Source organism: Streptomyces sp. NBC_00377, assembly GCF_036075115.1.
Taxonomy (GTDB): Bacteria; Actinomycetota; Actinomycetes; order Streptomycetales; family Streptomycetaceae; genus Streptomyces.
The window spans coordinates 2,287,710-2,345,380 of the sequence record NZ_CP107958.1; the positions used below are offsets into that span (position 1 = coordinate 2,287,710).

Consider the following 57,671-nt stretch of genomic DNA (forward strand, 5'->3'; position numbering starts at 1 on the left):
GCCGCGGCGAACAAGCAGCTGGAGGCCGACTCCGGCAAGGCGCTGCCCACCAAGGTGCTGGACCCGGCGTGGACGTCGGTCCAGTTCATCAACGACCCGCTGGCCTCCACCCTCAACAGCGAGGCGGAGCACGCGGTCAAGGCGGGCCTGCTGAAGAAGCCCGACCTCAAGGGGATCTACGACCTGAGCATCCTCAACAAGGTCCTCAAGGCCGAGGGCGAGTCCACGGTCGACGACGCCGGTCTCGGCGTCGGCTGATCGATTCCGATGAGTTCCCAGGAGGTGACGACCATGGCCACGACCTTCGCCAAGGCCGCCGAGTCCGCGGAGTCCGTGGAGTCCGCGGCCCGGCTTGAGCACGTCTCGAAGTCCTTCGCGGGGCCGGGCGGGCAGCAGCTCGTCCTGGACGACATCACGCTCGATGTCGCTCCCGGCGAGTTCGTCACCCTCCTGGGTGCTTCGGGCTGCGGCAAGTCCACACTGCTGAACCTGGTGGCGGGGCTCGACGAGCCCACCGCCGGTTCCATCACGACGGACGGCCGTCCGGCGCTGATGTTCCAGGAGCACGCGCTGTTCCCGTGGCTGACCGCGGGCAAGAACATCGAACTCGCCCTGAAGCTGCGGGGCATCGCCAAGCAGGACCGGCGGGGCAAGGCCGAGGAGCTCCTCGAGCTCGTGCGGCTGAAGGGCGCGTACGGCAAGCGGGTCCACGAGCTCTCCGGCGGTATGCGCCAGCGCGTGGCGCTGGCCCGGGCGCTGGCGCAGGAGAGCAACATCCTGCTGATGGACGAGCCGTTCGCGGCGCTGGACGCCATCACACGGGATGTGCTGCACGACGAGCTGACCCGGATCTGGGCGGAGACGGGGCTGTCCGTCCTCTTCGTCACGCACAACGTGCGTGAGGCGGTGCGGCTGGCGCAGCGGGTCGTCCTGCTGTCCTCCCGGCCGGGCCGGGTGGCGCGCGAGTGGACGGTCGACATCCCGCAGCCGCGCCGGATCGAGGATGCCCCGGTGGCGGAACTGTCCATCGAGATCACCGAAGTCCTGCGTGGGGAGATCCGCCGTCATGGCCAGCACTGAGACGAAGACGACGGTGACGAAGCCGGTCACGACGGAGCTCGCCGGTGTGGAGGCGGGGCTCGACGCACTGGATGTCGTGGCGCCCAGCGTCCGTACGCCCTTTCGGCGGACGTTCGTCGACAAGATCCTGCCGCCGGTCGTCGCGACGGTGCTGCTGCTGATCGTCTGGCAGATCACCTTCAAGGTCGTCGACGACCCGACCAAGCTGGTCTCTCCCCTGGACGTCTGGCGGACGCTCCAGGACGCCTGGCTCGAGGGCAAGCTGATCGGTTACATCTGGACCAGCGTCTCGCGCGGTCTTCTCGGCTTCCTCTTCGCCCTGGCGATCGGCACCCCGCTGGGTCTGCTGGTGGCGCGGGTGAAGTTCGTGCGGGCGGCGATCGGACCGATCCTGTCGGGTCTCCAGTCGCTGCCGTCGGTGGCCTGGGTGCCGCCGGCCGTGCTGTGGCTGGGTCTGAACAACTCGATGATGTACGCGGTGATCCTGCTCGGCGCGGTTCCCTCCATCGCCAACGGGCTGGTGTCCGGCGTCGACCAGGTGCCGCCGCTGTTCCTGCGGGCGGGGCGCACGATGGGCGCGACGGGTCTGAAGGGAACCGTGTACATCACGCTGCCCGCCGCGCTGCCGGGCTATGTGGCGGGGCTGAAGCAGGGCTGGGCGTTCTCCTGGCGTTCGCTGATGGCGGCGGAGATCATCGCGTCCTTCCCCGACCTCGGCGTCGGCCTGGGGCAGTTGCTGGAGAACGGGCGCAACGCCAGTGACATGTCGATGGTGTTCGAGGCGATCCTCCTCATCCTGTTCGTCGGCATCGCCATCGACCTGCTGATCTTCAGTCCGCTGGAGCGGTGGGTGCTGCGCAGCCGCGGCCTGCTGGTGAAGGGCTGAAGTCCCGTGTACAGGAAGCCGGTTCCCCCCGTTCTCGTCGTGATCGCCCACGGCAGCCGTGACCCGCGGCACGCGGCGACCGTCCACGCCCTGGTGCGCCGGGTGCGGTCGTCGCGGCCGGGGCTGCGGGTGGAGACCGGTTTCCTGGACTTCAACATCCCGTCCGTGCACGGGGTGCTGGAGTCGCTGGCGGCGGACGGCGTCCGTGACGTCGTGGCGCTGCCTCTGCTGCTGACCCGCGCCTTCCACGCGAAGGCGGACATCCCGGCGGTCCTGCGGGATGCTCCGTCGCGGCTGCGGATCAGACAGGCCGAGGTGCTCGGCCCGTCGCCGCTGCTGCTCTCCGTCCTGGAACAGCGTCTGTACGAGGCGGGGTTGGCGCCCGCCGACAGGTCCTCGACGGGGGTCGTGCTGGCCTCGGCGGGGTCCACGGACCCGGAGGCGATCGCAGTGATCGCGGACATCGCGCGGGAGTGGCGGCGCACCGGTTGGTGCGCCGTGCGGCCTGCGTTCGCCTCCGGCGGTTCTCCCTCGGCCTTCCCGCGCACCGAGGACGCGGTGCGCGAACTGCGGGCGCTGGGGTGCTCCCGGGTCGCCGTGGCGCCGTACGTCCTGGCGCCCGGCTTCCTGCCGGACCGCATCGCGCGCGGCGCGGCGGAGGCGGACGTCCTGGCCGGCGTGCTGGGTCCGGCTCCGGAGGTGGCGCGGGTCCTGCTGGAGCGGTACGACGCGGCACGAACACCGGCACTGGCAGCCGTCGGCGCCTGACCGGTCCGACCGGGTCGCTCAGCCGGTCGTGCGGGCCGCGCCCTGGCGCGGGTCGCGTCCGCTCGCTCCCAGTGCCCGCTCGAACAGCGGCGCGTCCTCGGCGACCGGTACCACCGCGGCGAAGCCGTCGTACTGGCGGTAGAGGTCACCGTGCCGTTCCACGACGTCCAGGACGAGCCGGGCCGCCCCGTCCGAGATGCGGAACTCCTGGCCGGTGGCGGCCGCCACGTCCCACCCGTGCACCGCCATCTCCTTGACGAGCATGGGCGCCAGCTCGGTCGCGGGCATCGTGGCCATCCCGAGGTCGACCTCTCCCTCCCACACGGCCGGGTCCGCCCAGGCCGCGACCGCGCGCTCCAGCTGGTCGGCGTACGCCTGCGCCCACTGCGGATCGGCGGTGAAGTCACGGGCGACCAGCTCGTCGGGGAGCTGCTTGCGCAGGGCGCGGTGCTCGAGGCCGTGGGAGGTGTAGAGGACCCAGTGGTCGACCAGGGTGCGGACGTCCCAGCCGGGGCAGTGCGTCGGGTCGCTCAGCCGTTCCGCCGGGACACCGCGGGCGACCCGCGCGGCCTCGGCGGCACATTCGGACATGTACCGGTGCGTCTCTTCGTCCTTCATGGCTTCCACGCTAGGCGGCGGGGCCTCAGGGCTCTTGAACAAATGCGACAGCTTCGTCGGCCAGGCGGGTCAGTTCCGGCAGGGGCAGCGATCCGGGGGCCCTGCGCTCCCGGGCGAACTCGTTGGCGAGGCGTTGCAGCAGTTCGTTCAGCGGGGTGGGCACGCCGTGCAGCCGCCCGAGGAGCGCGATCTCGCCGTTGAGGTGGTCGGCCTCGATGGTGCCGGCGCCACGGCTGAGGGACTGCCAGGAGGACCCGCCGCCGCGCGGGACTCCGTCGAGCGGGACCAGGGTGACCTTGTCGCCGCGCACGGCCCGCTGCTCCTCGGCGTCCACCCACACGATCCCGGCAGCCCGCAGCACGGACTCGCCCTCGGCCCTCACCCGCGCGAACAGCGCCTCGGCCTCGGGGCCGTCGGCCGGACCGCTCACGGCTTCCAGCGCGTTGCCCAGGTTGGCCAGCAGTTTCGCGTACTGCCAGCGGGACACGTCGGGTACCACCGGCGCCTCGAAGTACGCCTTCTCCAGGTCGGCGGCGATCCGGCGGGCCGTGTCGTCGGTGCCGTGCGGGTAGCGGCCGAGGTGCAGGATGCCGGTGAGCGGGGTCCCGGCGGCGGAGACGGCGCCGGGTTCGACGTGTGTGGCGGGCAGCCACACGCAGACGCCGTAGACGTGCCGGAAGCGGCGCAGGGCGAGGCGCGGGCTCTCCACCCCGTTCTGCGCGCAGACCAGGGGGAGCCTCTCCGCGGCCGTACCGCCGCCCTCGACCGGCGCCGGCCCCCAGACCCTCAGTGCCGCCTCGGTGTCCTGCGTCTTGACGGCGAGGAGGAGGACGTCGTCGGCGCGCAACGCACCGAGCTCGTCCGGTCCTTCGACGACGGGCAGCCGGTGGGTGGCCTCGCCCTGCGCGACCCTGAGCCGCAGTCCGCCCTCGGCGAGCGCCGTCCGGTGCGCGCCCCGCGCGACCAGCACGACCTCCTGCCCGGACTCCGCGAGTCGCCCGCCGACCGTGCCGCCGATCGCCCCTGCCCCGATCATGATGTAACGCATGGGGCGAGCCTTGCACAGGCGTGCCTGCGCGCCGTCACGAGGGTGGTGTACGCCCCGCCGCTGTCACAGCGTCATCTCCACCAGTTTGACCACGGTGTTCCAGTTCCGGGTGGTGGCGATCAGCCCCTTGTTGACGCGTGGCCTGGCCAGTTGCTCGGCGAGCTTGGACCGGCCGAGGCCGTCGGGGGCGTACAGGTACAGGGCGCGGTCGCCGAGACGGAACTCCTCGGGGAGGTGGGCGGCCCGGTCGATCCCCGCGTAGCGCTCCGCGTCGACGGGAGTGGAGAAATACGTGACGTGGAGTTGCTTCGCCTCCAGCTCGGCGGCCGGGAAGGGGCAGGTGTCGGCGACCGCCTTCAGATAGGCGTGGTCGCGCACGATCACGCCGACGGCGAAGCCGAAGTGTTTCTCGACGGCCGCCGTGAGCTCGCCGGCGAGGCTCTCCTCGTCCCCGTGCGCCGAGGAGAAGACGGCCTGGCCGCTCTGCAGGTAGGTGCGCACGTCCCCGAGGCCGAGCCCCTCCAGCAGGGTGCGCAGCTCGGCCATCGGGACCTTCCTGCTGCCCCCCACGTTGATGCCGCGCAGCAGCGCCGCGTACGTCGTCGTCATCCGCTCACCTTAGGCGGCCGTCGTGCCCCGTGGGGGTGGGCACGACGGCCGCGGCCGGGGTGGGGGGTCCGGCGGAAACTCTGGCCGATCTGCGGGGTGCGGAGCAACCTCTGCCGGACATCTCCACAGGCCTGCGACGTGTTCGACAAACTCTCGCATTGACCGCCACCCTGATCGCCGCCCCCGAGATCCACGGATAGATGTAAGGGACCACTGTCCTCCCCAGCGGTGAGAGGTCGCGGTCCGACGGGAGGAGTCGCGGCTCCGGCACTTCACCGGGCAGCACGAGGAGATGGCCTTATCCGGCCCATACCTTCGAATCGGAAGGTGGCGGCAGGGTGCTTCCACCGCATCACAAGGGGGCAGGCCCGTCATGGGGAACGGAGATATACGGGTGCGGGGCATCGCCGCGCGGGCCGGCGGCTGGAGCGCCCGGCACCGATGGGCCGCCGTGGGCATCTGGGTGCTGTTCGTCGTCCTGGCGATGGGGATCGGTTCGGCGGCGGGCACGGTCGAGGTCAAGGAGAGCGACCAGCTCGGGGGCGAGACGCACACGGCGGCCAAGATCATCGAGGACGCCGGCATCGACGAGCCGGCCAGTGAGACCGTCCTCATCCAGTCGAAGGACGGCTCCGTCAAGGCCACGGACGCGGAGTTCAGGGCCGCCGTCACCGCGGTCGTCGCGGCCGTCGACAAGACCGGCAAGGCCACCGACGTGACCTCGCCGTACGACACGAAGACGATCTCCGAGGACGGCCGCAGCGCGCTCGTCCAGTTCGACATGCGGGGCGACTCCGACACGGCGGGCGAGCGGATCGAGCCGGTTCTCGACGCCGTCGCGGGGGTGCAGAAGGAACACTCCTCGCTGCGGATCGAGGAGATCGGCGGCGCCAGCATGATGAAGACGTTCGACGACGCGTTCGGCGACGACTTCCAGCAGGCCGAGTACTCCGCCGTTCCGGTGGCCCTGGGCATTCTGCTGATCGCCTTCGGCGCGCTGGTGGCGGCGCTGCTGCCGGTGGCCCTGGCGGTCACCGCGATCATGGCGACGATGGGCCTGATGAGCATCGTCAGCCACTTCCAGCCGATGGACGACACGGCGAGTTCCGTGATGCTGCTGGTCGGTCTGGCCGTGGGCGTCGACTACTGCCTGTTCTACCTGCGCCGGGAGCGCGAGGAGCGGGCCGCGGGACGCGACCCGGAGACCGCGCTGCGGATCGCCGCGGCGACCAGCGGCCGTGCCGTGATCGTCTCCGGTGTCACCGTGTGCGTGGCGATGGCGGGCATGCTGTTCACCGGGCTCGCCACGTTCGAGGCGATGGGTCTGGCCTCCCTGATGGTGGTCGCGGTCGCCATGGTCGGCTCGGTGACGGTGCTGCCGGCCCTGCTGTCGCTGCTCGGCCACCGGGTGGAGAAGGGCCGGATCCCGTTCCTGCACCCCGACAAGCGCCGCAAGAACGGCAGCCGTGCCGCCGAGGGCAGCCGCTTCTGGAGCGCCGTGCTCAAGGTCGTCCTCGCCAAGCCCGGCGTGTCGCTGGTCGTGGCGGCCGGCGTGCTGCTCGCGATCGCCGCGCCGGCGGTCGGCATGAAGACCCAGAACCTCACGCTGGACCAGGAGTTCGGTGACTCGCTGCCCATCGTGCAGACCTACAACCGGGTCAACGACGCCTTCCCGGGCGGTTCCGAGCCGGCCGAGGTGATCGTCAGGGCGAAGGACATCAACGCCGCCGAGGTGAAGGCGGCGCTGGCGGAGTTCAAGGAGCAGGCGGTCAGTTCGGGCGCCTCGCGCGGCCCGGTCGAGATCAAGCTGCACGACGCGCAGAACATCGCCTACGTGTACGTGCCGCTGGTCGGCGGCTCGGACCTGGACAAGGCGGGGGCGAGCCTGGACAAGCTGCGCGACGAGGTGCGGCCCGCCACGCTGGGCAAGGTCGACGGCGTCCAGGCGCCGATCACCGGGCAGGTGGCCGGTTCGAAGGACTTCAACGACCAGTTGGGCGGGGCCGTCGCTCCCGTCTTCGCGTTCGTCGTGGTCTTCGCCTTCCTGCTGATGCTGCTGTCGTTCCGCTCGCTGACGGTCGCGATCACCTCGATCGTGCTCAACCTGCTGTCGGTGGGCGCCGCCTACGGCATCCTGGTCGCCGTCTTCCAGCACGGCTGGGGCGCGTCGCTGGTCGGGGCGGAGGGCGTCGGCGCCATCATCACCTGGCTGCCGCTGTTCCTCTTCGTGATCCTGTTCGGGCTGTCGATGGACTACCACGTGTTCGTCGTCTCGCGGATCCGCGAGGCGCGGCTGCGGGGCCGCACGACGAACGAGGCCATCCAGCACGGTGTGGTCACCACGGCGGGCGTGGTCACCAGCGCCGCCGTCATCATGGTCGCCGTCTTCGCGATCTTCGGAACGCTGTCCATGCAGTCCATGAAGCAGATGGGCGTGGGCCTGGCGGCCGCGGTGCTGATCGACGCGACGATCATCCGCGGTGTGCTGCTCCCGGCCGTGATGGCACTGCTCGGCGAGCGCAACTGGTACCTGCCGAAGTGGCTGCACTGGCTGCCCGACCTCACGCACGACGAGGCGCCTGAAGCGGTCGCGCCGGTGACCCGGGACGACGAGGGCGAGCCGCTGAAGGTCTGACACCGATCGCGGCACGCCGAAGTCGGCTGAGCCGAGGGCCCGTTGACCTCCCGGGGGAGTCAGCGGGCCCTCACCTGTGCCGGGTTCACCCCCGGTCCCGGGCCCGGTGGCCCGCCGGATCGGCCTCGATCAGGTCCACCGCCCGGTGCGTGCCGCCCTCGTCCGCCATGCCCGCCTGGATCCCCTTGAGCCGGCGGGCGACCTCCGGGTCGTCGAGGAGTGCGAGGGCGGCCTCGCGCAGGGTGTCGGCCGTCGCCTCGGGGGGGGCGATCTGCCGGGGCACACCGAGCGCCCGGCGCATGTCCGCGTTGCCGAACTGGTCGACGGCCTGCGGTACGGCGATCATCGGCGTGGCCGTGGCCAGTCCGACGATACGTCTCGTGCAACCCGAACAACCGGGTCAGGCCTCGGGGCAGCGCTCGTCCGTTCCCTCGACGCTGCGGCCGAGCCCGTCCGTCACCGTCACCGTCACCGTCACCGTCGCGGAGGAGAAGTCGGCGGTGTGCCGCGCCTCCGCTGCCGTACAGATCAGCTGGGCCACCGCGAGGTCGGCCAGCTTGTCGGTGACGTGATGCAGCCGGATCGACACCCCGTCGCCGCGTCTGTCCACCGACACGGCGGCCGATGTCGGAGCCACCGCGGCGGGAGCGTCGGTTCCGGTGCCGGGAGCCATGCTCCGGCCGGGTGTCGGGGCGAGCCCCGGCGGCGGCAGCAGCGTGGTCAGCTGCTTCGCCCGTTCCGCCTCCGTCGGACCCTCCAGAAGGCTCTGCACCGCCGACTCGGCGTCGACCACCGGGACGGGCCTGCGCGGGACGGCCACCAGCGAGCCGGCCCGGACGAAGTAGACCCGCACCATCGGCACGGCCCCCCGCGCGGGGCCGCCAGCCTCCACCACACCGGTCGCCGGGATGCCGCAGGAGACCAGCGCGCCCAGCGCCGGAACGCACAGCAGCACGGCCCGGCGCGCGGCCCTGATCACGACTCCCCCGCCGAGGCGTCCCGTTGCAGCGGGAGTTCCACGGTGAAGACGGCGCCGCCCTCCGGCCGGTTCGCCGCCCGGACCGTGCCGCCGTGCATGCGGACGTTCTCCTCGGTGATCGCCAGCCCCAGCCCGCTGCCCTCGGTCCGGGACCGGGCGGCGTCCGACTTGTAGAACCGTTCGAAGACGTGCGGCAGTACGCCTTCGGGGATGCCCGGCCCGCTGTCCAGGACCTCGACGACGGCCCGCGGCCCGGCGCCCGGCCCCGCGTCCTCGCGCAGGGACAACCGCACCGGGCGGGCTCCGTGCCGCAGGGCGTTGCCGACCAGGTTGGCTACGACGACGTCCAGGCGGCGCGGGTCGACGCGCCCGCGCAGCACGTCCGGGTCAGGCAGCCGGGCGTCCACCAGGTCGGTCCAGCCGCGGGAGGCCAGGGTGCGCCGCAGGGACTCGGCGAGGTCGATCTCGTCCAGGTGCAGCACCGCCGCGCCCGCGTCGAAGCGGGAGATCTCCATCAAATCGTCCACGAGCCGGGTCAGTTTCACGGTCTCCTCGCTGATCAGCCGGACCGCGGTGGCGGTGTCCGGATCGAGCCCGGCCGCGTCCTCGTCGAGGACGTCGGTGACGGCCGACATGGCGGCCAGCGGAGTGCGCAGTTCGTGCGAGACATCCGCGGCGAACCGCCGGGCGCGGGCCTCCATGCCACGCAGTTCGGCCACCGACTCCTCCAGCGCGGCGGCCGTCTCGTTGAACGTGTGCGACAGCTCCGCGAGTTCGTCGGAGCCGTCGACGGCGAGACGGGTGTCGAGCCGCCCCCTGGCGATGCTGCGGGTCGCGTCCCGCAGCGCGCGCACCGGCCGCAGCACCCCCCGGGCGGCGAGCAGCGCGAACAGGACGGCGAGGGCCAGCGCGGGGACGGCGGCCCGCTCCACGGCGGTCACCAGGGCGTCGACGTAAGCCTGTTCGGTCGTCTGCGGCACCGTCAGGAACACCTGGAGACCGGAGGGGGGCCAACTGCCCGACGCGGAGGCGAAGACGACCGACATGCCGACGACGAGGGCGGTGTGGTCCGCGAGGCCCACCCGCTGGAACACGGTGGCCGACCTGGAGTTCACCGCTTCGCGCAGGGCGGGCGTCAGCTCCTCGAAGGAGTCGTCGGGGACGGACGTGGCCTCCAGCCCCCGGTAGACGGCCAGCACCCGCCAGGAGCCCGACGGCTGGGCGCCGGCCACCTCGACTGCGAACTGCCGCAGTGCGTCCGGGCCGGGCGGCAGGACGATCTCGGGGGCGAGCCGGGTCACCTGGGTGCGCAGCAGCTCGATCACGGCGTCCTGGCTCTGCTGGAGCACTCCGGTGCGCGCCTCACGGAAGGTGAGCGTGCCGGTGGTCGTCGCGGCGAGAGCGGCGACCAGCGCGAACGCCACCACCAGACGCACCCGCAGCCCGCGCAGCCGATGCGCCCCGACCCGGGTCCGCAGGGGCCTCACCGGGCGGCGAACCGGTAGCCGAAGCCGCGGACGGTCTGGATGTGGCGCGGCTCGCGCGGGGGCTCGCCCAGCTTGGCGCGCAGTCGTTTGACGCAGGCGTCCACCAGGCGCGCGTCCCCGTGGTAGCTGTGCTGCCAGACCGCTTCGAGGAGCTGCTGGCGACTGAACACCTGGCCGGGCGAGGCGGACAGGGTCAGCAGCAGCCTCAGTTCGGACGGGGCGAGGGCGACCGGCGAGCCCTGGCAGGTCACCGCCAGTCCGGCCCGGTCGACGGCCAGGTCGCCGTAGGTGTCGATCTTCGGTATGCCGCCGTCCGCGGGCGCGCCGGCCGCCCTGCGCAGGACGGCGCGGATCCGGGCCTGGAGCACCCGGGCCGGCACGGGCTTGACCACGTAGTCGTCTGCGCCGGCCTCGAGACCGACAACGATGTCCTCGTCGTCGCCCCGCGCGGTCGCCATGATGATGGGCAGCGTCTGGTCCAGTTCACGCATCCTGCGGCAGACGTCGAGGCCGGGCATACCGGGCAGCATCAGGTCCAGCACCACCACATCGGGCCGGAAGGACCTCAGCCGGTCGAGGCCCTCCTCGCCCGTCCCGGCGGCGGCGACCTCATGACCCTGACGGCGGAGCGCCAGAGCGACGCCGTCCCGTACGGCTCGGTCGTCCTCGATCAGCAGTACTCGTGGCATGGGCTCAGTATCCGTATACCGTCGGGTCGTTCGGAGCTCTGTTACCGGATGATCACATGAAACGGAACCGCTAGGGTCGTTACTGTTTCGTTATCGTCCGGGCCAGATCCGATCACATAGGGATCACAATCTAAACAACCATGACCGCGCACAAAGCAACTGCATCCCCCACCGGTCGCCGCCGGCACGGCCGCGCGCACGCCTCCGGCCGACGGCTGCGGAAGGGGGCCGTGTGGGGCGGGACGGTCGCGCTGGCCGTCCTGGGCGCCGCGGGTGTCGCGGCCGCGGGCTGGGCGTCCGCCGGCTCGGGCGGCACATCGGCCCAGGGCCGCCCGACCGCGTCCGCCGAATCGGGCGGCGCCGGGGAGTCCGCGCCGACGTCCTCCGGGCACGCGACCGCGGGGCCGCACGGCGGCTCCGGCACCGCCCGCACCTCGGGCGGCCCGTCGACCGGCGCGTCCGGCAGCAAGACGGGCGGCCCGTCCGGGAAGACCTCCGGCGGCCCGTCCGGTGGAACCTCCGGCCGCCCGTCCACCGAACCGTCCGAGTCGGACATCCCGGCCTCGGGGCCCGGCACCTTCACCACCGCGACCGGCTCGAGCGCCGAGGTGGGGAAGGGCACGGTCCTGCGCTACCGCGTCGACGTCGAGGACGGCACCGCTCTGTCCGCCGCGACCGTAGCCCGGCAGGTGGAGATCATCCTCGGCGACCGGCGCGGCTGGACGGCGGACGGCCACTCGGCCTTCCGCCGGGTCGCCACCGGCGCCGTCGACTTCGTCGTACGGGTCGCGACCCCCGGCACCGTGGACAAGATCTGCGGGCAGTACGGACTGGAGACCGGCGGCGAGGTCAATTGCAGCGTGGGCGAGAACGTCATGGTCAACCTCAAGCGCTGGCTGCTCGCCACCCCCGTCTACGCCAAGGACGTCACGGCCTACCGCGCGCTCATCGTCAACCACGAGGTCGGCCACTTCCTCGGCCACGGCCATGTCGGCTGCCCCGGCCCGGGCAAACCGGCCCCGGCGATGATGCAGCAGATCAAGGGCATGAACGGCTGCGTCCCGAACGTCTGGCCCTACGACGACAAGGGACAGCGGATCACCGGCCCGGCCCTGCCCTGAACGCGACCATTCACCGCTGGTAGCGGGCCAGCACCAGGTTGCCGTCCTCCTCGAGCCGCTCGCGGAGCTCACCCATACCGATCGCCCCGCTGTAGTACTCCTGGAAGGCGGGGGTCGCGACCTTGTCCTTCCACTCGGCGTAGCCGCGGACGGACTGGGCGGGCGCCGGGCGCAGGTACCCGGCCAGGGCGGTCCCGGTCGCCCAGTCGTCCTCGGCCATGTGGAGGGCGGGGTCGGCGAGGGCCTGGGTGCCGGTCGGCAGCATCCAGTCGCCCAGCGCGAGGCGCACCATGTTCTTCGGCCGGAGCAGGAAGTCGATGAACGCGACGGCGTCCTTCTTGTGACGGCTGTCCTCGGCGACGGACAGCGTCTGCGGGCTGACGCCCTGGGCGAGCCCGTCGGCGCCCGCAGGGGCGGGCAGCACCTGCCAGTCGAATCCCTCGGGCGCCTGCTGCACGATCTGCTGACGGTAGGAGAAGCCGAGCGGGACCATGGCGTATCTGCCGCCGAAGAACCCGGGCAGGGTGTCCGAGCCGCCGCTGCCCAGCGTCGTGGACGAGGCGCTGTGGTCGGTGCCGACCTGGTCGCGGATGGTGCGGGGCACGACCTCGTCGCCGGCCTCGAAACGGACGGTGGCCTTTCCGTCCGCTCCCCGGTGGAACAGCCGCCCGCCCGCCGACAGGGACAGGTTGAGGGTGGCGGAGACCGGCTCCTTCAGCGGCCAGGCGACGCCGAACCTGCCGTCCCCGCTGAGCCGCCGGGTGATCTGCCGGAACTCCGCCCAGCTCCAGGGATGTTGCGGGGTCGGGATGCGGACCCCGGAGCGCTTCAGCCAGGCCGCGTTCGCCACGAGGACACGCGGCTCCTGGAGGAAGGGCACGCCGTAGACGCCGTCGCCGAAGGTCGTCGTCTCCCAACTGCGCCGCGGGATGTCCGACGTGAGACGGGCGGGCAGCAGGTCGGACAGATCGGCGAGACGGCCGCCGTAGGCGAAGTCCGCGAGGTCGTCGGAGGCGTCGTGGATGATGTCGGGGGCCTCGCCGCCCTCGAAGGAGGTCAGCAGCTGGTCGTGGACACTGGACCAACTTCCCTGTACGTACTCGACCTTGACGTCCGGATGGGTCGCGTTCCACTCCTTCACAAGGTCCTTGTTGGCCCGGACGGACTCCTCCTGCCAGGCCAGGGAGAGGAAGCGGAGGGTGACGGGACCGTCGTCGGCCCCGCCGCCGGCGGAGCAGCCCGCGAGGAGCAGCAGCACGGTCACGACCAGCGCTGCGGTCCCGCTCCGCATCAGCCCTTCACCGCCCCGGCGAGCAGACCGCCCGTGATCCGTCGCTGGACGAGCGCGAAGACGACCAGCGAGGGCAGGGTGGCGAGGGTGGCGGCGGCGGCCAGCGGCCCCAGGTCGGCGACGCCCTCCGAGCCGATGAAGTGGGTCAGGACGACCGGCAGGGTCTGCTTCTCCGGGGACTTCAGCAGCACCAGCGCGAAGAAGAACTCGTTCCACGCTGTGACGAACGCGAACAGCCCGGTCGCGACGATGCCCGGGGCGAGCAGCGGCGCCGTCACCGAGACCAGTGTCCGCAGCCGCCCTGCTCCGTCGATCGCCGCCGCCTCCTCCAGCTCGACGGGGAGGGCCCGGACGTATCCGACGAGCATCCACAGCGCGAACGGCAGGGCCCACACCACGTACACCAGCACCAGCCCGGGCACCGAGTCGATCAGCCGCAGGTTCTTCAGCACCAGGAACAGCGGGATGATCACCAGCACGAACGGGAACGCCTGGCTGACCACCACCCAGGCGGACACGGCCCGCGCGAGCCGGGTGCGCCGCCGGGCCACGACGTACGCCATGGGCGTGGCGAGGACGACAGCGATCACGGCGGCACTCACCGCGGCGACCAGGGAGTTGAACGCGGCGTGCAGCAGGGGCTGTTCGTCGAACGCCTGGCGGAAGCCGGCGAGTGTGGGGTCCTTCGGGATCCAGGTGGGGTGCAGGCTGCCCAGTTCGCGGGCGGGCTTGAACGCGACGGAGACGAGCCAGAGGAAGGGGAAGGCGAGGAAGACGAGGTAGGCGAGCAGGGCCGCGTACTGGCCGGCGCGGGCCGCCGGGCGGGTCCTCATGTGTCGTCCCCTCCCCTGATCCGGCCCACCAGGAACAGGGCCAGGAGGACCGAGATCACCGCGACCATCACACAGCCCATCGCCGCCGCGTACCCGAACTGGCCGTAGCGGAAGGCCTCTTCGTAGGCGAACAGCATGGGCAGCCGGGTACGGCCGCCGGGTCCGCCGTTGGTCAGCACGTAGACCAGGGCGAAGGAGTTGAAGTTCCAGATGAGGTTGAGGGCCGTGATGGCGAGGGCGACGGGCCGCAGAGCGGGCCAGGTGACCGTCCGGAAGCGGCGCCAGGCGCCCGCGCCGTCCACCGCGGCCGCCTCGTGCAGTTCCCGCGGGGTGTTCTGGAGGCCGGCGAGCAGGGCGACGGTCGTCTGCGGCATGCCCGCCCACACACCCACGACGATCACCGCGGGCAGGGCGGTCGCCAGTCCGCTGAGCCAGTCCCGCCCGTCGCCCAGGCCCAGGTCGCGCAGGGTCTCGTTGAGGATGCCGGCGTCCGGGTCGTAGACGAGCCGCCACATGACGCCGACCACGATTTCGGGCATCGCCCAGGGGACGATGGCGAGGGCGCGGGCCGTCCGTCGCAGCCGGAGGTCCTGGTTCAGGAGCAGGGCGAGGCCGAGGGCGAGCAGGAACTGCGGGACGGTCACCCCGACCGCCCAGAGCAGGCCGATCCGGAACGACTCCCAGAACAGGGTGTCGTGCAGCAGGTCGGAGAAGTTGAGGGCGCCGGTCCACCGGGTGGGCGCGGTACGGCCCGACTGGGCGTCAGTGAACGCCAGCAGGATCCCGTACAGCAGCGGGCCGACGCTCAGCACCAGGATGGGGATCAGGGCGGGCAGCACGAGGAACCACGCACCGGGGCCCGTGGCGGCGCGCGGCGGGCCGGTGCCGGACGTGCGGCGCACGGTCCGTCTCTTCTCGGTCGCCAACGACACGGACCGGCCCCCTTCCCGTGGCTCCGCCGGGCTCCGCCATGGTCGTGAAGGTGCTGTACCCCGTCAAGACGCCGTGTGCACGGGCCGACCTGTGCGAATGCGACACTGACCGACGGATGGCCGGAACCCGGCGCCGTCCGGCAGGACCGGGCGGAGAAGCACACGGAGGCGGACGATGGACGAGGCACGGGCGCGGGACGTACTCGCCGCGGCGGAGCTACTGCCCGGCCCGGCGGCGGACGCGCGGCTCCTCGCCCTGGGCGAGAACGCGGTGTTCGCCGTCGGCGAGCTGGTGGTCAAGGTGGGCCGCGACGCCGAACTCCTGGACCGGGCCCGGCGCGAACTGGACGTCGCGGCCTGGCTGGCCGGGGCGGGTGTCCCGGCGGTGCGGGCCGCCGAGTCGAAGCCCCTTCTCGTCGAGGGACATCCGGTGACCTTGTGGCACCGGCTGCCGGACCCGGTGCGCCCCGCCGGACCACGGGATCTGGCCGAACTCCTGCGTCTCGTGCACGCCCTGCCCGCCCCCTCCTTCGGCCTGCCCCCGCGCGATCTGCTGTCGGGAGTCGAACGCTGGCTGCGACTGGCGGGCGACGCCGTCGACCCGGCGGACGCGGCGTATCTGCGCGAGCGCCGCGACGGCTTCGCCACCGCCGCCGCCGCGCTCACCCCGCACCTGCCGCCCGGCCCGATCCACGGCGACGCACTGCCCCGTAATGTGCACATCGGCCCGGACGGCCCGGTCCTGGTCGACCTGGAGACCGTCTCCGCCGATCTGCGCGAGCACGACCTGGTGGTCATGGCGCTCTCCCGCGACCGGTACGGGCTGTCCGCGCAGGCCTACGACACCTTCACACAGACCTATGGCTGGGACGTCCGCGAATGGGCGGGCTGCGCGGTCCTGCGGGGTGCCCGCGAGACCGCGAGCTGCGCCTGGGTCGCGCAGCACGCGCCCCTCAACCCCCAGGCACTGGCGGAGTTCAGGCGCCGGGTGGCGTCGCTGCGGGACGGGGACGAGGCGGTGCGGTGGTATCCGTTCTGATCCGGGTCCTCCGGGCCTGGCGCACGGCCGCCCGGACCCGGAAGAACCCCGACGGTCTCCCGTCCGACCCGCGGTGAACGCGGTCGGGTTCGCCCGAGCGGCCGCCGGCCTGCGCCGACGGGCGACGGGCGACGGCGACGGCCGACGGATCGTCCGACGGGCTCCCCGCCGGCGCCTGCGCGCTCGCGGGTGAGGGCGTCAGGCGGGCCTGTCCGCCGGCTCCCGCACCGGCCAGGCTCCGTCCACCACGGCGTCCGCGTCGCCCTTGCGGCGCAGGAAACTCTGGAAGTCCGCCGCCCACTCGGCGTACCACTCGATCTGACGGCGGTGCAGCTCCGCCGGGCCGAGTGCCGCGACCTTGGGGTGGCGGACTGCTATCGCGCAGGCGAGACGGGCCGCCGCGAGGGCGTCCGCGGAGGCGTCGTGCGCGGAGTCGAGGGGAACGCCGTACTCGCCGCAGACCGCCTCGAGGTTGCGCTTGCCGCGCCGGTAGCGGTCGACCGAGCGGTCGATGGTGTACGGGTCGACGACCGGCGCCGGGTCCAGGCCGCCCAGGCGGTCGCTCAGGGAGGGCAGGCCATGGCGTCTCAGCTCTGCGGAGAGGAGGGTCAGGTCGAAGGCGGCGTTGTAGGCGACGACCGGGACGCCCGTGCGCCAGTAGCCCACGAGGACGTCGGCGATCGCGTCCGTGACCCGGTCGGCGGGGGCGCCCTCGCCTGCCGCCCGCTCGTTGCTGATCCCGTGCACCGCAACCGCGTCCGCCGGGATCTCCACGCCCGGGTCCGCCAGCCACTCGCGGTGCCCCAGGACCTGCCCGTCCCTGACCTCGATCACGGCTCCCGTGACGATGCGCGCCTCGCGCGGGTCAGTCCCGGTCGTCTCCAGGTCGAAGCCGACAAGCAGCTCCCGGTACCAGGCCATCGTGGCCCCCCTTCTTGGTGGTGCTTCCCCCAGTGGTGTCCACCCTCGCATGCGCCACTGACAATCAGAGGGCCGCGTTCCGCTTGTCCGGCCCGACAACCGGGACAGGGCGGTCCGTTCGCGACACGGGCGACGCTTCGAGACATCCCGGTCGGTTCGGTCCGATGGGACACGGACGGGGGGATTCCGGCGAATCGAGCGAATCCGGCCGAAGGGTCAGGACTGCGGCCGACCGGTCAGGACACCGGCCGACCGGTCAGGACACCGGCCGTGAGTCCGCCCAGGCCATCTCGAACTCCTCGCGGTACGCGGCGAAAAGTCCCCCTTCGTCGACCTCGCCCGACTTGACCACCCGGTTGCCGTTGCGCAGCACCAGCACCGGCGCCTCCATTCCGCGCATGCGCCGCAGATAGGACTGGATCACCGCGATGCCGTCCGTGCCGTCGCCGTCGACGAGGTAGGCGGTGAAGCGGGGCGTCTCGTCGTACACCTGGATCTGGAAGGCACCCGGATCGCGCAGCCGGGCCCTGACCCGGCGCATGTGCAGGATGTTCATCTCCACCGCCCGGCTCAACTCACCGCGCTTCATCCCCAGTTCGCGCTCGCGGCGCTTGACCGCGCTGGAGGCGGGATTGAGGAACAGCAGACGGACGCGGGCGCCCGCCTCGGCGAGGCGGACCAGCCGGCGGCCGGAGAAGTTCTGGACGAGGAGGTTGAGGCCGATGCCGATGGCGTCGAGGCGGCGGGCTCCGTCGAAGATGTCCTCGGCGGGGAACTGGCGCAGCAGCCGCACCCGGTCGGTGTGGACGGCGACCACGTCCGCGTACCGGTCGCCGACGAGGTCCTCGACGGCGTCGACGGGCAGCCGGCGCGCCGAGGGCACGTCGCCGCTCGTGCCGAGCATCTCCAGCAGGCGTGCGGAGGCGCGTTCGGCCTGGTTCAGGACGGCTTCGGACAGCGCCCGGTTGCGGGAGACGACGTTACGGGTCACCTCCAGCTCGTCCAGGGCGAGTTCGACGTCCCGGCGGTCGTCGAAGTACGGCTCGAAACAGGGCCAGTGCTGCACCATCAGCTCGCGCAGCTGCGGCAGCGTGAGGAAAGAGATGACATTGTCGTCGGCCGGGTCGAGCAAGTAGCCCTTGCGGCGGCTGACTTCGCGTACGGCGACCGCGCGCTGCACCCACTCCTGCCCAGCCGGGCCGGCCGCGGCGACGACCCACTCGTCACCGTGGACGGGTTCGTAGATGGGCCGCAGCACGGCGGCCACGACGGCCCGCAGCCGCTGTTCGACGAGGTTCAGCCAGATGTAGGCCCGGCCGGCCCGCTGGGCGCGGGTGCGCACCTCGCGCCAGGCTTCGGCGTCCCAGTCCAGCTCCGGTCCGATGGCGTTCGTCTCCATCGGCCGGGCCAGGGACACCGTGCCGGGTGGGACGTCTGCGGAGCCCCCCTCGTGACCCTCGTCACCAGGGGGCAGCTCCAGCCCTCCCGAGCCCACCCGCGCACCGCCTTCCGCTCCCCCGAGCACTCCCCGTCCCAACGATCAAGGAAGGGTACTCCGGGAGCGGTCGGCGGTGCAGCCGGATGGGCAGGTCGTTTCTCAACTACCGTCGTTCGGTTGTCCGTTCTGTCCCGCGAGTGCGGACGGAGTGAGCGGATTCATAGCGGTGACGTCCCTGGGGACCACCGAGAAGCCCTGCCAGTGGACCGGCATGGGCTGCTGGTCCTCGTCCCGAGCGATGTGGTGGAAGCCCACGTTCACCCAGGTCACGGGATGGGTGAGGGTCTGTCCGTTCACCCACTTGTCGACGGAGGTGCCGTGCTGCGCGCCGCCGCAGTTGCCGGTGTTGTTGCTGGCGTACTGCTCGCACTGGTTGTACTGGGTGAAGTAGACGTCGTGCTGGGTGAACGGGCGCCCGGAGTACTTGGTGGTGGCGCCGGGGACGAGCTCGTAGGAGCGGGCGTGCCCGTCCTTGTTCTTCCCGGTCGCGCTGACCACGCGCCACCAGCGCATGTTCTTGGCGTCGCCCGCGAGTTCCTTGGTGACGGGCGTGCGGGTGGTCCTGGCGGTCGGGCCCTGCTGTCCGCCCGCCGGCGGTCGGACCACCGAGTCGTACTGCTCGACCTTGGTGTTCGAGGAGCCGTCGAGGCCGAAGTCGAGCCGCCAGAACACGTTGTGGCTGTGGCTGGTGGCGTAGGACCTGGCGCCCTTGCCTATCGGCCAGCCACGGCCGTCACCGGCGTCGTAGTCGAAGGGCGAGAGGCTGCCGGTGGCGCCGATGTTCATGTTGATCGCGCCGTCGTCGGAGAAGCGCCACTCGGTGATGTACTCGTACCAGCCGACCTTGTTGACGGTGTAGATCAGCAGGTCCTTGCCCTGGGCCTGGTAGACCTTGTTGCCGTCGGACTGCATGCGGTAGGCGTGCCCCCGCGCGCGGGTCGTCGTGCAGATGCCCTTGACGTTCGGGTTGCCGGTGAAGGAGTCGGGTACCTTCACGGTCCGGATGGTGCCGCCGGGGCACTCGGCGGGGACCATGTTGACCAGGCCCGAGCCGAAGTTGTAGTCGGTGATGTCGTTGTACTCGTTCTTGCCGTCGTCGTACGGCACGTGGATCTGGGCGATCTTGGCGCTGTTGAGGACCTTGATCGGCTTGGTCTCGCCGGGCGGCTGGTACGAGATCTTCTCCAGGACGAGGCCGGACTTGGCCTCGAAGCGCCAGCACATGCGCCAGGTGGTGCCGGTGGAGAGCTTCTGTTCGATACGGAAGGCGGCGCTGCAGTCGGCGGCCGCCGCGGGGGCGGCCTTCGGCTGGGCCGCGGCCGGGCCGGCTCCGGCGGCCGCGCCGGCGGCCAGCGCGGCCGCGCAGAGACCGACGGCCGCCGTTCTGCGGGCTCGGCCGGTGGCCCGGGGCCGGAGGCCGGCGATCAGATTCGGAACGCGCATGAGGACATGACTCCCTTTGCCTCCCGCTGCGGGAGGCACCTCGGAACGGACGTGGAGGTGGGCCTGGAGCGGGGTCAGCCGGTGAGCCGGGTGACCTTGCGGGTGCTGAGGTCGACGACCAGGGACCGGGCGTCGATCCACGGGCCGTTCCTGACCTTCGGCAGCAGCCGTACGCAGCGGTGTTCCCCGCACGCGTCCAGAACGGCGGGCTCGGCTCCCGGCACCGCCCGGTAGACCATGGCGGCGAGCTGCAGCTGGTCCGGGGAGGTGAGCTCCTTGCCGGTGGCGTCCTTGAAGTCGGCCTTCAGACCGGCGCCGAGCGGGTCGGCGATCAGCAGGCTCGCGGCCTCGTTCTGCTCGGCGGCGCTGAGCGGTGGCTGGACGCCGTGCTGGGTACCGGTGCCCTCGACCTTGCTGGTGTCGAGGTTGACGGTCTTCGTGACGAGGGTGTCGTGTTTGTAGTCGTAGAACGACACCACCGCGCGCCGGGGCGCTCCGGGATCGTCCACCTCGCCGGCCGCGGGCTCCGCGAGCTCTACGCCGAGGCGCTGCGGGCCGCGGGCGCCGTCCACGTTCTCGGCGGCGTCGAACTGCTGGCGGTTGATCGCGATCTTCTCGACGCGCGCGATCTCGTCGTCGGTCAGCGGATCGCGGCCCTTGCCCCCGGCGCCCTCGGCGGGCGCCTCCTCGACGACACCGGGCCGGACCCCGGACGCCGTGTCCCCCTGCTGCTGTCCGGCCGCCTGCCCGGCGCTCTGCCCTGTCCTGCCGCCTCCCGTGTCGTCCGCCCCCGCCGTGCCCGGCAGGGTGATCCCCACCATCACGGCCGTCGCGGCCACCGCGATGGCCGTACCCGCCACCACCTTGCCCAGGTGGCGGCGCACTGTCGTGCGCACACATGCCCCCTACTCCCCCTGTTACCCGGGAGTACGTCTCTGCCCCACTGGCTCGGCACAGAACGTGTGTCGCCTGTCGCCCTGTGCACTGGTCGTCCGGTAAGAGGGGCGTAAGTCACAGGTGGTTCCCTCACTTTCCTGGAGACTCGACCTCAAGGGGCCCCCGCAGGGGCAGGACACCTGAAAGAGTCGAGTCCATGCAGGTCTGGCCTGGAGAGGCGTATCCACTCGGTGCCACGTACGACGGCGCCGGCACGAACTTCGCGGTCTTCACGGAGGCCGCGGACCGAGTAGAGCTGTGTCTGCTGCACGACGACGGCTCGGAGACGGCGGTGGAACTGCGCGAGAGCGACGCGTTCGTCCGGCACGCGTACCTGCCGGGCGTCATGCCCGGCCAGCGCTACGGATTCCGGATGCACGGCCCCTACGAACCCGCGCGCGGGCAGCGCTGCAACTCGGCGAAGCTGCTGCTCGACCCTTACGCGAAGGCGATCAGCGGTTCCGTCCGGTGGGGCGAGGAGGTGTACGGCTACCACTTCGACGCACCCGAGCGGCGCAACGACCTCGACTCGGCGCCCCACACGATGACGTCGGTCGTGGTCAACCCCTACTTCGACTGGGGCGACGACCGGCGACCGCGCACCGAGTACCACCACACGGTGATCTACGAGGCCCACGTGAAGGGCCTGACGATGCGCCATCCGGGTCTCCCGGAGGAGCTGCGCGGCACCTACGCGGCCCTGGCGCACCCGGCGATCATCGAGCACCTGACGGAGCTCGGGGTGACGGCGCTGGAGCTGATGCCGGTGCACCAGTTCGTCAACGACCACCGGCTGGTCGACATGGGGCTGAACAACTACTGGGGCTACAACACGATCGGTTTCTTCGCCCCGCACAACGCGTACGCCTCCTGGGGCGACCGCGGTCAGCAGGTGCTGGAGTTCAAGTCCGCGGTGCGGGCGCTGCACGAAGCGGGGATCGAGGTCATCCTCGACGTGGTCTACAACCACACCGCCGAGGGCAACCACCTGGGTCCGACGCTGTCCTTCAAGGGCATCGACAACCAGTCGTACTACCGCCTGACGGACGACCCCCGCTACTACATGGACACCACGGGCACCGGGAACTCGCTGCTCATGCGGTCCCCCCACGTCCTACAGATGATCATGGACTCGTTGCGGTACTGGGTGCTGGAGATGCACGTCGACGGGTTCCGTTTCGACCTGGCGGCGACCCTGGCCCGCCAGTTCCACGAGGTGGACCGGCTGTCGTCGTTCTTCGACCTGGTCCAGCAGGACCCGGTGGTGTCCCAGGTGAAGCTGATCGCGGAGCCGTGGGACGTGGGCGAGGGCGGATACCAGGTGGGGAACTTCCCGCCGCTGTGGACCGAGTGGAACGGCAAGTACCGGGACACCGTGCGGGACGTCTGGCGGGGCGAGGCGCGCGCGGTCGGCGAGTTCGCCTCCCGGCTGACCGGCTCGTCCGACCTCTACCAGGACGACGGCCGGCGCCCGCTGGCCTCCATCAACTTCGTCACCTGCCACGACGGGTTCACCCTGCACGACCTGGTCTCCTACAACGACAAGCACAACGAGGCGAACGGGGAGGACAACCGGGACGGTGAGAGCCACAACCGGTCCTGGAACTGCGGCGCGGAGGGCCCGACCGACGATCCCGAGGTGCTGGCACTGCGAGCCCGGCAGATGCGGAACTTCATCGCCACGCTGATGCTGTCCCAGGGCGTGCCCATGATCAGCCACGGGGACGAGTTCGGACGCACCCAGAACGGCAACAACAACGCCTACTGCCAGGACAGCGAGCTCGCCTGGGTCCAGTGGCCCGAGGGCGGCAGCGAGCTGCTGGACTTCACGCGCGCGCTGGTGCGGCTGCGCAAGGAGCATCCCGTCTTCCGGCGGCGCCGCTTCTTCCACGGCCGGCCGGTGGAGGGCACGCACGGCGAGCTGTCCGACATCGCCTGGTTCACGCCCGCGGGGACGGCGATGGCTCCCCGGGACTGGGACCGCGCGCAGGCGTCCGCGCTGTCGGTGTTCCTCAACGGCAACGCGATCTCCGAACCGGGCGCGCGCGGCGAGCGGATCACCGACGACTCCTTCCTGCTGATGTTCAACGCCTCCGCCAAGCCCCTGGAGTTCGTGGTGCCGGCCGACCTCGGACGGCAGTGGCAGGTGGTCGTGGACACCGCGAACCCGGAGGCGGCGGCGCCGGGCGCGGACACGAAGGTGCAGGCCGGGGACCGGCTGACGCTGACGGACCGGAGCATGACGGTGCTCCAACGGCCGACCTGACCCACCGGTGAGGGCCCCGGCCGCGCCCCTCCCGGAGGGGGTATGACACGAAAGTCGGCGGGACGGGTACGTAGGGTGTCATGAGCCCTGAGCTACGTGACGCCTCCGTCCCCGTGCCGCCGACGGCCACCTACCGGTTGCAGCTCCAGCCCGAGTTCCCGTTCGGGGCGGCCGCGGCGGCCGTGCCGTACCTGGCCTCGCTCGGCGTCTCGCATCTGCACCTGTCCCCCGTCCTGGAGTCCGTACCGGGCTCCCCGCACGGCTATGACGTCGTGGACCCCACGCGTGTGCGCGCGGAGCTGGGCGGGGAGGAGGGGCTGCGGGCGCTGGCCCGTACCGCGCGCGAGCACGGGCTCGGGCTGGTCGTGGACATCGTGCCCAACCACATGGCGATGGCCCCGCGTCACAACCGCGCCCTGTGGGAGGTGCTGCGGGAGGGCCCGAAGTCGCCCTACGCCCGCTGGTTCGACATCGACTGGGAGGCACAGGGCGGTCAGGTGCTGCTCCCGGTGCTCGGCCACCCCGCCGGGACCGAGCTGGAACACCTCCGGGTGGACGGTGACGTCCTGCGCTACTACGACCACGTCTTCCCGCTGCGGGAGGGCACCGCGGAGCTGCCGCTGCCGCGTCTGCTGGACGCCCAGTGGTACCGGCCGGTGTGGTGGCGGCTGGCCCGCACCGAGCTGAACTACCGGCGCTTCTTCAGCATCTCCGAGCTCATCGGGGTGCGGGTGGAGGACCCGGAGGTGTTCGAGGCCACCCACGGCACGATCCTGCGTCTGCTGCGCGAGGGCGTCGTCGACGGACTGCGCGTGGACCACCCCGACGGTCTCGCCGACCCCGACGCCTACCTGGAGCGGCTGCACGCGGCGAGCGGCGGCCGCTGGACGGTGGTCGAGAAGATCCTGGCCGACGGGGAGCGCCTGCCGGACGCCTGGCCCGTGGCCGGAACCACCGGCTACGACGCCCTGCGTCACGTCGACGGCCTGTTCACGGACCCTGTGGGGGCCGGGGAGCTGCTGGACCGCTACCGGCGCTTCGCCGCCCCGCAGACGGACCGGGGCGGCGACTGGGCGGCGACGGTACGGCGGGCGGCCTACAAGGTGCTCAGGCACGAGCTGGCGACCGAGACGGAACGGCTGACGCGGGTGACGTCCCGGGTGTGCGCCGCGTCGGACGACCCCGCGCTGCGCGACCGCGCGCCCTGGGCTTTGCGGACGGCCCTGGAGGAGCTGCTCGTGCGCCTGGAGGTCTACCGGCCGTACACCTCGGGCGACCCGGCCGTCGTCGTCACCGAGGAGGCGGCGGCGCAGGCGCGGGAGGCGTTCGTCGTGCCGGAGGAGGCGGGCGCGGTCGACGTGGTGCGGGGACTGGTGCTCGGCGGGGAGGGCGCGGCCGGGGCGGAGTTCCGGGCCCGGTTCGCGCAGACGGCGTCCGCGCTGCGCGCCAAGTCGGTCGAGGACACCGCGTTCTACCGGTACACACCGCTGCTGGCGGCGAACGAGGTGGGCGGCGACCCCGGCGCCCCGGGCGTGTCCCCGGCCGGCTTCCACGCCTACTGCGCGCGCGTGCAGCGCGACTGGCCGGCCACCGGGACGGTCGTGTCGACGCACGACACCAAGCGCAGCGCCGACGTGCGTGCCGCGCTCGCCGTGCTGACCGAGTGCCCGGGGCGCTGGGCGGAGGTCCTGGAGGAGGCCACGCGCGCGGAGAAGGACGTGCCGGACGGGCAGCTGGCGTGGGCCGCCTGGCAGACGGTCTTCGGACTCGGCCCGGCGTCCCCCGAGCGCGTCCAGGAGGCGGTGCTCAAGCACGCGCGCGAGGCGGGCATGTACACGAGCTGGACCGAGCAGGAGCCGCCGTACGAGGAGGCCGTGGCCGCGTTCGTGACGTCGGGGCCGTGCGGGGTGCCGGGCGAACGGGTGGCCGCGCTGCGCGCCGCCCTGGAGCCGTACATCCGCGCGAACGTGCTGGGCACGGCGCTGGTGCAGCTGACGATGCCGGGGGTGCCGGACGTCTACCAGGGGACGGAGAGCGAGTACCGGGCGCTGGTGGACCCGGACAACCGGCGGCCGGTGCGGTTCCCGCCGGAGGCTCCGGGCGACAAGGACACGGTGACCGGGGCCGCGCTGCGGCTGCGCCGGCGGCGGCCGGAGGTCTTCGGGGAGTCGGCCGGGTACGAGCCGCTGTCCGCCGAGGGCCCGGCCGCGGCCCACTGCCTGGCGTTCGCACGCTCCGGACGGGTCGTCACGGCCGTGACGCGGCTGTCGCTGCGGCTGGCGGAGGCGGGCGGCTGGCGCGAGACCCGGCTGACGCTGCCGCCGGGGACCTGGACCGACGTGTTGGCTCCCGGGCGGGAGTTCGCGGGGCACGTGCGCGTGGCGGAGCTGTTCGAGCGGCTGCCGGTGGCGCTGCTGGAGCGGGTGGAGTGAGGCGGCGCGCCGAGCCGGGCGCGGGCGGGTGACGACCGGACGCCCGCATGCCGACGGCCCCTCCTGTCGGTGTGGCCGCCGCCGGGTACGAGGAGTGCGGAGTGTGACGTCCGTGCCCTCCGCGGGCGCGTGCACCCGAGCGCTCCCCGGAGCCTCCCGCAGGCGTTCTTGACAGTTTCCGGAGACCATGGGGTACTGCGGATGCGAAGGCCGGACGGACGAATACGGGGGTGAGTCCTCTGCCGGAGCCGCGCTACCCCACTGTGACCGAACTGACTTCCGCCGCCCGGGCGTTGACCGCGCGCCAACCCGGTCTGTGCGTCCTGCGGCAGGTGGGGGTCTCCCGTGCGGGCCGGCCTCTTCACCTGCTGTCCGTGGGACACGCCCGGCGGGCCGTGCTCGTCGTCGCGGGTGCTCACGCCAACGAGCCGACCGGGGGCTCGACACTGCTGGCGCTCGCCGAACGGGCCGTGCAGGAGAGGGAGTTGCGGGACGGGACGTCCTGGCACTTCCTGCTGTGCGCGGATCCCGACGGGGCGAGTCTGCATGTGACCCCGGCGCCGCGCAGCCTGCTGGAGTACCATCTGGGCTTCTTCCGGCCCGCAGGTCCCGAGCAGCCGGAGTGGTCCCCCGCCGTGCTGCCGCCGGACCGCCTGCCGCCCGAGACGCGCGCGCTGATCCGGGTCATCGACGAGCTGCGGCCCTACCTCCAGGTGACCCTGCACGGCACCGATCTGGGCGGCAGCTGGGTGCAGCTGACCAAGGACATCCCGGGTCTCGCCGAGCCCTTCGCCAAGTCCGCCGCCCAGCTGCACATTCCGGTGGAGACGGGCGCCTCCGACGCGGCGGGCTGGCCCGCGTCCGGACCCGGTGTGCACGTGATGCCGGCCGCCGGGGTGGGGGCCGCGTACCCGAGCATGCCGGACGACGCACGGCACAGCACCTGGTACCACGCCCATCGCTACGGCGGTCTGACCGCGGTGGTGGAGGTGCCGATGTGGGCGAGCGACATGGTGGACGACCCGGCCCCGCACCCCGCCCCGGCCGCGGCGATACGGCGGCTGGCGCGGCGGCTGCTGCGGGACACGACGGAGGTGGAGCGGGTCCTCCTCGAGGCACTGCCGCGTCTGGAGGGCGTCGACGGGCCCCTGCTGCGGGCGGCGAAGTGGGGGCTGGAGCTGGTGCCGGGACTGGCCGCGGACTGGACGGACACCCCGCCCGCCAGCACGACGATGGCCTACGTCGGGAGCGTGGACGCCTTCGCCCGCCGGCTGCCGCTGCGGGCGGCGGCGATGCTGTGGCGGGTGCTCCAGGAGAGCGACGATCACGCCGCTCCGCGTCTGGAGCAGCTCGTCGAGACGTGGAGCGATGCCTTCGCCTACCGCTTCCGTGCCCGGTGGGTGCCTCTGGAGCACCAGGTCGAGCACCAGTCCCGCACGGTAGTGGCGGCGGCCCTGCACGCCCGTGAACGGGCGGCCTGAGGGCGGCGCCGGGCCGGGTGGGGCCAGGACGGCGAGCCCGGGCCGGGTGGGGCCGGGACGGCGAATCCGGGCCGGGTGGGGCCAGGACGGCGAATCCGGGCCGGGTGGGGCCGGGACGGCGAATCCGGCCGCGCGGGACCGGGACAGCGAATCCGGGCCGCGTGGGACCGGGACAGCGAGCCCGGGCCGGGTGGCCACGGGCAGACGCCGTCCGTGGCCACCCGGTGCGGGTCAGGCCTCGGGCACCTCCTGGTCGTCCAGGGCGAACACGGCCCCCGTGAGCGCCTCCCGCTCGCAGTCGTTGCCGAACGTGCGCTGGTAGTCGACCGGGCGTCCGTTCCACCGGCCCTGCGCGCGCACGGTCACCGGCGCGTACACGAGCGTGCAGACGCGCCCGCTGTCCCCGGTGAGGGCGTCGACGTTCCCGTCGGCGCGTGCCAGGACGTCGCAGGCCTCCGCGGCGCGGGAGTGGCCCTGGGGCGGGTCGCACAGCAGCAGGGTCCCCCGGGTGTCGCTGGAGCGGGAGTCGCCGTGGGTGACGGTGAGCTGGAGCCAGTTGCCGGGCAGGCCGTCGTGGGAGACCGCGACGGCGGGGGCGGCGCCGGCGGCGAGGAGGAGGGCGGCGGCCGGGAGCGCGCGGCGTACGGCTTTCGCCGACCGGAGACAGGTGAGGAAGGTCGTCATTCCCGATGCATCGGCACGGCCGGCTCCGTACCCCAGTCCGACTCACCCGAACGGGCACCGGCGGGTTCGGCGGCACGGCGGCCCGCCAGCTCGAACGCGGCCAGCACGACCCGCGCCTGGTACTCCGCCTGCCGCGCGACGGGGATCCAGCGCGCCCCGCACTCCTCCTGGTATCCGGCGCACCAGGCGTCGATCAGGCCGTCCAGCTCCGGCAGCGCGCCGGCGGGATCGCGGCCGGTGGCGGTGACGAGCTGGTGCAGCAGGCCCGCCGTCCGCACGGCGATACGGCGGCCGGCGATGCGCAGGGCGGCCAGGTGGCCGGCATTGAGCGGGGGCAGCGGGCGGGCGGGGTCGGCGGTGGCGGGGTCCCAGGCGTCCGCCAGGCCGGGGCAGACCAGTACGTAGTCGTCGACCGGGGCGAGCAGACGGGCCGCGTCGGGGGCGCCCGTGAGGTGGGGCCGCACCCGCGTGAGGATACGTTCCAGCAACTGTGCGTCATGGCGCAGGGCGGCGCTCACCGTGCGCAGCACCGCGTCCCGGTCGGCGGGCGGCGAGCCGTCCTCCACGGCGGCGACGCCCCACATGGGCGCCTCGACGACCGCGGTGACCGTGCCGTACCGGTGCGGGTGGTACCAGGTCGACTCGACGGCGGCCTCGGTGATGGCGGCGGCGCGGTCGCCCCGGTGCGGTGGCGGGATCCGGTAGACGGCGGGTCCCAGACAGGGCCAGTACAGGGTGTCGTAGGGCCCGAGCTCACGGGGGATGCCGAGGCGGGCGGCGGCGTGGGCGACGCGCCGGGAGAGCCCGGGCAGGTCGCGGGTGAGTTCCACGAAGGCGCCGCCGACGTCGACACCGTGCAGCGAGCACTGGAAGAAGGGTTTCAGTTCGTCCTGGAGCCGCAGCAGCGTACGGGTCTCCGGCAGCGCGGCGGCGGCCGCGCCGTCGGGCAGCCACTCCGGCTGTTCCAGGAAGCCCGGCCGGAAGAAGTGCCGGAAGTAGCGGCCGAGGCTGTAGGGACCGGAGAGCCAGTCCTCGTTGCGGCGCAACCCGTCGGGGTCGAGGCAGAGCAGCAGGTTCCAGGTGGCGTCGGCGCCGACGGTGAGCCGCGGATCGGCCAGGACGCGTTCGGCCAGCCGCAGGACGGTGGCCCCGCCGACCGGCTCGTTCGCGTGCGGTCCGGCGACCACGAGGGCCTGGCGGGCGCCCCGGCCGACGGAGAGCAGCCACAGGGGCGAGCCGGCGCGCGAGACCCCGACGCGGCGCAGCCGGACGTCCCCGGAGCTGCGGACGGCGAGCGCTGCCGCGCGGGCCGCGAGTTCGTCCACGGTCGGGTAACGGAGGAGTGGCGGCAGGGCACACCTCCACAAGGCGGTGCCGTCGGTTCACCTGGCGTATCTGGTGTACGCACAGTGAGTCATGAGCCGGGGGTACGTCAACACCGCGACACAGGTGGCGACTTGGGCGATCTGGGACGACCGGGGCGGACCGGTGGGCCGCATCGTCTGGGCGGTGCGCCCCGCTCCGCGGGTTCACGGCCGGCCGTACGGGCCGACGGGCCGCCCCGCCGGCGTCGAGCGCGCCCCCGGGAGCCGCGACGCGAAACCGGCCCGCGGGCCGCGCGACGGAGAGGCGGGTCCGCGGGTCAGTTCACCGAGAGACGGAAGGCCATCCGGCCGAAGGCGACCTGGTCGCCCTCGCGGACCACGGCGGCGCCGATGACCCGGCGTCCGTTGACCGTGGTGCCGTTGGTCGAGCCGAGGTCGCGCAGGATCCACATCCCGCCCTGGCGGCTCAGTTCGGCGTGCACCCTGGAGACGCTCTCGTGGGTCAGCCGCAGGCCGCTCGCGGGGTCGCGGCCGATGCGCAGCGCCCGCTCGGTCCCGGGGTGCGGCAGCAGCAGCTTGGGCAGCCGCTCGGCCTGCCAGGCGCGGCGCACCCGGACGGTGAAACCGGAGACCGCCTCGACGGTGCCGAAGAGGGCCCGGGAGAACCGGTTCTCCCTGGCCAGGTCGGCGGTGAGCACGGCGAGCTCGTCGGAGCGGCGGGCGACGAGAGCCAGCTCCATGCGCCGGATGAACGTGTCGTGCGACAGACGCCCCATGGCGACGCCGTCACGCAGCACCTTCAGCGCCCGGTCCCGCTCCACGTCGGACAGCCGCGCGGGGTACGTGTTGAACTCGAAAGACGACGTCACGGTGGTGATTGTCGGTCAGCGGGCTCCGGGTGTCCAGAAGACCAGGAAATGCGCGGCACACGCGCGTGCCGCCAATGGGAGTGTTACAAAAGCGGATTGACCTCGGGTGGAGCACGATGGAGGGGACGGGCTACATCACGGTGAGCAGATCAAGGGGAACCGTCCGTGCAGTTCGAGGTGTGGGCACCGCAGGCCGAACGTGTGACGCTCCAGTGCGACGGCGTCACCCGCGCGTTGGAGCGCGATCCGGACCGGGCGGGATGGTGGACCGGCGAGGCGGAGGCCTCGGACGGCTCGCGGTACGGGTTCGCGGTGGACGACGGGCCCGTCCGCCCCGACCCCCGCTCACGGCGCCAGCCGGACGGCCCGGACGGGCTGAGCGCGCTCGTCGACCAGGCACGCCACGAGTGGCGTACGCAGTGGTCCGGCCGGCCGCTGGCGGGCGCGGTCCTGTACGAGCTGCACGTGGGCACGTACACCCGGGAGGGCACGCTCGACGCGGCAGCCGAACGCCTGCCGCATCTCGTCGAACTCGGCGTGACACACGTGGAGTTGATGCCGCTGGCGGCCTTTCCCGGCCGGCACGGCTGGGGGTACGACGGGGTGGCGCCGTGGGCGGTGCACGAGCCGTACGGCGGCCCGCAGGCGCTGAAGCGGTTCGTCGACCGCGCCCACGCGCTCGGTCTGGGCGTCGTCCTGGACGTCGTCCACAACCACCTGGGGCCTTCCGGCAACTACCTGCCCGTGTTCGGCCCGTACTTCACGGAGACGCACCACACGCCGTGGGGCGCCGCCATCAACCTGGACGCGCCCGGCTCCGACGAGGTGCGCGCCTACCTGCTGGGCAGCGCGCTGGCCTGGCTGCGCGACTACCGGCTGGACGGGCTGCGGCTGGACGCGGTGCACGCGCTGGCCGACACGCGCGCGTGCCATTTCCTGGAGGAGCTGTCGTCGGCGGTCGACGCGCTCGCCGCGGAGACGGGCCGGCCCCTGTTCCTGATCGCCGAGTCCGACCTGAACGACCCGCGGCTGATCACACCGCGCCGTGAGGGGGGCCTCGGGCTGCACGCGCAGTGGAACGACGACTTCCACCATGCCCTGCACACCGCGCTCACCGGCGAGTCCCAGGGCTACTACGCGGACTTCGCACGCGACCCCTTCGCCGCGATCGCCAAGACCCTCACCGGCGGCTTCTTCCACGACGGCACGTATTCCGGCTTCCGCGGCCGGGGCCACGGCCGTCCGCTGGACCGCTCCCGCCTGCCCGCGCACCGGCTCCTCGGCTACACCCAGACCCACGACCAGATCGGCAACCGGGCCCTGGGCGACCGCCTCGCCGCGTCCCTCTCCCCCGGCCTGCTGGCCTGCGCCGCGGCACTGACGCTGACCGCCCCGTTCACGCCGATGCTCTTCATGGGCGAGGAGTGGGCGGCGGGCACGCCCTGGCAGTACTTCACCGACCACACCGACCCGGAGCTCGCCGAGGCCGTACGGCGGGGCAGGCGGCGGGAGTTCGCGGCGCACGGCTGGGCCGAGGAGGACGTGCCCGACCCGCAGGACCCGGCGACACGCGAGCGCTCGTGCCTGGACTGGTCGGAACCGGAACGCGAGCCCCACGCGCGCGTGCTCGCCTGGTACCGCGAGCTGATCGCGCTGCGGCACGCGACCGCGGACCTCACCGATCCCGACCTGGCCGACATCAAGGTCGCCTACGACACGCAGGCCCGCTGGCTGGCGTTCCGGCGCGGCGACGTCCGGGTGGCCGTCAATCTCGGCAAGGCGCCGGCGGCGATCCCCCTGGGTCCTCGCCCGGCCCGGGTGCTCGCCGCCTGGGATCCGGTGGACGTACCCGGCCCGGACGGGCTGCTGCACGTGCCCGGTGAATCGTGCGTGGTGCTGGAGCAGGAGTGAGTCGGAACCGGAGGATCGGGGGGGGAGCGGGGTGTGGCGGGCAGCGGGGAGTGACCTCCTTCGCCCGCCCCTGCCCCGCCCTCGCGCCCAGGCCCCTCTCACGCCTCTTCGTCCGGCCCGTCCGCCCCGATCTCGCCCTCTTCGCGGAACTCCGTCACGCGCTCCAGCAGGATCGCCTCCCAGGCCCGTGCCAGCTGGGTCCGCGGGAGGGTGAGCGCTTCGGCGTCCCGGGGGCCGGCGGCGCGGCCGTCGAGGCGTTCCGCGAGGCGGACGACGGTGTCGCAGCGGGCCAGCCACAGGCCGCGCAGACAGGGGCGGGCTCCGTAACCGGCGAGGGTGGCGGCGCGGACGGCGGCACCGGAGCCGACGGCTAGGGCGAGCCCGGCGATGTCCTCGGCGGGGTCCCCGAGGACCGCGCCGGTCCAGTCGAGGACGCCCCGCACCCGGCCGTCGGCGCTCACCACCAGGTGCTCGCCGCGCAGAGCGTGGTGGACGAGGACGGCGCCGGCGGGCTGGGCGGCGAGCTGGGCCGCGCCGGGCGAGGTGAGCTGGTGGAGCCGGGCGGGGTCGAACTCGTCGGCGCGGGCGAGGCGTTCGGCGACGGCCACGGCCATCCGGCGCAGCGCCTCCAGGGAGCGCGGGGCGGCACGTGGCACGCCGAGCGCCTCGGCCTGCCGGGGCGGCACCTCGCGCAGCCCTCTCAGCAGCCCGGCGAGGTCTGCTTCGCCGACGGCGGACACGTCGTGCTCCTCGGCGGTGCCGCCGGGCAGCTTGGTGTCGAGGGTGTACACCAGCCCCGGCGACCAGTCGCCGTGCGCGACGCTGGTGGGCACGGCGACCTGGACGTACGGGCGGACGAGGTCGCGCAGCCGCAGTTCGCGGCGGCGGCGCAGGGCCGTCTCACGGTCCGTGGCCAGGCGCAGCACATGGCGGGTGCCGACCCACCAGGTGGACGGCGAGCCGCCCTCGACGACGGGCCGTACCTCGGGTCCCGAGCGGCTCGCGCCGCCCTCCTCGAGGAGAGCGCGGACCAGCCGGCGGACGGTGTCCGCGGTGGGTGTCGGTGCCTGACTCATGATCGCGCCGTTGCCGTTCGGAGGGATGCCGGGGACTCCTGGGGGGGGTGGGGTCAGCCCACCAGGACCAGCTCGCGGGTGGTGTCGTTGAGACGGCGACCGCCGTCCTCGGTGACGGTGACGATGTCCTCGATGCGCACGCCGAACCGTCCCGGCAGGTAGACGCCGGGCTCCACGGAGAAGCACATGCCGGGCACCAGGGGCCGCTCCTCGCCCTCGATCATGTACGGCGGCTCATGGGTGGTGACGCCGATGCCGTGCCCGGTGCGGTGGATGAAGTACGCGCCGTACCCGGCGTCGGCGATCACCGCACGGGCGGCGCGGTCGACCTCCTGGCAGGCGACTCCGGGCCGCACCGCACGGAAACCCGCCTCCTGGGCCTCGCGCACGACGTCGTGGACCCGCCGCTCCTCCTCGGTGGGTTCGCCGACGTGCACGGTGCGGGAGGTGTCGGAGCCGTAGCCGTCCTTGAGCCCGCCGAAGTCGAGGACGACCATGTCGCCGTCCTCGATGGTCCGGTCGCCGACCTCGTGGTGCGGGTTGGCGCCGTTCGGTCCGGAGGCGACGATGGTGAAGTCGACCTGGGAGTGCCCGGACCGGCGCAGCAGGTCGGCGAGGTCGGCGCCGACCTCCGTCTCCCTGCGCCCGCTGAAGCGGACCTTGCGGATCTCCTCGAACGTGGCGTCCGCGGCCGCTCCCGCGGCCGCCATCAGCTCCAGCTCCGCCGCGTCCTTGACGGCGCGCAGCATCGGCAGGGCCTCCGTGAGGGAGGCGTAGGAGGTGGCGGGCAGCGCCTTCTGGAGGCCGAGCAGGTGCATCGCCCAGGCGTTGTCGCTGATCCCGAACCGGCCGCCGGTGCCGAGGAGGCCGGCGGTGGCGGCGTAGGGGTCCTTGCCGTCGGTCCAGTCCCGCAGGGTGAGCGCGGGGGCGCCGGCCGCCTTCGCGGCGTCGGGGGCCTCCAGCGTCGGCACGACGAGGACGGGGTCCCGGCCGGGGGTGAGGACGAGCAGGGTGAGCCGTTCGGTCGCGGCGGTGGGCGCGTAACCGGTGAGCCATACGAGGTCGGGTCCGGGCGCCACGAGAAGGCCGGCGAGTCCGGCCTCGGCGGCCTCGCGCGCGGCCCGCTGCATGCGGGCCCGGTAGTCGTCGGCGGTGAAGGGCGCGGTGCCGGTCATCCGGACCTCCCGGTAAGGACGTGGTGACTGACGTGTGACGGACGTGGTGACGCGGCCGTGACGACCACGGGCAGCATCCTGCCCTTAGGGACGGGGTCGCGCGAGCCGGTTGGCGAGGTTTCGGGCGGCCGGTCCGTCGGTCGGGGGTCATGGACAGCCCTGTGCCCGTCCCGGGTCCGTCCGTCGGGCGTCAGCCGTCCGGCGCCCTCCGCAGGCCGGGGAGCACGGCGGCGCCGACCACGCCCAGCACGTTCGAGGGGGGGAGCGGCGGCTGCGCGCGGCCGCGCAGCGACTGCTCGACGATGGGCAGGGTGCTGTCCGGGGGATGCGGCGAGAGGTCGGGGCCGCTCAGGCAGGCCGCAGGGAGGAGCCGCGGACGGCGCTCACGGTGGCGGGCGGCCGTCCGAGGTGGCCCGTGGTCCGCCCGGTGGTCGCGGCGAGGGGCCGGGGGCCCGGGGCCCGGGGCCCGGTGGCGCGGGCGGCCCTGCGGACCGCCTCTCACGTGACGACTCCGGGGGTCACCGTCAGCCACCTGTACCCACCGTCACGGTGACGTACCGTCATGGTGATCCTCACGCCCGGACGTGCCTCCTCGACCGCACCGGCGAGGTCCGTCGCCGAGCCGATCCCGGTGCCGCCGAACTTCAGCACGACGTCGCCGCGGACCAGGCCCGCCGTCCAGCCGGGGCCCGGAACGTGGACGGCGACGATCTCGGCACCCGTGCGCTCGGCGTCCACGGCCTCCAGGCCCAGGGTGGCGCGGGGCGGGCGCGGCGGCACGGTGGCCGTCCGTGACGACCCTGACAGCCCTGACAGCCCGGACAGCGGGGACGACCCGGACGGCAGAGCCGGCCCGGCCCGGCCCGGGGCCGACCCGGCGCCCGGTGCGCCCGGCTCAGCGTGCCGTTGCAGCCCGGCCGGCCCGTTCATGCCGATGACCGTCACCCCCACGGTGCCGAGTCCGACGCCGGTCAGGACCAGGACGGCGCCGGCGAGCAGACCGAGCAGCAGGGTCGTCAGCCGTCGGCCGCGACGGCGCGCGGCGTGCGGGCGCCGTCCCTGGCCACCCGGCCCGGCACCGCCGCCGGGCTCGGAACCGGGCAGGGGCTTGGGACGCAGCGCTGTCTCTTCCATGGATCGCCTCCGGCTGGCGATCTACCCGCCGGCCGCGCGCGTCACGAGCCACGAACGAGTGAGACTGACCCAGGGGCAGGGGAGGCAGGGCCGGGCCCCACCGTGCGTCACGGGCGGGCGGCCACGCCCTTGCCGGAGATCAGGAGGTGCGGAGCCGGTGGCGTCGGCGCGACGTCCGGGCGGAAGCCGTGGGTGCGGCGGCCCAGGTACTCCGCCTTGTAGCGGTCGACCTCTCGGTGCCAGTGGAGGATGCCGGCCAGCCAGTTCTGAAGATCGGCGACATAGTTCCCCATGGCCTCGCGCGCCTCGGCCGACAGGCCGAAGTCGTCGTAGAGAAGAGGCAGTTCGTGCGCGACCACATGCTCGAACTGCTCCATGCGCCGGGTCATCAGGTCGTGGACGATGCCGAGCGCGGTCGGATAGTCGCAGCCGAAGAAGTTCTGCACGACGAGGATCGCGTTGTGCATCTCGCCCTCGAACTCGATCTCCTTCTGGTACGAGAAGACGTCGTTGGTGAGACAGGCGTAGTCGACGGCCGCGTTCTCCAGCGCCCGCACGACGCCACTGCGGTAGATCTCCGGCGGCACGGCCGGGCCCTGGCCCATACGGCACAGGCTCAGCGTGAGGTCGGAGCCGAAGGTCGCGCGGCGCATCTCCAGGTAGTCGACCGGGTCGGGCACGCGGTTCTGGAACTGGTTGGACAGCTCCCACACCCAGCTCTCGGTCATCGTGTCGACCGCGTCGCGCAGGGTCCGCCGCTGGTCGGGGGTCATCTCGGCGGTGGTGCGCGCCCACAGGTCGATCAGTGCCCGCTCCATGCCGTTGACGGGGACGACGGGCGCCGCCTCACCGTCGACGGGCATACAGGCGGACAGCCGGGCCGTGCTCAGGCGGGCGGCGGCGAGGTCGCGGCGGTTACCGAAGACGAGCGGGTAGTAGTCGTCGCCGTAGGTGCCCCAGGCGAGCCACTGGGCGCTGAGGTCGAGCGCCTCCGGGGTGGCGTCCGGGTCCAGGCCGGCCGAGCACAGCGGGAGGTCGTAGGCGGCGAGTTTGTCCTCGTCCCAGACACCCTCCTCCAGGATGCCCATCCGGTGCGACCAGGCCCTCAGACGCGGGCGGCACGCCTCCAGGTGCGGGCTGAACTCCACCGGGAAGGGCATGTGGAAGTCGGGCAGCAGCGACGGGCCGACCTGCTGGAACGGCACGTGGACGTAGGCCCGCAGCCGCTCCGAGGCGGCCGAGGCGAGCAGCGCGCCGACGTCGGCGGCGGAGGTGCCGGGCCCGGTCAGCCTCTGCCAGGGCGCGTCGGTGGTGGCGCCCTTGTTCATGTACCGGCTGGAGCGCATGTGCCACTCATGGCCGCCGGACTGCCAGTCCTGGAGGCCCTTGGTGTAGGCGGCGATCGCGAGGACCTCGTCGGGGGTGAGGCCCTTCTCCAGGGCCACCGCGGGCACTTCGGTGAACGCGGTGTGCTCGAACTGGTGGAGGCGGGAGGTCAGGATGTCGTTGACGGTGTCGGCGGCCTCCTGGGTGGTGCAGCCGAAGAACGTCTCCAGCACGAGCACGCCGTTGCTGTTCTCGCCCTCGTCCTCGACCTCGCGCTGGTAGGAGAACAGGTCGTTGCGCAGGTGGACGGCGTCGGAGAAGGTCTCCATCAGCACCCTGAGGGGCCTCGACCCGGCGACCGCGGCCGGCACCTCGGCGGTCGCGTACTCCACGAGCCCCGCCGACCAGGGCGCTCCGCCCACCTTGCGCCGCATCTCGATGTATTCGACGGGGTTGGCGATCCGCCCCTCGTTGATGTTGGACAGCTCCCACATCGACTCGTTGAGCAGGTGTTCCGTCGCGACGGCGAAACGGCGCCGCCAGTCCTGCGACATGGCCGGCACCGTGCGCGCCCACAGGTCGGCGAGGCCCGCCTCGACCGGGTTCTGCGGCTCGGGCACGGGTGTCGACAGGTCCAGCGGCATGAACAGCGGCAACCGGTCCAGGTGGGCCTTGCCGGCCGCGCGGTCCGGGGTGCGCTTGAACATGTCGAGGAAGTGGTCGTCGAAGAAGAACACCCACACGTACCAGTCGGTGATCAACGACAGTGCGGGACCGTCGCAGTCGGGATGGGTGTAGGCGCACAGCAGGCCGTAGTCGTGCGCCTCCAGGTCGGCCTGTCCCCAGATCCCGGACCCCTCCAGCATGCCCATGTCGCGGGCCCACTGCGTGGAGTGGGCCCGCGCCTCCTCGACGTGCGGGTTCAGCCGCGCGGGATGCGGCATGTAGAAGTGCGGGAGTTCGAACGGTTGCGTCATGGCCGGGCCCTACCCGGGGGCCGGAACCGTCATCCGCGGCGCGGCACATGATCACACCATCGCGTGAACCGGGGGCGCGATGCCGTGCGCCGTAGGGGACTTGGCACCCTCGCCGTTGCCGCCCTCCGGCGACCTGCGCGTCCTCCAGGGATCATGGACGGCGGCGGGCCGGCGTGCTGATCAGGTCGCGTTCACCCGGCGGTTCGGTGCGGTTCGCGGTGCCGGGGACGTCACTCCCGGACCTGGATGAGTGCGTGTGTTCCCCCGGTGCGCCAGCGCTGCCCCTCGGCGGCGACCAGGGCGGCCTCCGTGTCGGCGTCCAGACCGGTGATCACGTCGGACTTCAGTGTGCGCAGGGCCGCGACCGGACCGGGGAAGTACGCGGTGACGTCGGCGAAGGGGGTGGTCGGCGGCCACCGGCTGTCGCCCACCAGACGGCGGTAGTTGAGGTCCCCCTTGACGATCGTCAGGGCGGCCGTCGCGAAGTCGGCGCGCAGGTCGCCCGGCATGGCGGCGTAGGGCAGCGGGGAGGCGGAGAACGGGTGGGCACGGACCGTGAGGGTGCCGTCGGACATGGCCGCCCACAGTCGCCTGCCGTGGTCGCCGGCCGCTCCTCGCGCCGCCGTCAGCCTCCTGAGCGCGTCCACGACGTCGGCCGTCGTGGCGTCGGAGACGTAGTACGGGTACGGCTTCACGTGCAGCACGACGTGGTCGCACCGCCGTTGCTCGAGGAGGTGGGCGGCCAGAAGGAGGTCCGGGATCAGCTCACGGCCCGCGTTGTCGGCGATCAGACACAGGGTGCGGGTACCGGGGGCGTCGGCGTCTGCCCTGCCACCGGCGTCCACACCCGCACCCGCGGCGGCACCCGCAGCCGGGTCCGGCAGCAGCGACCACAGCGTCCCGCTGTCGTCGGCGACCAGTCCCGGTACGGCGGCCCGCTCCTCGGCCTCGGCGTCGGACAGCCGGAAGCCGAGGTCGGCGCGGTTGCCCCAGAGGGAGCCGTGCAGCAGGGCGCGGTCCCGTTCGCCGGGCGGACGGGCCGCCAGGGTGTCGAGGACGTTCAACTCCTCCTCGGTCTCGGGCGCGTCGAGCTCGGCGAGCTTGAAGGGGCGGAACGGGTCGATGCCCTGCCAGGGGCCGGGCCCGAAGTAGGCGACGGCTTCGAGGAGTCGGCGGTAGAAGTAGCTCTCCGACCACAGCCAGGGCACCTCGAACCAGGAGCGGCCGACATACGCGTCGAGACCCCAACCGCGCCACCGGTCCCGGTCCGGCGCCGCGGCCGGGAGCGGTTCGATCACTCCCTCGGTGCAGCTGTCCAGCAGCGCGTCCAGCCCCCGGTGGACGTCGGGACCGTAGGGAAAGGCGTCCCGCACCTGCCGGATGATCGCCGGGTGCCGTTCGGCCAGGACGCTGCGGGGGAAGGAGCCGGGCTCATTGCCGAGGATCACGGGCGGCGCGGAGATGTCGGACATACGGCTCACCGTATCCCGGGGGTGTGTCACGAAAGCCGACCGTCACCCACCCCACACGGCGGGCGACCGGGGCGTCCACCGGCGCCGGCCGGGCCGCCCTTCGATCCCCCGCACCACGACCGGGCCGCCCTCGCTCCCACCACGGCCGGCCACCGGCCGTCACCCGACTGACGGCCGATCACCGGCTGCCGCCGCACCATGGCCGCGCGACGCCCGCGCGTCGGCCGCGCGCCTCGCGTCCCACGTCCCTCACGCCGCCGCCATGATCTCCCGCTCCAGTCGTGCCGCGAGGCTGAGATAGCGCGGCCGGCGCGGTACCGGTACCAGGCCGCGGATGAGGACGTGCCACATCTCGGCCATCCGGCGGGGCAGCCGGCCGGTGGGTTCGCGGGACCGGCCGACGACCCGGGTGCCGACGAAGAAGCAGACCAGTGAGTGGGCCACGGCCTCGACATCCACGTCCGGGTGGAGGTCCGACTCCTTGAGCGCGCCGACGAGCCGGCGCGTGATCAGGTCCAGCAACTCCACGAAGGGGTGCGGCAAGGGCGGTCGGACCGCCACGCCCCCCGTGGCGAGCCGCAGGCCGGCCCGCGCGATCGGGCCTTCGACCGACAGGCGCGTCAGGGCGAACGTCAGACGGATCAGGGCCTCCAGGGAGGCGTAGCCACGGTCGTCGATCTCACCGGCGATCCGGCGGGCGGCCGAGGACTGCAACTCCATGATGGCGTGGGCCAGATCCTCTTTCGCCGCGAAGTGGAAGTAGAGGGCCCCCTTCGTGACGTGAGCGTGCTCGACGATGTCACTGAGGCTTGTCGACTCGTAGCCGTGCCGGTCGAACAGGTCGGCGGCGGCCGTGATGATCGTCGTGCGGGTCTGTTCGGCGCGTAACTGCCTCGCCATCGACTGGTACTCTCCCGGGCCGGTAACGAACGGGTCATGCCGTTTTTTCTTACCCCGCGTACACAATAGCTCACTGTAAGACGGTCATGACGGGGGGACCGGAAGCCGCCGACGCCCCTCGCCTGCCCGCGAGTTGCGCCCTGCCGCCGACCAGTCCCCTCAAGCCTCCCACGGAGAACGTTCCGGCGGCATGGTCGAGCGGGATCAAAAAAGACGGGGTGTGCGGTTTCCGCTTGTGGATCGTTGGAGGAGGGCGTGTGAGAGCGTTCCGGACGACACGTGTCACCGACGGCCGGCACGCCATGGCGCCCTGCGGCCCGCGCACCGGCACCCGCACCCGCACCCGGCCTCGCCTCGCCTCGCCGGAGACGAACAGTGGGCGGGCCGGCCAGTGTCCATCGACACCGGCCGGCCCGCCCACTGTTCGTCGCGCGCGGCGACGTCGAGTTCGCTCAGAAGGTCAGCTTCCAGCTGTTGAGCGTGCCGGTGTCCTGCGCCGCCGTGTCCTGGACGCGCAGCTTCCAGGTGCCGTTGGCGGTCTCGCTCGAGGCGTTCACCGAGTAGGTGGTGCTGACGTTGTCGGCCGAGTCCGAGGAGCTGGCGGCCTTCAGCCGGTAGGCGGTACCGTCCGGCGCCACGAGGTCGATCACCAGGTCGCCGCGGTAGGTGTGGGTGATGTCGACACCGACCTGGAGGGTGCTCGGGGCGTTGCCCGTGCGGCCGCTGACGGTGATGGAGGACTCGACGGCGGAACCGTTGTCCGGGATCGCGAGCGCGGTGGTGTTGGAGAAGGTGGTGCCCCCCGTGGAGCCGCCGGAGCCGCTCACCGCCTGCACCGTCCTGGCCGCGTCCGCCAGACCCGCACCGCAGCCGCCCGAGCACGCGCCGGGCAGCGCGCGGGCGTTGCTCTTGATGGCCGCCTCGATCTGCGCGGGAGTCAGCGTGGAGTTCGCCGACTTGACCAGCGCGACCAGGCCCGCGATGTGCGGGGTGGCCATGCTGGTGCCCTGGTAGTAGGCGTACGACTCGCTCGACGGCGTCTTGGTCCCGGAGTTCAGGGTGGACAGGATGCCGTTCGCGGTGCCGGTGCTGGTCTGGCCGCCGGGCGCCGAGATGTCCACGAGGGAACCGTAGTTGGAGTAGGACGCCCTGGCGCCGGTCCGGTTGGTCGCGGCGACCGATATGACGTTGTTGCAGTTGCCCGGCGAGTGGTTCGCGACGTTGTCGTTCTCGTTGCCGGCGGCCACCACGACGGTCGTGCCCCGGTTCACGGCCGCGGTGATCGCGCTCTGGGTCGCCGAGGTGCACGCCCCGTCGCCGCCCAGGCTCATGTTGATGACCTTGGCGACGTTGGAGTTGGCCGGGACACCGGAGACGGTGCCGCCGGACGCCCAGGTGATGGCGTCGATGATGTCGGAGTCGTAGCCGCCGCACTTGCCGAGCACACGAACAGGGGAGATCTTCGCGCCGTACGCGATGCCCGCGACGCCCTTGCCGTTGTTCGTGACGGCGGCGATGGTGCCCGCCACGTGGGTGCCGTGCCAGGAGGAGGTGCTCGCCGGGATGCCGGAGCCGCACTCGTCGGCCGCGTAGTAGTCGCCCGGGTCCGCCGGGTTGCTGTCACGGCCGTCGCCGTCGACGGAGACCGCGGTGTCGGCGATGAAGTCGTAGCCGCCGACGATGTTCGCGGCGAGGTCGGTGTGGGCGACGTAACCGGTGTCGATGACGGCGACGGTGACGCCGGTACCCGTCGAAGTGGTCCAGGCGCCCGGCACGTTCATGCCCGCGGTGGACTCGAAGAGGTCCCACTGCTTGGTGTACTCGGTGTCGTTCGGGTCGGCCTTCGGCTTGTTCAGCCGGTCCGGGACGACATAGGCGACCTGGGGGTCGGCCCGGTACCGGGCGACGACGTCGGCGACGTCCGCCTTCGTGAGGTCGTCACCCAGGTCGACGAGGGCGGCGCCGGTGCCGAGACGGCGCCGGAAGTCGACGTCCTCGCTGCTCTCCTGGCCCTTGGCCGCGGCGTCGGCCTCGGCGGCGGGGTTCGACTTCGCCTCCGCGGCGCCGGGCTTGTAGCCGACGATGAGGCGCTCGGCCGGGGTGCCGGGCGCGGCCTCGGTCTGGGCGGCGGGCAGAGCAGGGCCCTGGGGGGCTGTGTCCTGGGCGGCGGCCGAAGCGGTCGACGCGGCGGTGAGCAGGGCCGCCGAAGCCGCGGCGACGGATATGAGCTTTCGTCTCAGGGCGGGTGAGGTGCGCAAGGGTGTGCCTTTCGTGACCGGCTCCGGACAGGGCGGAGCGGCGGTCGATTCGCTTCGACGGGGAAGCGGCGGGGGGTGCCTCGAAGGGCGGGGGAAAGGCCGGCCGGGCGCGGGAGCCGACCCCCTCGGGGTTACCTGTGGGTCGGCTGTGCTGGAACGATAGGCAAAGAATCAGTCATCCGGATACAGGGGAATCCCTCGATCCGGCCGGAATCCCACCCTTGACGCACACGACCGGACCGCGGTCGCCCGAATTGATCCCGTCCGGGCGGCGCGGGACTCCGTGGGGCGGTGCGCTGAACGCGGCGGGCCCGGTTCCCGTACTGACGACAGACCGTTCCCGCGCCGGCCGAGGAGACGTCGCCGATGCCCCGCACGACCGCACAACGCACCGCGGCCTTCGCGGCCGCCGCAGTGAGCCCGCTCCTGCTGGGCCTGTGGGCCGCCGGACCCGCCCAGGCGCACGGCGCCCCGACCGATCCGGTCAGCCGGGTGTTCGCCTGCTCCCCCGAGGGCGGCGCCGACGCGGGAACCGCGGCCTGCCGGGCCGCCGTCGACGCGAACGGAAGGTCCTTCGCCGAGTGGGACAACCTGCGGGTGGCGAACGTGAACGGGCGTGACCGGCAGGCCATCCCGGACGGGAAGTTGTGCAGCGGCGGTCTGCCCGCGTACCGGGGACTCGACCTGGCCCGGGCCGACTGGCCGTCGACCCGGCTCACCCCGGGCGGGACGCTGCGTATGACGTACGCCTCGACGATCGCGCACACCGGTACGTTCAAGCTGTATCTGACGAAGCCGGGGTACGACCCGTCGAAGCCGCTCACCTGGTCCGATCTGCCGGCGAGCCCGTTCGCCGAGATCAAGGACCCGGCACTGACGAACGGCGCCTACCACCTCACGGCGAAGCTGCCCGCCGACCGGACGGGACGTCAGATGCTGTACACGATCTGGCAGAACAGCAGTACGCCCGACACCTATTACTCGTGCTCGGACGTGGTGTTCCCGAAGGCGGGTGCGCAGAGCGGGGCCGAGAGCGCGCCGACGACGAAGAAGCCCGTCCCGGCCACGCCGCGGGCGTCCGCGAGCGCGACGCCGGGTCCGTCGGCCCCCGGTCCGTCGTCCCCCGGTCCGTCGGCCTCGACCGCCTCCGGCGCCGTACCCGCACAGGCGGCCGACGGCGCGCGTCCCGAGAGCACCCCGGTGGCGTCCACCACCGGCGGCGGGCCTTCCGCGCCCATGCTGGCGGGCGGCGCCGCTGCGGTGCTGGTGCTCACCGGCGGCGCCGCCCTTGTCGCGCGCCTGCGTCGGCGCTGAACTCCGTTCGCACGGCGCTCAGTCGTGTCTTCGCCGATCGCAGGGCCGACCGTTCTCAGTCAGTTCCGACGTGTTCAGTTGACGGTGACGGGCGCACCCGCGTCGGTCACCGGGGAGTACTTGGCGGTGAAGTAGCCGTTGGCGAAGCAGAGCGACGAGCCGGACGTCTTGGTGAACTGCTGGCTGGTGAAGTTGATGCTGTTGTCATCGTTGTTCGCCGTGCCGGTCAGGCTGGGCGCCTGGTAGACGCAGTTGATGCTGCCCAGCAGGGTGCGCAGCACGACCGTGGTCTGGATGGTGGAGCCGCTCGCCGGGGTCACGGTGACGGTGCCGTCCGAGGCCACGCTCGTGGTGTAGGCCAGGTTGTTGACCGTGACGCCGGTGACGCCGAGCACACCGATGACGTTCGCGGTGCAGCTGCCGAAGGTGTGTCCGGTGAGCGACTCGGTGGCGGTGCCGGGCGCGGTGGGGTTGCCGGTGACCGTGGCGCTGAAGGCGGACGCGGCACAGGAGACGCCGCTGGTCCCGGTCGCGCTGGAGTACAGCGTGGCGGTCGTGCCGGTGGCGAGGGAGGCGTTGAGGACGTCGCCGACGACGACGTCGCCGTTGGCGGTCGTCAGCACCGCGCCGGCCGCGGAGGCCGGGGTGACGGCCGTCAGCGAGAGCGCGGCGACAGTACCGGCGAGGGCGAGGAGGGAGCGAGTGCGCATGCGGGTGCCTCTTTCTCGGAGTGGGGCTTTTTCGGGGGGTCGGTCGTGCAGGGGTGAACCGGCGCGTTGCTGGTCACAACAGGAGGGGGACGCGGTCGGCGTCCGCCGATGCCGGCCCGTGACGCCTTCTCCGTACGTGACGGACCGGCAACGGCGGCCAGCCGGTGACCGTCCGGAGGCACTGGTGAGTGACTCCGAGCGGGCCGGGCGGGGAGGGGCGACCGGTCGCGGCCCGCTGGGGGGAAGCGGCCGTACCGGTGCCGTGGTGGGATCGAGCTCGGGACCGAGTGGCCCTCACTGGCTGAAAAGCGTCCGGGAGCGCGGCGATCTCGCCGCGCTGCGGATCCGGCGCCACGGATCCCGGCTGAGCCAGGGAGAGTTGTAGACCTGATGGGCAGTCAACGTCAAGGTGTTGAGGGTAAGTTGATGTTCCGACAGATGTGAACGTGAGCCTGGCGGATCGGGTGTCCCGCAGGTGGCACAAAATGAACACTCTTTTTCCACATCTCCCTTGACCGTCTGGTGTAACCATCGGTAACTTCCTCGATGGCTACTGCCGCGTAACCAGAAAGCCCTTGCGGTTTCCGGGAGTCGTGAAGGGCGTGCGCGGCAGCCGCTGTCCGCGCCAGGACAACGTGCCACTGAAGCCCAACCCGCATGACCAAGTGCATGGGAGCAGACATGGCCTCGTCCCCGGACGTCAATTCGTCCGCCGACAACACCCCCGAGAACCCCGAAAGCGGTTCCGCAGAGAGACGCGGCCGGGTCCGGCTGCGCCGGGCCGCCGTCATGGCGGTGCCCGCCACCTTCGTCGCCGCAGGGCTCGCGGTCCTCACCGCACAGGGCGCCCTGGGCGTCCAGTTCGCGATCTCCGGCATGCCGTTCGTGGTCACCGCCGACAGGCTCGACGGTGAGGGCTTCGCGCAGTTCGGCGGCCTGGACAACATGATCGAGAACAGCCCCAACCAGGGCGACACCGGCGGCCAGGTCCTGGTCGTCACCTCGGTCGTGAAGAACGGCAAGATCACCAACATGTGCCAGAGCGTCGACCTCGGCGGCATCCAGCTCATCCTCCGGGCCGGCGGGGGCTCCACCCCGGTGAGCGTGAAGAACCTGGCCATCGACTCCGACGAGATCTCGGGCGACGCCGAGTTCAACAACATCGAGATCGGACGCGACTCCAGCACCTTCGACAAGGTCCCGATCCAGGGCCCCGCGGGTGTCTACGGCCAGCAGGCGGACACGGTCGTCATCAAGAACCTGTACCAGCACAACTACGCGGCCACCGCCGCCGTCTTCAAGCTGCCGGGACTCAAGATGAGCTTCTCCAGCCAGGGCTGCAAGTAATGACCTCCACCGAGTGGCGGGACCGCTTCCGGGAGTGGAGGGGCCATCGGCCCTTCGCAGGCGGCGTGCTGCTCGTCCTGGGCGGCGCCGAGATCCTGGTGACCATGAAGGCGCCGCTCCCGGTCATCCTTCATGTGGGTATGCAGGGCCTGGCGGGTTACCTCCTGCCGACCCTGATGGTCGTCTGCGGTCTGCTGATCCTCTTCAACCCGACCCAGCGGCTGTTCTACTCGATCATCGCCATCCTGCTCTCCCTGGGCACCTGGCTGACCTCCAACATCGGCGGCTTCGTCGTCGGCCTCCTGCTGGGGGCCGTGGGCAGCAGCATCTCCTTCGGCTGGCTGCCCGACCAGGAGCCGCGCAAGAGCCGCAGGCAGGAGCGAAAGGAGGCGGGCATGGAGCTGTCCGCCGAGTCCGCCCGCAAGGACGGCCCGCTGTCCGGAGCCGGCGGACTGGCCTGACCCGCGAGTCACGGACCTGACGGCGGCCGTGCGGCCGTACGTCGCTGCACCGGCGGGGCCGGGACGACCTGTGCACCACAGGCCGCTCCCGGCCCCGCCGGTTGTGTCCCCGGCCACAGCACCCCGAGCGCCGGGGCGGCGGAAAGCGCGGACCGGACGGCTCGCCCACACCCGCACCCTCACCCTCGCCCACACCCGGCCGTCGCCGTCGCCCTCGCCCACGCCCTGCCCTCGCCCGGACCACGGTGAGCACTGCCGGCGCCCGCACCCCGCCCGCGCCCGCACGCCCCCTTCCCCGGTGCCCGTACCAGCGCCCGCCGCTCGGGCCCGGGGTCGACGCCGGGCTGCCGCCGAGCGCGGACGTACGGCAGCCCTTCCTCGCCGGGACCACTCCGCACAGCCCGCTGCGCGTGGTCCCCTCCGCGTGGCCCTCGACGCACACCTCCTCCGCACGCCTCCTCCGCGCACCTCCTCCGCGCAGCCGGACCGGCTCCGGACGCGTGGACCCCGCTCCGTCGACGCATTCCCCTTATGGATTGACGATCGGTCAATCCAGCTGCGCATATGCTGCTTCCCGCCCTCGTCACCGCGTTCCGGATCACGATGCGGCAGCAGCACCTCACACCACGTGGTTGCTCACTTGACTACCACCGGTCACACACGGTTGGCTCCGAGCCAACGAATCCCTCTCGCCGGTGCCCACCCCTTCGCTCCGGCGGCGCTCGCCCCGTCCTCCCTGCTCTGCCGCACAGCGAGGTGCAGCCCTCTATGAACACCCCCCTCTCCGCTCCGTCCGCTCCCGCGCCACTCGGGTCCGTGCGTCTCACATCCCTGGCCGCGGCCTGCTGTCTCCTCCTGCTGACCGGCTGCTCCGGCAGCACGTCGTCGTCCGGTTCGGACCTGGACGCGGCAGGCCGGTCGGGCGACCGGCTCAAGATCACCCTCGTCACCCACGGCGCCAAGGGCGACGACTTCTGGGAACTCGTACGCAAGGGCGCCGAGACCGCCGCCGCCAAGGACGGCGTCGATCTGACCTACGCCAGCGACTCCGACGCCGACGGACAGGCCGAGCTGGTGCGGGACGCGATCAGCGACAAGGTCGACGGCATCGCGGTGACCCTCGCCAAGCCGCAGGCCATGAGGAGTCCGGTGGCTCGGGCCAAGGAGGCCGGCATACCCGTCGTGGGACTCAACTCCGGTATCGACGCCTGGCGTTCGGCCGGGCTTCTGGAGTACTTCGGCCAGGACGAGAGCGTCGCGGGCCGCGCCGTCGGCGACAAACTCGACGGCCTGCGCGCGAAGCACGCCCTGTGCGTCATCCACGAACGGGGGAACATCGCCCTCGAGGCGCGCTGCGCGGGTGTGAAGAAGACGTTCACCGGCGAGACCGAGATGCTCTACGTCGACGGTACGGACATGGACGCCATGACCGCCATGGTCGAGGCGCGTCTGCGACAGGAACCCGACATCGACGAAGTCATCACCCTCGGCGCGCAGTTCGCGCTCGCCGCGGTACAGGCTGCCGGGAAGGCGGACAGCAAGGCCAAGGTCGCCACGTTCGACCTGAACAAGGACCTGGTCACGGCGGTGCGCGACGGCAGCGTGCAGTTCGCTGTCGACCAACAGCCGTATCTCCAGGGCTATCTGGCCGTCGACGCCCTCTGGCTGTACAAGAACAACGGCAACGTCAGCGGCGGCGGTGCGGCGCCCGTCCTGACCGGCCCGGCCTTCGTCACCAGGACCAACGTCGCCGAGGTCGCCCGCTTCGCCGCCGCCGGAACCCGCTGACCGGGCTGTTCCCTCCTTGTCCCCGCTCCCCTCCCCCTCGCTGATCGCCCTAGGACGACTATGTCTCCACGGACAGGTGCCCGGCGCCGACATCTCGGCTCCATACGTCTCTCCCTCATCCTGCTGGCCCTGGTGCCCAGCGTCACCCTCGCCGCCATGTGGGGCGTGACGACGACCCAGATGTTCACGGAGGGCCTGCGACTGCGCGCGCAGACCGAACTGAGCCGGTCGACCGGCGCCATGGGCACCGAGGCGACGCTCACGCTCCAGCAGGAACGCAGCCTCTCGGCCGTGTGGCTGGCCTCGCGGCCCGCCGGTTCCCGGGCCGCGCTGGAGGCACAGCGCAAGAGGACGGACGCGGCGGTCGCCGTACTCGTCGCCCGGTCGGACGACATCCAGCAGGCGCCCGCCCGCGTCAGGGACCGGCTCTACTCGGTGGTCGCCTCCGTGGGCAGTCTGGAGTACTACCGGGGCCAGGTGGACGACCCCACCGACATCACCCCCGCCCAGGCGCTGGACCAGTACACCTCGATCATCGACGACCAGATCCACGCCTTCCAGGAGCTGTCCCAGGTCGACGACGGCGATCTCACCTCGCAGGCCGGTCCACTGGTCGCCCTGGAGCACGCTGCCGAACTGGTCTCCGAGGAGGACCTTCAGCTCACGCTGGCCGGGCCCCGCAAGCGGATGGACCCGAAGACGTGGACCGCGTTCGCGCAGCTGGTGAACACCCGGCGCTGGCTCGTGCAGGACCAGATCGTGCCCTCGCTCACCGGCACGGCGAAGGCGCAGACCGAGAAGATCCTGACGAGCTACCAGTGGCAGATCCTGGAGTCCGTCGAGGACAGGGTGCTCGCGGCCCGGGCGAAGCAGAGCGGGAACGGCGACATCGCGCTGCCGGAGGTGCAGAAGGAGTGGCGTTCCGCCCTCATCGAGGTCTCCGACCAGTATTCGGCGCTGATCCGGCTCCAGACGACGGCGCTGCTCCAGCGCAGCGCGGACGAGGCGCGTCAGCTGCTCATCACGGCCGCCTCGCTGAGCGCGGGCGGTCTCGTCGCCCTGCTGCTGTGCGTCGGCATGTCCTGGCGGATCACCCGCTCGCTGTCCCGGCGGCTGCACGGGCTGCGGATGGCCACGTTGAGCCTGGCGCACGAACGGCTCCCGGACGTGGTGGCCCGGCTGGACCGGGGCGAGACCGTCGACGTGGACTCGGCGGCCCCTCCGCTGGACTACGGGGGCGACGAACTCGGCCAGGTGGCCGCGGCGTTCAACACCGCCCAGCGCACCGCCGTGCACACCGCCGTCGAACTCGCCGACACGCGGCGCGGGTTCCAGAAGGTCATCCTGGGCATCGCCCGGCAGAGCCAGAACCTGGTCAACCTCCAGCTCAGCAAGCTCGACGCGCTGGAGCGGCGCCACCAGGACCCGGACGTCCTCAACGGACTGTACGAGCTGGATTCCACGGCGAGCCAGCTGCGCCGCTACGAGGAGAACCTCGTCATCATCAGCGGCGGCCGGCCGGGCCGGAGCTGGACGGAGCCGGTGGCTCTGATCGACATCCTGCGCAGTGCCGTCGGCGAGGTCGCCGAGTACCGGCGGGCCGAGGTGCACACCGAGGAGGACGTGTGCATCGCGCCGCCCGCCGTGGCGGACCTGATCCATCTGCTCGCCGAGCTCATCGACAACGCGACCTCCTACTCGCCGGCGCCCAGCCCCGTCGGGGTGCGGGCCGCGCTGGTGGCCAGGGGTCTGGCGATCGAGGTGGAGGACCGGGGTCTCGGCATGTCCGAGGAGGACTACACGTCGTTCAACGCACAGTTGGCGGTCCCTCCGCAGTTCGACGTGGTGGCGCTCGCCGACGATCTGCGGCTGGGCATGTTCGTGATCGCCCGGCTCGCGACCCGGCACGGCATCGCCGTCACCCTGCGCTCGTCACCGTACGGCGGGACCACGGCGATCGTGCTGGTCCCGCACGACGTCGTGGTCCGCGAGGCGCCCGGCCCCGCGACCCCGGCGGCAGACGTCCCGGGCGAGCCGGCCACCACCGGTCCACGCTCCGCCGACAGCGCACTCCCTCCACTCGAACCGGGCCCGGCAGGCGCGACGTCCACGACGTCCACGACAGGTGGAACGTCTGCCACGGGGCCGGAAGCGTCCGACGGTGAGCGGGGGACGCCGGGCGGGGAGCCGGAGGTCTCGGAGGGCGAGCGGGCGGGTTCGCAGGGCCTTAGAGGACCGAGGGGCGTCGCCGCCCCGGCGCGGCGCCCGTCGTCCTCGTCCGCCAAGGGGTGGGACCCGGCGCTCAGCCGGCTGGGCTCCGTGAGCGGCTCCGTGAGCACCGGCGCCGAACCGGCCGGACCGGCGCCCTCGACGGGCGGTGCGGCCTCGCCCGGCAGGTCCTCGGCCGGTACGGGCCACGCGCCGCTCCCGGTCCGCAGGTCCGCCACGCCGGCGGACCGTACGACCGACGCCCGCCCCGCCCCTCCGGCCGCGGCGGGCGACGGTCCGCCCTCCGCCTCGTCGCCCCCGACGCCTTCCGAGGCGGCCGCGGCCGGCGCGTCCGCCGACGGGCCGGGTGCGCCGGACGCCGCGGGTGACGGTGGTGTCCGGGTGGGCGGGACGGCGGCGGCGACCGCCCCGGTCCCGGGAGCGGCCGCCCGGCCCGAGGGTCTCGCCCGGTTGCCCCGCAGGGTCCCCCAGACCAGCCTGGCCACCGAGTTGCGCGAGGAGGCCGGTGCCGCCGAGGAGGACGACTTCCCGGACGACTTCACCGCGGAGCGCGCGGCCTCTTCCCTGGCCGGCTTCCAGCGCGGCACGCTGCGAGCACACGCCGACGCCGACGGACCGCCCACCGACTCCCTGGACACATCCGCCGAGGGGGCCTCCGGCCCGCCGGTCCCCACCGCCGGTGCCTCCCTGACCCCGACACCCCCCGCCGACCGCTCATGAAGGACTTCGCCATGACACGCTCCATCCCCGGCACGAACGCCCAGCTCGACCAGCTGCTCACCGGTCTCGTGGACCGGGTCGCCGACGTGAACCAGGCCGTCGTCCTCTCGGAGGACGGCCTGGTGGTGAGCAAGTCCACCGGCTTCCTCCGCGAGGACGCCGAGCGGCTGGCGGCCACCGCGTCCGGTCTCATGAGCCTCAGCAAGGGCGTCAGCATGGACTTCCGCGGCGGTCCGGTGCGTCAGGCGCTCATCGAGATGGCCAACAGCTATCTGATCCTCACCTCGGCCGGCCCCGGAGCCCACCTCGTCGTGCTGGCGGGCAGGAACGCCGACGTCGGCGTGGTGGCGTACCAGATGAACATGCTGGTGAAGAAGATCGGCGAGCACCTCAGCGCGGCGCCGCGGGCGCATGTGGGTCCCGCCGTCGGCACCAACGGCGGGTGAGGTGAGCGGAGGCGACGAAGCGGGCCGGCTCGTCAGGCCGTTCACCCTCACCGGTGGCCGGACCCGGCCCAGCCGTGCCGACTTCACGCTCATCACGACGGTGACCGCGGTCGACCCGCCGCCCGCGCAGGCCACCCGTCCGCAGCCGGAGCACGGCCGCATCCTGCGGCTGTGCGCACGGCCGCTCGCCGTGGCGGAGCTCGCGGCCCATCTCGACCTGCCGGTGAGCGTGGTCGTCATCATCCTCTGCGATCTGCTGGAGGCGGGCCTGATCACGGCGCGGCCGCCGCGTTCCGTCGCCGGCACCCCGGATCTCGACCTGCTGGAGAAAGTGAGGGACGGCCTTGGCCGGATCTGATCCCACCGCTCCCACCGCCCTCAGCACCACGCCGGCGGCGGCACCCGACACGGTGAAGATCCTCATCGCGGGCGGCTTCGGCGTCGGCAAGACCACCATGGTCGGGGCGGTCAGCGAGATCGCGCCGCTGCGCACGGAGGAGCCGCTGACCGTCGCCGGCCTGGACGTGGACGACCTGAAGGGCATCGAGGAGAAGCGGTCCACCACCGTGGCCCTCGACTTCGGCCGGATCACCATCGGCGACGACCTCGTGCTGTATCTCTTCGGCACCCCGGGCCAGCAGCGGTTCTGGTTCATGTGGAACGACCTGGCGATCGGCGCCCTCGGGGCGGTGGTGCTCCTCGATGTACGCCGGCCGGAGTGCAGCTTCGCCGCGATCGACTTCTTCGAACGCCGGGGCATCCCCTTCGTCGTCGCGGTGAACGGCTTCGACGGGTGGCACCCCTACCCGACGGAGGAGATCAGGGAGTCGCTGGCGTTGCCGGCGCGTGTTCCCGTGCTGCTGTGTGACGCGCGGGAGCGGGAGTCGTGCCGGGACGTGCTGATCGCCCTGATCGACCGGCTGATCGAGGACGTCGCACTCCGGTCGAGCCCGACCCGCTGAGGCCCCGCCCGGCCGGCGCGCTCCTGGCGGATCAGGGGGCGCCCGGCGGATCAGCGGGCTCAGGCCGGATCAGCGTGCTCCCGCCGCCCGCAGTACGGCGGCCGTCTCGGGGTACGGTCCCGCGGTCGCCCACTCGAGCGGCGTCCGGCCCTGGCCCCGGTCCTCGCGGAGGCCGGGGTGGGCGCCATGGGCGAGAAGGGCGCGGACCGTTTCGGTGTGGCCCCAACAGGCGGCCGCGCACAGGGGCGTTCCCTCGGCGCCGGGGCCCGCGCTCTCGGCGTCGGGCGGCGCGCCCGCGGCGAGCAGCCGGCGTGCGGAGTCGGCGTTCCCCTGAACGGACGCCGCGTACAGAGGGGTCGTCCCGTCGGCGTCTGCCGCCGCGGGATCGGCTCCGGCCCGCAGCAGCAGGGCCACCCGGGGACCTTCCCCGGACATCGCCGCCGCCATCAGACGCTTCGTCAGTTTCTTCTGCCGTCTTCTGTTCACGGGCGCCGAGACTAGCCCGGTCCGCCGACGGGATCGCCCGGATTTTCAAGAGCCGCGCACAGGCACAAGGCGGGAAACCGCCAAGCGTGTCCCAGTGATTGACCTGTTCCCCCCGCGCCCCTACTTTCTGACCGACTCACCGAACCTTGTTCGACATTTCGAACTTCCGGTCGGTTTCGCAGGGCTCGACCGGTCGGTATCGAAGGGCACCCCGCACCCCCTTGGAGCGCACATGACCCCCAATCCGTCCCGCCGCCTCTTCCTCGGCGCGGCCGCCTCCGTCCCCCTGGCTCTCACCCTCGGCGTCCCCTCCGCCCGCGCGGCCGACTCTGCGTACGTGATGAGCTACTTCACCGAGACCACCAGCCTCGGCGCCGGCTCCGACTACGGGCTCCACCTCGCCGTCAGCACGGACGGGCTTCAGTGGATGCCGCTGAACCAGAACAACCCCGTGGTCACGCCGACCGAGGGCGCGCTCGGGCTGCGCGACCCGTTCATCCTGCGCAAGCAGGACGGCACCTTCGTGGTGCTCGCCACCGACCTCAAGGGCACCGACTGGAGCTACGTCAGCCAGTACGTGCACGTGTGGAACTCGACCGACCTGCGGACCTTCACCGGCTACCACCGGCTCAAGCTGCACGACATGAACACCCACTGCTGGGCGCCGGAGGCGTTCTGGGACGCGGGACGGGGACAGTACGCGCTCATCTACTCCGCCGTGAACGCGAGCGGCCACAACGTGATCATGGTCAACTACACGAGCGACTTCGTCACCGCCTCGGCGCCCCAGGTCTTCTTCGACCCCGGCTACGACGTGATCGACGGTGACATGGCCGTGGGCGTGAACGGCGTCAACTACCTCTACTTCAAGAAAGACCAGACGCTGGTGGGCGCGCGGTCCAGCACCCTCGACCCCGGAAGCTTCACGGTCTTCAACACGGGCGTCGCCCATGGCGGCACCGAGGCGCCGACGCTGGTCAAGTCCCTGACCTCCGGCACCTGGTGGCTCTGGGGGGACACCTACACCCCCAACGGCGTGTTCTACGCCTGGCAGTCCACCGACCTGGCGGCCGGCACCTGGACCGCGCTCGACCAGAAGACGTACACCCAGCCGGTGAACTCCAAGCACTGCGGCATCACGACGATCACCGGCACCCAGTACAGCAACCTCGTCGCCAAGTGGGGCGCGCCCGCCTGGAACCGGCTCAAGTCCTACAACTACCCGGACCGCTACGTCCGTCACGCCAACTACGTCGGCCGCATCGACACGTACCCCTTCGACCTGTACACCGACTCGCAATGGAAGCTCGTTCCCGGTCTGGCCGACGCCGCCGGGGTCTCCTTCCAGTCCGTGAACTACCCGACCCGGTACCTGAGGCACTACAACTACCAGCTGCAACTCGACGTGAACGACGGCACGTCGACGTTCGCCGGCGACGCGACCTTCTACCGCACGGCCGGCCTCGCGGACTCGGCCTGGGCGTCGTTCCGCTCGTACAACAATCCGACGCGCCACATCCGGCACTCGAACTACGTCCTGCGCATCGACCCGATATCGACGACCACCGAGAAGCAGGACGCGACGTTCTCCGTGGGGTACTGAACGGCCCCCCTCACCGGGCCACCGGACTCACAACCCGGCCAGTACCGGCAGCAGTTGCGCCGCCGACGTGATGTCGCCGGTCAGCGGGCGGTCCTCGGTGCCCGCCGGGAGGACGGCCGCCGCCACGGCGAAGACCTCGCCCGGCGGCGGCAGCGTCTGCCCCCGGTCCGGACGCATTCTCAACGCCCTTACTGCCGCGACCAGTTCGCAGGCCAGGACGGTCGTGTAGGCGTCCGTCGCGCGCAGGGTCTGGCGGGCGGCCTGCCCGGCGAAACTGGCGGCCTCCTCCAGCCCCCGCGACAGGACCGCGTGCCCCGCCGATGCGGGCGCGGTCGCCGAACGCAGTTCCGCGAGCGCGGAGTTGGCGGTGTACTCCAGGATCATCGTGCCCGAGCTGCTCGCGGGCCCGCCGCCCAGGAACGCGGGCAGACCGGTGAGCGCCGGGTCGCCGAGCGCGGCCAGCCGGGCGGCACAGAGCTGCGCGGTCTGCAACAGGGCGAGGTTCGCGGCGTCCAGGGCGAGGCCCAGGGGCGCGGCGAAGAAGCCGCCGTGGTGGTAGGCCGCGGTGCCGTCGGGGTGGATGAGAGGGTTCTCCGAGGGACAGTTGACCTCCACCTCGACGACTTCGCGCAGTCGCTCGGAAGCGTCCAGGGCGCTGCCGTGCGCCTGGGGGAAGGCGCGGAACCCGAAAGGGTCCTGGACGCGCCCGGGGCGGTGCGGCGGACGGTCGGGCAGCCCGAGCAGCCGACGTACCTCAGCGGCGGCGCGGGCCGCCCCGGGATAGGGCCGCAGGGCGTGCACGGGCGCGGCGTACGCCTCCGCGGAACCGGACACCGCGGCCAGGGAGAGGGCCGCGACGGCATGCGTCGCCCGCAGCAGCACGTCCAGCTCCCCCTGGGCGAGCGCCGCCTGCCCCAGCGCGAGGGCATTGCTGCTGAGCAGTGCGAGAGCGTCACCGGGCTGAAGGACGACGGGCGCAGGGAGACGGGCGGGGGTGGCGCCGGGAGCGGGAGCGAGGACGGTGGTCACGACGGGGGCCGGGACCGGGGCGGGAATCCCCGCCGGGGCGGTGAACGCGGTCGTGTCCCGCTGCGGCTCGGGAGCTCTCGCGCCCCGCCAGGCCCGTTCGCCGATGAGCGTCAGGCCGGTCTGGGCCAGGGCCGTCAGGTCGCCGGTGCCGACGGCGCCGTACTCGTTGACGGCCGGGTGGACACCGAGACGGAGCGCTTCGGCGAGTGCGTCGACGACGGCGGGCTGGATTCCGGAGCCGCCGGCCAGGAGCTGGTTGGCGCGTACCGCGAGCATGGCACGGACCTGACGCGCGGGGAGCAGGGCGCCCGCGCCGCCCGCGTGGCTGCGCAGCAGACGCAGGCCGTGCGCGGCCTCGTCACCCTCCTCGACCGGCACCGCACGCTGTGCGCCGACGGCGGTGCCGCGGCCGTACAGCCGCCCGGCGGCGGCGAGCCGCCTCGCGGTGCGGCAGGAGCGGGCGGCCCGCTCCCGGGCCTCGGGGGCCACGCCGGGTACGGCCGTACCGTCGGCGAGCGCGAGCACCCCGGCGACGGTGAGCGTGGCGCCGTTCAGAACGACCCGGGCCTCCCCGTGATGCGGGGCGACCCGGGCCGGTCCGTTTGCTGTTGTGTCCAACGGTTCAGGGGATCCGGCGGAGCGTCAGCCCAGGCCGGCCGACTTCAGCCACGCCTTGGCGACGTCGAGCGGGTCCTTGCTCTCCAGCTGCACCTGGGAGTCCAGGTCGAGCAGGCTCTTCGTGTCCAGCTTGGCGGAGACGGCGTTGAGCGCGTCGATGCCCTCCTGGGAGAGCCCGCTCTTGTAGACCAGCGGAGTCACGTTCGCGAATCCGAAGAGGTTCTTCGGGTCCTGGAGGACGACGAACTTCTCCTTGGTGATGGTCGGGTCCGTGGTGAAGATGTCCGCGGCCTGCACGGTGTCCTTCTTCAGCGCGGCCTGGGTCAGCGGGCCGCCCGCGTCGAGGGCCTTGAAGGACTTGAACTTCAGCCCGTAGACCGACTCCAGGCCGAGCATGCCCTGCTGTCGGGTCTGGAACTCGGGCGATCCGCCGAGGACCAGCTTGGGCGCGATCTCCTTGAGGTCGGCGAGCGTGGACGTCGCCGTGAGGCTGTACTTCTCCGCGGTCGCCGCGTTGACCGTGACGGAGTCCTTGTCCTCGGCCGGCGACGACTCGAGCAGCGTCAGCTTGGAGTCGAGCTTGGCCTTCGCCGCGGCGTTCACGGTCGCGAGCGAGGTCTGCTCGGCCTTCGCGTCCAGGTAGGCCAGCAGGGAGCCGTTGTACTCCGGCAGGACGGTGATGGAACCGTTCTTGAGCAGGCCGTACGTGGTCTCGCGGCTGCCGATGTTGGGCTTGTAGGACACCTTGATGCCCTTGGCCTTCAGGGCCTCGCCGTAGATGTCGGCGATCAGGATGCTCTCGGCGAAGTTGTTGGAGCCGACGACCACGGTGTCGCCGGCCGCCTTGTCGCCGGCGAGTGGGTCGGAGGTGTCGTCGGACGAGGAGGAGCATCCCGCCAGCAGGACTGTCACCGCCGCGAGGGCGACGGCCGCCGCACCTGGGTGGTTCCTGAGGGACCTGCTGCTGTGGGCGTTGGTAGTCACGGTTCCCGTTCCGGGCTGGGGGGTTGATGAGAACTCAAACACTTCGGCTCGATCCAATCCACCCGCTTCTTGATCAGTCAAGAGCAGCCGGGTTACCGATTGGCCTCGATCCGTGATCATTTATGCACGGACCGGGAGATCACCTGTGTACGCCACGGTCGGCCTCCAGCAGGTCCCTGGACACCGCTTCGTAATGGATTCTTGACGTAGGGCGACGCACTCCACTGTTCGAAGAGGGGATAGTCTCGCCGGAGTTGGCGTCCGTCACAGCAATCGGCGGAGGCCACAGCGGTGTGCGGGGGCCGCTTCCATATCATTCACATTCGGACACGTGTGTGCAGAAAGTCGGCATGCATGCGAACCCCCCTTGCACGCCTGCAACACCTTCTTGAAGGAGGCCCGGTGTCCACGAAAGAGGTGGACGCGTCCGCCCGGCCGGCATCTGCGGCACCGACGTCCGCGCGCCGGGGTCTGCGGGGGTTCGCCGACCGATGGCCCTTCCAGCGCAAACTGAACGTACTCGTCGGTATCCCGCTGACGGTGATCGCGCTGCTGCTGACGTACCTCATCGTCGACCTGGTGCAGGAGTCCAGCCGCGCGGAGAACGCCGCCCAACTGGTCCGCGACAGCGCCCAGGTCGCCCAGCTCGTCGCCGAACTCCAGGACGAACACCAGCAGGCCATCCTGCTCTCGGTGCGCCACGAGGCGGCCTTCGACGGCGCCGCCCCCTCGACCGACGGGTACCGGCAGGCGCAGGCCGCCGTGGACGCGCAGGTGCAGAAGGTGGTCGACAGCTTCGGCGGCCGGCTGCCCGACACCGAGGTGCAGGCCCTCAAGGAGGTCCAGGGCCTGACCGGCCTGCGCGCCACCATCGA

General features: G+C 72.2%; 48 protein-coding genes and 1 pseudogene (2 of these 49 cut by a window edge). 21 read left to right on the forward strand and 28 right to left on the reverse strand.

Translation table 11 applies throughout. From position 1 onward, the window contains the following. The 4 genes in view from OHS71_RS10330 to OHS71_RS10345 are tightly spaced (at most 9 nt apart) and all read left to right on the forward strand, a layout consistent with a single transcriptional unit that may run on beyond the window. Positions 1-258: the 3' end of an aliphatic sulfonate ABC transporter substrate-binding protein gene (locus tag OHS71_RS10330; RefSeq protein ID WP_328479088.1), read on the forward strand. The gene continues 855 nt to the left of window position 1, outside the view; the window shows 258 of its 1,113 coding nt (coding positions 856-1,113); its start codon lies off the left edge, out of view; the stop codon is at positions 256-258. Between the two features lie 9 nt (positions 259-267). After that, on the forward strand, positions 268-1,080 hold the full coding sequence (locus OHS71_RS10335) for an ABC transporter ATP-binding protein (protein WP_328479090.1): 813 nt from the start codon (positions 268-270) through the stop codon (positions 1,078-1,080). Beyond that, positions 1,067-1,966, forward strand: a complete 900-nt coding sequence (locus tag OHS71_RS10340) for an ABC transporter permease (protein WP_328479092.1) — start codon at positions 1,067-1,069, stop codon at positions 1,964-1,966. Before OHS71_RS10335 ends, OHS71_RS10340 begins: the two co-directional genes overlap by 14 nt. Positions 1,967-1,972: 6 nt before the next feature. After that, a complete protein-coding gene (locus tag OHS71_RS10345) occupies positions 1,973-2,734 on the forward strand; it encodes a sirohydrochlorin chelatase (RefSeq protein ID WP_328479093.1) in 762 nt (253 codons plus the stop codon). A gap of 18 nt (positions 2,735-2,752) precedes the next feature. On the opposite strand, the gene OHS71_RS10350 is transcribed toward OHS71_RS10345, so the two are convergent. The 3 genes from OHS71_RS10350 to OHS71_RS10360 form a co-directional block, all read right to left on the reverse strand. Then, entirely contained in the window at positions 2,753-3,352 is a 600-nt protein-coding gene (locus tag OHS71_RS10350; protein ID WP_328479094.1) for a TIGR03086 family metal-binding protein, read from the reverse strand. A 25-nt stretch (positions 3,353-3,377) separates the two neighbouring features. Further along, the gene (locus OHS71_RS10355; RefSeq protein ID WP_328479095.1) at positions 3,378-4,400 is read right to left on the reverse strand and encodes a ketopantoate reductase family protein; all 1,023 of its coding nucleotides are present in this window, start codon (positions 4,398-4,400) and stop codon (positions 3,378-3,380) included. 63 nt (positions 4,401-4,463) lie between these two features. Beyond that, positions 4,464-5,009, reverse strand: a complete 546-nt coding sequence (locus OHS71_RS10360; protein ID WP_328479096.1) for a DUF1697 domain-containing protein — start codon at positions 5,007-5,009, stop codon at positions 4,464-4,466. Between the two features lie 373 nt (positions 5,010-5,382). Here OHS71_RS10360 and OHS71_RS10365 point away from each other — a divergent pair, with 373 nt between their 5' ends. Further along, positions 5,383-7,644, forward strand: coding sequence for an MMPL family transporter (locus OHS71_RS10365; RefSeq protein ID WP_328479097.1), 2,262 nt, complete (start codon positions 5,383-5,385; stop codon positions 7,642-7,644). Between the two features lie 85 nt (positions 7,645-7,729). Here OHS71_RS10365 and OHS71_RS10370 read toward each other — a convergent pair. From OHS71_RS10370 to OHS71_RS10385, 4 genes and pseudogenes are all read right to left on the reverse strand, one after another. Next, positions 7,730-8,011, reverse strand: a pseudogene (locus tag OHS71_RS10370) (glycosyl transferase); the annotation flags it as partial. Between the two features lie 33 nt (positions 8,012-8,044). Then, entirely contained in the window at positions 8,045-8,623 is a 579-nt protein-coding gene (locus OHS71_RS10375; RefSeq protein ID WP_328479098.1) for a hypothetical protein, read from the reverse strand. Further along, complete coding sequence (locus OHS71_RS10380; RefSeq protein WP_328484464.1) at positions 8,620-10,101, reverse strand: sensor histidine kinase; 1,482 nt, start codon at positions 10,099-10,101, stop codon at positions 8,620-8,622. Before OHS71_RS10380 ends, OHS71_RS10375 begins: the two co-directional genes overlap by 4 nt. Before the next feature lie 5 nt (positions 10,102-10,106). After that, positions 10,107-10,799, reverse strand: a complete 693-nt coding sequence (locus OHS71_RS10385; protein WP_328479099.1) for a response regulator transcription factor — start codon at positions 10,797-10,799, stop codon at positions 10,107-10,109. Between the two features lie 140 nt (positions 10,800-10,939). On the opposite strand from OHS71_RS10385, the gene OHS71_RS10390 reads away from it, so the two are divergent. Then, the gene (locus OHS71_RS10390) at positions 10,940-11,920 is read left to right on the forward strand and encodes a DUF3152 domain-containing protein (RefSeq protein ID WP_443046898.1); all 981 of its coding nucleotides are present in this window, start codon (positions 10,940-10,942) and stop codon (positions 11,918-11,920) included. A gap of 10 nt (positions 11,921-11,930) precedes the next feature. Here the strand turns inward: OHS71_RS10390 and OHS71_RS10395 are convergent, their stop codons facing one another. The 3 genes from OHS71_RS10395 to OHS71_RS10405 are packed head-to-tail and all read right to left on the reverse strand — an operon-like array spanning position 11,931 to position 14,976. Further along, a complete protein-coding gene (locus OHS71_RS10395; protein WP_328479100.1) occupies positions 11,931-13,211 on the reverse strand; it encodes an ABC transporter substrate-binding protein in 1,281 nt (426 codons plus the stop codon). Further along, positions 13,211-14,044, reverse strand: coding sequence for a carbohydrate ABC transporter permease (locus OHS71_RS10400; protein ID WP_328479101.1), 834 nt, complete (start codon positions 14,042-14,044; stop codon positions 13,211-13,213). The genes OHS71_RS10395 and OHS71_RS10400 overlap by 1 nt, the downstream gene beginning before the upstream one ends. Further along, positions 14,041-14,976 (reverse strand): carbohydrate ABC transporter permease, encoded by a 936-nt coding sequence (locus OHS71_RS10405; RefSeq protein ID WP_443046899.1) that lies wholly within the window; start codon positions 14,974-14,976, stop codon positions 14,041-14,043. The genes OHS71_RS10400 and OHS71_RS10405 overlap by 4 nt, the downstream gene beginning before the upstream one ends. A gap of 175 nt (positions 14,977-15,151) precedes the next feature. Here OHS71_RS10405 and OHS71_RS10410 point away from each other — a divergent pair, with 175 nt between their 5' ends. Further along, on the forward strand, positions 15,152-16,015 hold the full coding sequence (locus tag OHS71_RS10410) for a phosphotransferase enzyme family protein (protein WP_328479102.1): 864 nt from the start codon (positions 15,152-15,154) through the stop codon (positions 16,013-16,015). Between the two features lie 198 nt (positions 16,016-16,213). Here the strand turns inward: OHS71_RS10410 and OHS71_RS10415 are convergent, their stop codons facing one another. The 4 genes from OHS71_RS10415 to OHS71_RS10430 all read right to left on the reverse strand — a co-directional run bounded on the left by OHS71_RS10415 (position 16,214) and on the right by OHS71_RS10430 (position 20,773). Next, on the reverse strand, positions 16,214-16,936 hold the full coding sequence (locus tag OHS71_RS10415) for a 3'-5' exonuclease (protein WP_328479103.1): 723 nt from the start codon (positions 16,934-16,936) through the stop codon (positions 16,214-16,216). A 256-nt stretch (positions 16,937-17,192) separates the two neighbouring features. Next, positions 17,193-18,461 carry an SAV2148 family HEPN domain-containing protein gene (locus OHS71_RS10420; RefSeq protein ID WP_328484467.1) on the reverse strand — a complete coding sequence of 423 codons (1,269 nt, stop codon included), beginning with the start codon at positions 18,459-18,461 and terminating at the stop codon, positions 17,193-17,195. Positions 18,462-18,533: 72 nt separating this feature from the next. Beyond that, positions 18,534-19,877: a copper amine oxidase gene (locus OHS71_RS10425; RefSeq protein ID WP_328479104.1), complete on the reverse strand. Its 1,344-nt coding sequence runs from the start codon at positions 19,875-19,877 to the stop codon at positions 18,534-18,536. A 74-nt stretch (positions 19,878-19,951) separates the two neighbouring features. After that, positions 19,952-20,773, reverse strand: coding sequence for a Tat pathway signal sequence domain protein (locus tag OHS71_RS10430; protein WP_328479105.1), 822 nt, complete (start codon positions 20,771-20,773; stop codon positions 19,952-19,954). A 197-nt stretch (positions 20,774-20,970) separates the two neighbouring features. On the opposite strand from OHS71_RS10430, the gene glgX reads away from it, so the two are divergent. From glgX to OHS71_RS10445, 3 genes are all read left to right on the forward strand, one after another. Then, a complete protein-coding gene (gene glgX, locus OHS71_RS10435; protein ID WP_328479106.1) occupies positions 20,971-23,079 on the forward strand; it encodes a glycogen debranching protein GlgX in 2,109 nt (702 codons plus the stop codon). Positions 23,080-23,159: 80 nt separating this feature from the next. After that, positions 23,160-25,511 (forward strand): malto-oligosyltrehalose synthase, encoded by a 2,352-nt coding sequence (gene treY, locus OHS71_RS10440; protein WP_328479107.1) that lies wholly within the window; start codon positions 23,160-23,162, stop codon positions 25,509-25,511. A 230-nt stretch (positions 25,512-25,741) separates the two neighbouring features. Further along, positions 25,742-26,992 carry a M14 family zinc carboxypeptidase gene (locus tag OHS71_RS10445; protein ID WP_328479108.1) on the forward strand — a complete coding sequence of 417 codons (1,251 nt, stop codon included), beginning with the start codon at positions 25,742-25,744 and terminating at the stop codon, positions 26,990-26,992. 231 nt (positions 26,993-27,223) lie between these two features. Here OHS71_RS10445 and OHS71_RS10450 read toward each other — a convergent pair whose 3' ends face one another. From OHS71_RS10450 to OHS71_RS10460, 3 genes are all read right to left on the reverse strand, one after another. Then, positions 27,224-27,676 carry a subtilase-type protease inhibitor gene (locus OHS71_RS10450; protein WP_328479109.1) on the reverse strand — a complete coding sequence of 151 codons (453 nt, stop codon included), beginning with the start codon at positions 27,674-27,676 and terminating at the stop codon, positions 27,224-27,226. Next, complete coding sequence (locus OHS71_RS10455; RefSeq protein ID WP_443046900.1) at positions 27,673-29,001, reverse strand: M14 family zinc carboxypeptidase; 1,329 nt, start codon at positions 28,999-29,001, stop codon at positions 27,673-27,675. The genes OHS71_RS10450 and OHS71_RS10455 overlap by 4 nt, the downstream gene beginning before the upstream one ends. Positions 29,002-29,318: 317 nt before the next feature. Continuing rightward, positions 29,319-29,870, reverse strand: coding sequence for a DUF1707 and FHA domain-containing protein (locus OHS71_RS10460; protein WP_328479111.1), 552 nt, complete (start codon positions 29,868-29,870; stop codon positions 29,319-29,321). Between the two features lie 165 nt (positions 29,871-30,035). Between OHS71_RS10460 and treZ the strand changes: the two genes are divergently transcribed. Further along, positions 30,036-31,781 (forward strand): malto-oligosyltrehalose trehalohydrolase, encoded by a 1,746-nt coding sequence (gene treZ / locus OHS71_RS10465; RefSeq protein WP_328479112.1) that lies wholly within the window; start codon positions 30,036-30,038, stop codon positions 31,779-31,781. Positions 31,782-31,879: 98 nt separating this feature from the next. On the opposite strand, the gene OHS71_RS10470 is transcribed toward treZ, so the two are convergent. The 7 genes from OHS71_RS10470 to OHS71_RS10500 all read right to left on the reverse strand — a co-directional run bounded on the left by OHS71_RS10470 (position 31,880) and on the right by OHS71_RS10500 (position 42,099). Then, positions 31,880-32,857 (reverse strand): aminoglycoside phosphotransferase family protein, encoded by a 978-nt coding sequence (locus tag OHS71_RS10470; protein ID WP_328479113.1) that lies wholly within the window; start codon positions 32,855-32,857, stop codon positions 31,880-31,882. Positions 32,858-32,910: 53 nt separating this feature from the next. Then, positions 32,911-34,032, reverse strand: coding sequence for an aminopeptidase P family protein (locus OHS71_RS10475; RefSeq protein WP_328479114.1), 1,122 nt, complete (start codon positions 34,030-34,032; stop codon positions 32,911-32,913). A gap of 498 nt (positions 34,033-34,530) precedes the next feature. Then, a complete protein-coding gene (locus OHS71_RS10480; protein WP_328479115.1) occupies positions 34,531-35,166 on the reverse strand; it encodes a PDZ domain-containing protein in 636 nt (211 codons plus the stop codon). Positions 35,167-35,273: 107 nt separating this feature from the next. Beyond that, the gene (cyc2, locus tag OHS71_RS10485; protein WP_328479116.1) at positions 35,274-37,469 is read right to left on the reverse strand and encodes a germacradienol/geosmin synthase Cyc2; all 2,196 of its coding nucleotides are present in this window, start codon (positions 37,467-37,469) and stop codon (positions 35,274-35,276) included. A gap of 230 nt (positions 37,470-37,699) precedes the next feature. Next, the gene (locus OHS71_RS10490) at positions 37,700-38,941 is read right to left on the reverse strand and encodes a damage-control phosphatase ARMT1 family protein (RefSeq protein WP_328479117.1); all 1,242 of its coding nucleotides are present in this window, start codon (positions 38,939-38,941) and stop codon (positions 37,700-37,702) included. A gap of 249 nt (positions 38,942-39,190) precedes the next feature. After that, positions 39,191-39,841: a ScbR family autoregulator-binding transcription factor gene (locus tag OHS71_RS10495; protein ID WP_328479118.1), complete on the reverse strand. Its 651-nt coding sequence runs from the start codon at positions 39,839-39,841 to the stop codon at positions 39,191-39,193. A 452-nt stretch (positions 39,842-40,293) separates the two neighbouring features. Next, positions 40,294-42,099: a S8 family peptidase gene (locus OHS71_RS10500; protein WP_328479119.1), complete on the reverse strand. Its 1,806-nt coding sequence runs from the start codon at positions 42,097-42,099 to the stop codon at positions 40,294-40,296. A gap of 366 nt (positions 42,100-42,465) precedes the next feature. On the opposite strand from OHS71_RS10500, the gene OHS71_RS10505 reads away from it, so the two are divergent. Next, the gene (locus OHS71_RS10505) at positions 42,466-43,413 is read left to right on the forward strand and encodes a lytic polysaccharide monooxygenase (protein ID WP_328479120.1); all 948 of its coding nucleotides are present in this window, start codon (positions 42,466-42,468) and stop codon (positions 43,411-43,413) included. Between the two features lie 74 nt (positions 43,414-43,487). Here the strand turns inward: OHS71_RS10505 and OHS71_RS10510 are convergent, their stop codons facing one another. Further along, complete coding sequence (locus OHS71_RS10510) at positions 43,488-44,123, reverse strand: Tat pathway signal sequence domain protein (RefSeq protein WP_328479121.1); 636 nt, start codon at positions 44,121-44,123, stop codon at positions 43,488-43,490. A gap of 681 nt (positions 44,124-44,804) precedes the next feature. On the opposite strand from OHS71_RS10510, the gene OHS71_RS10515 reads away from it, so the two are divergent. The 7 genes from OHS71_RS10515 to OHS71_RS10545 all read left to right on the forward strand — a co-directional run bounded on the left by OHS71_RS10515 (position 44,805) and on the right by OHS71_RS10545 (position 52,076). Then, on the forward strand, positions 44,805-45,470 hold the full coding sequence (locus OHS71_RS10515) for a DUF6230 family protein (protein WP_328479122.1): 666 nt from the start codon (positions 44,805-44,807) through the stop codon (positions 45,468-45,470). Further along, a complete protein-coding gene (locus OHS71_RS10520; RefSeq protein WP_328479123.1) occupies positions 45,470-45,931 on the forward strand; it encodes a DUF6114 domain-containing protein in 462 nt (153 codons plus the stop codon). The genes OHS71_RS10515 and OHS71_RS10520 overlap by 1 nt, the downstream gene beginning before the upstream one ends. 768 nt (positions 45,932-46,699) lie before the next feature. Next, a complete protein-coding gene (locus OHS71_RS10525; RefSeq protein ID WP_328479124.1) occupies positions 46,700-47,719 on the forward strand; it encodes a substrate-binding domain-containing protein in 1,020 nt (339 codons plus the stop codon). Between the two features lie 60 nt (positions 47,720-47,779). Beyond that, positions 47,780-50,668 carry a sensor histidine kinase gene (locus OHS71_RS10530; protein WP_328479125.1) on the forward strand — a complete coding sequence of 963 codons (2,889 nt, stop codon included), beginning with the start codon at positions 47,780-47,782 and terminating at the stop codon, positions 50,666-50,668. Positions 50,669-50,679: 11 nt separating this feature from the next. Then, positions 50,680-51,114, forward strand: coding sequence for a roadblock/LC7 domain-containing protein (locus OHS71_RS10535; RefSeq protein WP_328479126.1), 435 nt, complete (start codon positions 50,680-50,682; stop codon positions 51,112-51,114). Between the two features lies 1 nt (position 51,115). Beyond that, the gene (locus OHS71_RS10540; protein WP_328479127.1) at positions 51,116-51,472 is read left to right on the forward strand and encodes a DUF742 domain-containing protein; all 357 of its coding nucleotides are present in this window, start codon (positions 51,116-51,118) and stop codon (positions 51,470-51,472) included. Then, positions 51,459-52,076, forward strand: a complete 618-nt coding sequence (locus OHS71_RS10545) for a GTP-binding protein (protein WP_328479128.1) — start codon at positions 51,459-51,461, stop codon at positions 52,074-52,076. Before OHS71_RS10540 ends, OHS71_RS10545 begins: the two co-directional genes overlap by 14 nt. A 69-nt stretch (positions 52,077-52,145) precedes the next feature. Here OHS71_RS10545 and OHS71_RS10550 read toward each other — a convergent pair whose 3' ends face one another. Further along, complete coding sequence (locus OHS71_RS10550) at positions 52,146-52,562, reverse strand: ankyrin repeat domain-containing protein (RefSeq protein ID WP_328479129.1); 417 nt, start codon at positions 52,560-52,562, stop codon at positions 52,146-52,148. Positions 52,563-52,794: 232 nt separating this feature from the next. Here OHS71_RS10550 and OHS71_RS10555 point away from each other — a divergent pair, with 232 nt between their 5' ends. Beyond that, on the forward strand, positions 52,795-54,165 hold the full coding sequence (locus OHS71_RS10555; RefSeq protein WP_328479130.1) for a glycoside hydrolase family 43 protein: 1,371 nt from the start codon (positions 52,795-52,797) through the stop codon (positions 54,163-54,165). A gap of 27 nt (positions 54,166-54,192) precedes the next feature. On the opposite strand, the gene OHS71_RS10560 is transcribed toward OHS71_RS10555, so the two are convergent. Continuing rightward, the gene (locus tag OHS71_RS10560) at positions 54,193-55,812 is read right to left on the reverse strand and encodes an aromatic amino acid ammonia-lyase (RefSeq protein WP_328479131.1); all 1,620 of its coding nucleotides are present in this window, start codon (positions 55,810-55,812) and stop codon (positions 54,193-54,195) included. A 24-nt stretch (positions 55,813-55,836) separates the two neighbouring features. Continuing rightward, complete coding sequence (locus OHS71_RS10565; protein WP_328479132.1) at positions 55,837-56,796, reverse strand: ABC transporter substrate-binding protein; 960 nt, start codon at positions 56,794-56,796, stop codon at positions 55,837-55,839. A gap of 402 nt (positions 56,797-57,198) precedes the next feature. Here OHS71_RS10565 and OHS71_RS10570 point away from each other — a divergent pair, with 402 nt between their 5' ends. Beyond that, positions 57,199-57,671, forward strand: partial view of an ATP-binding protein gene (locus tag OHS71_RS10570; protein WP_328479133.1) — the 5' end (the start) only. It continues 2,617 nt past the right edge of the window; 473 of the gene's 3,090 nt are visible here — the first part of the coding sequence; its start codon is at positions 57,199-57,201; the stop codon falls past the right edge of the window.

Excerpts from the sequence above, each read along its gene's own strand:
- OHS71_RS10335 (WP_328479090.1), top strand. The coding sequence starts at position 268 with ATGAGTTCCCAGGAGGTGACGACCATGGCCACGACCTTCGCCAAGGCC.
- OHS71_RS10340 (WP_328479092.1), top strand. The coding sequence starts at position 1,067 with ATGGCCAGCACTGAGACGAAGACGACGGTGACGAAGCCGGTCACGACG.
- OHS71_RS10350 (WP_328479094.1), bottom strand. The coding sequence starts at position 3,352 with ATGAAGGACGAAGAGACGCACCGGTACATGTCCGAATGTGCCGCCGAG.
- OHS71_RS10355 (WP_328479095.1), bottom strand. The coding sequence starts at position 4,400 with ATGCGTTACATCATGATCGGGGCAGGGGCGATCGGCGGCACGGTCGGC.
- OHS71_RS10360 (WP_328479096.1), bottom strand. The coding sequence starts at position 5,009 with ATGACGACGACGTACGCGGCGCTGCTGCGCGGCATCAACGTGGGGGGC.
- OHS71_RS10365 (WP_328479097.1), top strand. The coding sequence starts at position 5,383 with ATGGGGAACGGAGATATACGGGTGCGGGGCATCGCCGCGCGGGCCGGC.
- OHS71_RS10385 (WP_328479099.1), bottom strand. The coding sequence starts at position 10,799 with ATGCCACGAGTACTGCTGATCGAGGACGACCGAGCCGTACGGGACGGC.
- OHS71_RS10390 (WP_443046898.1), top strand. The coding sequence starts at position 10,940 with ATGACCGCGCACAAAGCAACTGCATCCCCCACCGGTCGCCGCCGGCAC.
- OHS71_RS10395 (WP_328479100.1), bottom strand. The coding sequence starts at position 13,211 with ATGCGGAGCGGGACCGCAGCGCTGGTCGTGACCGTGCTGCTGCTCCTC.
- OHS71_RS10400 (WP_328479101.1), bottom strand. The coding sequence starts at position 14,044 with ATGAGGACCCGCCCGGCGGCCCGCGCCGGCCAGTACGCGGCCCTGCTC.
- OHS71_RS10410 (WP_328479102.1), top strand. The coding sequence starts at position 15,152 with ATGGACGAGGCACGGGCGCGGGACGTACTCGCCGCGGCGGAGCTACTG.
- OHS71_RS10415 (WP_328479103.1), bottom strand. The coding sequence starts at position 16,936 with ATGGCCTGGTACCGGGAGCTGCTTGTCGGCTTCGACCTGGAGACGACC.
- OHS71_RS10425 (WP_328479104.1), bottom strand. The coding sequence starts at position 19,877 with ATGCGCGTTCCGAATCTGATCGCCGGCCTCCGGCCCCGGGCCACCGGC.
- glgX (WP_328479106.1), top strand. The coding sequence starts at position 20,971 with ATGCAGGTCTGGCCTGGAGAGGCGTATCCACTCGGTGCCACGTACGAC.
- treY (WP_328479107.1), top strand. The coding sequence starts at position 23,160 with ATGAGCCCTGAGCTACGTGACGCCTCCGTCCCCGTGCCGCCGACGGCC.
- OHS71_RS10450 (WP_328479109.1), bottom strand. The coding sequence starts at position 27,676 with ATGACGACCTTCCTCACCTGTCTCCGGTCGGCGAAAGCCGTACGCCGC.
- OHS71_RS10470 (WP_328479113.1), bottom strand. The coding sequence starts at position 32,857 with ATGAGTCAGGCACCGACACCCACCGCGGACACCGTCCGCCGGCTGGTC.
- OHS71_RS10475 (WP_328479114.1), bottom strand. The coding sequence starts at position 34,032 with ATGACCGGCACCGCGCCCTTCACCGCCGACGACTACCGGGCCCGCATG.
- OHS71_RS10480 (WP_328479115.1), bottom strand. The coding sequence starts at position 35,166 with ATGGAAGAGACAGCGCTGCGTCCCAAGCCCCTGCCCGGTTCCGAGCCC.
- cyc2 (WP_328479116.1), bottom strand. The coding sequence starts at position 37,469 with ATGACGCAACCGTTCGAACTCCCGCACTTCTACATGCCGCATCCCGCG.
- OHS71_RS10490 (WP_328479117.1), bottom strand. The coding sequence starts at position 38,941 with ATGTCCGACATCTCCGCGCCGCCCGTGATCCTCGGCAATGAGCCCGGC.
- OHS71_RS10495 (WP_328479118.1), bottom strand. The coding sequence starts at position 39,841 with ATGGCGAGGCAGTTACGCGCCGAACAGACCCGCACGACGATCATCACG.
- OHS71_RS10505 (WP_328479120.1), top strand. The coding sequence starts at position 42,466 with ATGCCCCGCACGACCGCACAACGCACCGCGGCCTTCGCGGCCGCCGCA.
- OHS71_RS10510 (WP_328479121.1), bottom strand. The coding sequence starts at position 44,123 with ATGCGCACTCGCTCCCTCCTCGCCCTCGCCGGTACTGTCGCCGCGCTC.
- OHS71_RS10515 (WP_328479122.1), top strand. The coding sequence starts at position 44,805 with ATGGCCTCGTCCCCGGACGTCAATTCGTCCGCCGACAACACCCCCGAG.
- OHS71_RS10520 (WP_328479123.1), top strand. The coding sequence starts at position 45,470 with ATGACCTCCACCGAGTGGCGGGACCGCTTCCGGGAGTGGAGGGGCCAT.
- OHS71_RS10525 (WP_328479124.1), top strand. The coding sequence starts at position 46,700 with ATGAACACCCCCCTCTCCGCTCCGTCCGCTCCCGCGCCACTCGGGTCC.
- OHS71_RS10530 (WP_328479125.1), top strand. The coding sequence starts at position 47,780 with ATGTCTCCACGGACAGGTGCCCGGCGCCGACATCTCGGCTCCATACGT.
- OHS71_RS10535 (WP_328479126.1), top strand. The coding sequence starts at position 50,680 with ATGACACGCTCCATCCCCGGCACGAACGCCCAGCTCGACCAGCTGCTC.
- OHS71_RS10555 (WP_328479130.1), top strand. The coding sequence starts at position 52,795 with ATGACCCCCAATCCGTCCCGCCGCCTCTTCCTCGGCGCGGCCGCCTCC.